At 66.2% G+C, this 55659-nt stretch carries 57 protein-coding genes (2 of these 57 running past the window's edge); 28 read left to right on the top strand and 29 right to left on the bottom strand.

Annotated features, from left to right (window positions below):
• The 7 genes from AC1DIN_RS21720 to AC1DIN_RS21690 all read right to left on the bottom strand — a co-directional run.
• Positions 1–69, bottom strand: partial view of an HNH endonuclease gene (locus tag AC1DIN_RS21720; protein WP_476811260.1) — the 5' end (the start) only. Its footprint begins 522 nt before the window's first position; 69 of the gene's 591 nt are visible here — the first part of the coding sequence; the start codon lies at positions 67–69; the stop codon falls past the left edge of the window.
• Positions 66–623 (bottom strand): hypothetical protein, encoded by a 558-nt coding sequence (locus AC1DIN_RS21715; protein WP_476811259.1) that lies wholly within the window; start codon positions 621–623, stop codon positions 66–68. The genes AC1DIN_RS21720 and AC1DIN_RS21715 overlap by 4 nt, the downstream gene beginning before the upstream one ends.
• A gap of 190 nt (positions 624–813) precedes the next feature.
• Positions 814–1044 (bottom strand): hypothetical protein, encoded by a 231-nt coding sequence (locus AC1DIN_RS21710; RefSeq protein WP_476811258.1) that lies wholly within the window; start codon positions 1042–1044, stop codon positions 814–816.
• Positions 1037–1657 (bottom strand): hypothetical protein, encoded by a 621-nt coding sequence (locus tag AC1DIN_RS21705; RefSeq protein WP_476811257.1) that lies wholly within the window; start codon positions 1655–1657, stop codon positions 1037–1039. Before AC1DIN_RS21705 ends, AC1DIN_RS21710 begins: the two co-directional genes overlap by 8 nt.
• A complete protein-coding gene (locus AC1DIN_RS21700) occupies positions 1654–2640 on the bottom strand; it encodes a DNA cytosine methyltransferase (protein WP_476811256.1) in 987 nt (328 codons plus the stop codon). The genes AC1DIN_RS21705 and AC1DIN_RS21700 overlap by 4 nt, the downstream gene beginning before the upstream one ends.
• A complete protein-coding gene (locus AC1DIN_RS21695) occupies positions 2637–3023 on the bottom strand; it encodes a hypothetical protein (RefSeq protein WP_476811255.1) in 387 nt (128 codons plus the stop codon). The genes AC1DIN_RS21700 and AC1DIN_RS21695 overlap by 4 nt, the downstream gene beginning before the upstream one ends.
• Positions 3016–3864, bottom strand: a complete 849-nt coding sequence (locus tag AC1DIN_RS21690) for a DUF5131 family protein (protein WP_476811254.1) — start codon at positions 3862–3864, stop codon at positions 3016–3018. The genes AC1DIN_RS21695 and AC1DIN_RS21690 overlap by 8 nt, the downstream gene beginning before the upstream one ends.
• 245 nt (positions 3865–4109) lie before the next feature.
• On the opposite strand from AC1DIN_RS21690, the gene dapA reads away from it, so the two are divergent.
• Genes dapA through smpB form a run of 3 tightly spaced genes read left to right on the top strand, consistent with a single transcriptional unit; the run spans position 4110 to position 6172 of the window.
• Positions 4110–5003, top strand: a complete 894-nt coding sequence (gene dapA, locus AC1DIN_RS21685) for a 4-hydroxy-tetrahydrodipicolinate synthase (RefSeq protein ID WP_441468392.1) — start codon at positions 4110–4112, stop codon at positions 5001–5003.
• Positions 5004–5054: 51 nt separating this feature from the next.
• Complete coding sequence (locus AC1DIN_RS21680; RefSeq protein WP_441468391.1) at positions 5055–5702, top strand: FMN-binding negative transcriptional regulator; 648 nt, start codon at positions 5055–5057, stop codon at positions 5700–5702.
• Positions 5699–6172, top strand: coding sequence for an SsrA-binding protein SmpB (gene smpB, locus AC1DIN_RS21675; RefSeq protein ID WP_441468390.1), 474 nt, complete (start codon positions 5699–5701; stop codon positions 6170–6172). The genes AC1DIN_RS21680 and smpB overlap by 4 nt, the downstream gene beginning before the upstream one ends.
• Positions 6173–6213: 41 nt before the next feature.
• Here smpB and AC1DIN_RS21670 read toward each other — a convergent pair whose 3' ends face one another.
• The 5 genes from AC1DIN_RS21670 to lepB form a co-directional block, all read right to left on the bottom strand.
• Complete coding sequence (locus AC1DIN_RS21670) at positions 6214–6849, bottom strand: LabA-like NYN domain-containing protein (protein ID WP_441468389.1); 636 nt, start codon at positions 6847–6849, stop codon at positions 6214–6216.
• A gap of 207 nt (positions 6850–7056) precedes the next feature.
• Positions 7057–7602 (bottom strand): sugar O-acetyltransferase, encoded by a 546-nt coding sequence (locus tag AC1DIN_RS21665; RefSeq protein ID WP_476811253.1) that lies wholly within the window; start codon positions 7600–7602, stop codon positions 7057–7059.
• 17 nt (positions 7603–7619) lie between these two features.
• Entirely contained in the window at positions 7620–8537 is a 918-nt protein-coding gene (gene era / locus AC1DIN_RS21660; RefSeq protein WP_441468387.1) for a GTPase Era, read from the bottom strand.
• Complete coding sequence (gene rnc / locus AC1DIN_RS21655) at positions 8530–9261, bottom strand: ribonuclease III (protein WP_441468386.1); 732 nt, start codon at positions 9259–9261, stop codon at positions 8530–8532. The genes era and rnc overlap by 8 nt, the downstream gene beginning before the upstream one ends.
• On the bottom strand, positions 9258–10025 hold the full coding sequence (gene lepB / locus AC1DIN_RS21650) for a signal peptidase I (RefSeq protein ID WP_441468385.1): 768 nt from the start codon (positions 10023–10025) through the stop codon (positions 9258–9260). The genes rnc and lepB overlap by 4 nt, the downstream gene beginning before the upstream one ends.
• A 243-nt stretch (positions 10026–10268) precedes the next feature.
• Between lepB and aqpZ the strand changes: the two genes are divergently transcribed.
• The gene (aqpZ, locus tag AC1DIN_RS21645; RefSeq protein ID WP_476811252.1) at positions 10269–10994 is read left to right on the top strand and encodes an aquaporin Z; all 726 of its coding nucleotides are present in this window, start codon (positions 10269–10271) and stop codon (positions 10992–10994) included.
• A 109-nt stretch (positions 10995–11103) separates the two neighbouring features.
• On the opposite strand, the gene acpS is transcribed toward aqpZ, so the two are convergent.
• Both acpS and AC1DIN_RS21635 read right to left on the bottom strand, forming a co-directional pair.
• On the bottom strand, positions 11104–11505 hold the full coding sequence (acpS, locus tag AC1DIN_RS21640) for a holo-ACP synthase (RefSeq protein WP_441468383.1): 402 nt from the start codon (positions 11503–11505) through the stop codon (positions 11104–11106).
• Between the two features lie 52 nt (positions 11506–11557).
• The gene (locus AC1DIN_RS21635) at positions 11558–12310 is read right to left on the bottom strand and encodes a pyridoxine 5'-phosphate synthase (RefSeq protein WP_476811251.1); all 753 of its coding nucleotides are present in this window, start codon (positions 12308–12310) and stop codon (positions 11558–11560) included.
• 238 nt (positions 12311–12548) lie between these two features.
• Here AC1DIN_RS21635 and AC1DIN_RS21630 point away from each other — a divergent pair, with 238 nt between their 5' ends.
• The 3 genes from AC1DIN_RS21630 to AC1DIN_RS21620 all read left to right on the top strand — a co-directional run bounded on the left by AC1DIN_RS21630 (position 12549) and on the right by AC1DIN_RS21620 (position 17110).
• Positions 12549–14258 carry an ATP-binding protein gene (locus AC1DIN_RS21630; RefSeq protein ID WP_476811250.1) on the top strand — a complete coding sequence of 570 codons (1710 nt, stop codon included), beginning with the start codon at positions 12549–12551 and terminating at the stop codon, positions 14256–14258.
• A gap of 87 nt (positions 14259–14345) precedes the next feature.
• Positions 14346–14735, top strand: a complete 390-nt coding sequence (rpoZ, locus tag AC1DIN_RS21625) for a DNA-directed RNA polymerase subunit omega (protein ID WP_441468380.1) — start codon at positions 14346–14348, stop codon at positions 14733–14735.
• A 161-nt stretch (positions 14736–14896) separates the two neighbouring features.
• A complete protein-coding gene (locus AC1DIN_RS21620; RefSeq protein WP_441468951.1) occupies positions 14897–17110 on the top strand; it encodes a RelA/SpoT family protein in 2214 nt (737 codons plus the stop codon).
• A gap of 85 nt (positions 17111–17195) precedes the next feature.
• On the opposite strand, the gene AC1DIN_RS21615 is transcribed toward AC1DIN_RS21620, so the two are convergent.
• A complete protein-coding gene (locus AC1DIN_RS21615) occupies positions 17196–18158 on the bottom strand; it encodes a LysR substrate-binding domain-containing protein (RefSeq protein WP_476811249.1) in 963 nt (320 codons plus the stop codon).
• Here AC1DIN_RS21615 and AC1DIN_RS21610 point away from each other — a divergent pair.
• The 3 genes from AC1DIN_RS21610 to parC all read left to right on the top strand — a co-directional run bounded on the left by AC1DIN_RS21610 (position 18157) and on the right by parC (position 21921).
• The gene (locus AC1DIN_RS21610; protein ID WP_476811248.1) at positions 18157–18540 is read left to right on the top strand and encodes a tautomerase family protein; all 384 of its coding nucleotides are present in this window, start codon (positions 18157–18159) and stop codon (positions 18538–18540) included. The genes AC1DIN_RS21615 and AC1DIN_RS21610 overlap by 2 nt on opposite strands.
• A 139-nt stretch (positions 18541–18679) precedes the next feature.
• A complete protein-coding gene (recO, locus tag AC1DIN_RS21605) occupies positions 18680–19441 on the top strand; it encodes a DNA repair protein RecO (protein WP_476811247.1) in 762 nt (253 codons plus the stop codon).
• A gap of 233 nt (positions 19442–19674) precedes the next feature.
• Positions 19675–21921 carry a DNA topoisomerase IV subunit A gene (gene parC, locus AC1DIN_RS21600; RefSeq protein ID WP_476811246.1) on the top strand — a complete coding sequence of 749 codons (2247 nt, stop codon included), beginning with the start codon at positions 19675–19677 and terminating at the stop codon, positions 21919–21921.
• 182 nt (positions 21922–22103) lie between these two features.
• Here parC and AC1DIN_RS21595 read toward each other — a convergent pair whose 3' ends face one another.
• The 8 genes from AC1DIN_RS21595 to AC1DIN_RS21560 all read right to left on the bottom strand — a co-directional run bounded on the left by AC1DIN_RS21595 (position 22104) and on the right by AC1DIN_RS21560 (position 28997).
• Positions 22104–22697 (bottom strand): outer membrane protein, encoded by a 594-nt coding sequence (locus AC1DIN_RS21595; protein ID WP_476811245.1) that lies wholly within the window; start codon positions 22695–22697, stop codon positions 22104–22106.
• 90 nt (positions 22698–22787) lie between these two features.
• Complete coding sequence (locus AC1DIN_RS21590) at positions 22788–23813, bottom strand: DUF2336 domain-containing protein (RefSeq protein WP_476811244.1); 1026 nt, start codon at positions 23811–23813, stop codon at positions 22788–22790.
• A 151-nt stretch (positions 23814–23964) separates the two neighbouring features.
• Positions 23965–25326, bottom strand: a complete 1362-nt coding sequence (locus tag AC1DIN_RS21585; RefSeq protein ID WP_476811243.1) for a PepSY-associated TM helix domain-containing protein — start codon at positions 25324–25326, stop codon at positions 23965–23967.
• 34 nt (positions 25327–25360) lie between these two features.
• Positions 25361–25729 carry a hypothetical protein gene (locus tag AC1DIN_RS21580; protein ID WP_476811242.1) on the bottom strand — a complete coding sequence of 123 codons (369 nt, stop codon included), beginning with the start codon at positions 25727–25729 and terminating at the stop codon, positions 25361–25363.
• Between the two features lie 82 nt (positions 25730–25811).
• Positions 25812–27011 carry a UxaA family hydrolase gene (locus tag AC1DIN_RS21575; RefSeq protein WP_476811241.1) on the bottom strand — a complete coding sequence of 400 codons (1200 nt, stop codon included), beginning with the start codon at positions 27009–27011 and terminating at the stop codon, positions 25812–25814.
• Entirely contained in the window at positions 27008–27322 is a 315-nt protein-coding gene (locus tag AC1DIN_RS21570) for a UxaA family hydrolase (protein ID WP_476811240.1), read from the bottom strand. Before AC1DIN_RS21570 ends, AC1DIN_RS21575 begins: the two co-directional genes overlap by 4 nt.
• A 149-nt stretch (positions 27323–27471) precedes the next feature.
• Positions 27472–28119: an RraA family protein gene (locus tag AC1DIN_RS21565; RefSeq protein ID WP_476811239.1), complete on the bottom strand. Its 648-nt coding sequence runs from the start codon at positions 28117–28119 to the stop codon at positions 27472–27474.
• Positions 28120–28232: 113 nt separating this feature from the next.
• Complete coding sequence (locus AC1DIN_RS21560) at positions 28233–28997, bottom strand: arginyltransferase (protein ID WP_476811238.1); 765 nt, start codon at positions 28995–28997, stop codon at positions 28233–28235.
• A 146-nt stretch (positions 28998–29143) separates the two neighbouring features.
• Between AC1DIN_RS21560 and AC1DIN_RS21555 the strand changes: the two genes are divergently transcribed.
• Entirely contained in the window at positions 29144–29974 is an 831-nt protein-coding gene (locus AC1DIN_RS21555; protein ID WP_476811237.1) for a class I SAM-dependent methyltransferase, read from the top strand.
• Here the strand turns inward: AC1DIN_RS21555 and AC1DIN_RS21550 are convergent, their stop codons facing one another.
• The 4 genes from AC1DIN_RS21550 to hemB form a co-directional block, all read right to left on the bottom strand.
• A complete protein-coding gene (locus AC1DIN_RS21550) occupies positions 29975–30448 on the bottom strand; it encodes an RDD family protein (RefSeq protein WP_476811236.1) in 474 nt (157 codons plus the stop codon).
• Between the two features lie 57 nt (positions 30449–30505).
• Entirely contained in the window at positions 30506–31750 is a 1245-nt protein-coding gene (locus tag AC1DIN_RS21545) for a threonine ammonia-lyase (RefSeq protein WP_476811235.1), read from the bottom strand.
• Positions 31751–31777: 27 nt separating this feature from the next.
• The gene (locus AC1DIN_RS21540; protein ID WP_476811234.1) at positions 31778–33118 is read right to left on the bottom strand and encodes a branched-chain amino acid ABC transporter permease; all 1341 of its coding nucleotides are present in this window, start codon (positions 33116–33118) and stop codon (positions 31778–31780) included.
• 101 nt (positions 33119–33219) lie between these two features.
• Positions 33220–34278 carry a porphobilinogen synthase gene (gene hemB, locus AC1DIN_RS21535; RefSeq protein WP_476811233.1) on the bottom strand — a complete coding sequence of 353 codons (1059 nt, stop codon included), beginning with the start codon at positions 34276–34278 and terminating at the stop codon, positions 33220–33222.
• Positions 34279–34528: 250 nt separating this feature from the next.
• Here hemB and AC1DIN_RS21530 point away from each other — a divergent pair, with 250 nt between their 5' ends.
• From AC1DIN_RS21530 to AC1DIN_RS21450, 17 genes are all read left to right on the top strand, one after another.
• Positions 34529–35584 (top strand): enoyl-CoA hydratase/isomerase family protein, encoded by a 1056-nt coding sequence (locus AC1DIN_RS21530; RefSeq protein ID WP_476811232.1) that lies wholly within the window; start codon positions 34529–34531, stop codon positions 35582–35584.
• Between the two features lie 2 nt (positions 35585–35586).
• Positions 35587–36027: a DUF6163 family protein gene (locus AC1DIN_RS21525; RefSeq protein ID WP_149129906.1), complete on the top strand. Its 441-nt coding sequence runs from the start codon at positions 35587–35589 to the stop codon at positions 36025–36027.
• Between the two features lie 263 nt (positions 36028–36290).
• On the top strand, positions 36291–36803 hold the full coding sequence (ldtR, locus tag AC1DIN_RS21520) for a transcriptional regulator LdtR (protein WP_441468360.1): 513 nt from the start codon (positions 36291–36293) through the stop codon (positions 36801–36803).
• A gap of 299 nt (positions 36804–37102) precedes the next feature.
• On the top strand, positions 37103–38347 hold the full coding sequence (locus tag AC1DIN_RS21515) for a L,D-transpeptidase family protein (RefSeq protein ID WP_441468359.1): 1245 nt from the start codon (positions 37103–37105) through the stop codon (positions 38345–38347).
• 250 nt (positions 38348–38597) lie between these two features.
• The gene (locus AC1DIN_RS21510) at positions 38598–41468 is read left to right on the top strand and encodes an autotransporter domain-containing protein (RefSeq protein ID WP_476811231.1); all 2871 of its coding nucleotides are present in this window, start codon (positions 38598–38600) and stop codon (positions 41466–41468) included.
• Positions 41469–41849: 381 nt separating this feature from the next.
• Entirely contained in the window at positions 41850–43151 is a 1302-nt protein-coding gene (glyA, locus tag AC1DIN_RS21505; protein ID WP_441468357.1) for a serine hydroxymethyltransferase, read from the top strand.
• 42 nt (positions 43152–43193) lie between these two features.
• Positions 43194–43688 carry a transcriptional regulator NrdR gene (gene nrdR / locus AC1DIN_RS21500; protein WP_441468356.1) on the top strand — a complete coding sequence of 165 codons (495 nt, stop codon included), beginning with the start codon at positions 43194–43196 and terminating at the stop codon, positions 43686–43688.
• The gene (ribD, locus tag AC1DIN_RS21495) at positions 43681–44811 is read left to right on the top strand and encodes a bifunctional diaminohydroxyphosphoribosylaminopyrimidine deaminase/5-amino-6-(5-phosphoribosylamino)uracil reductase RibD (protein ID WP_476811230.1); all 1131 of its coding nucleotides are present in this window, start codon (positions 43681–43683) and stop codon (positions 44809–44811) included. The genes nrdR and ribD overlap by 8 nt, the downstream gene beginning before the upstream one ends.
• Positions 44811–45458: a riboflavin synthase gene (locus AC1DIN_RS21490; RefSeq protein WP_441468354.1), complete on the top strand. Its 648-nt coding sequence runs from the start codon at positions 44811–44813 to the stop codon at positions 45456–45458. The genes ribD and AC1DIN_RS21490 overlap by 1 nt, the downstream gene beginning before the upstream one ends.
• 185 nt (positions 45459–45643) lie before the next feature.
• Positions 45644–46153, top strand: coding sequence for a 6,7-dimethyl-8-ribityllumazine synthase (ribH, locus tag AC1DIN_RS21485; RefSeq protein ID WP_441468353.1), 510 nt, complete (start codon positions 45644–45646; stop codon positions 46151–46153).
• Positions 46150–46617 (top strand): transcription antitermination factor NusB, encoded by a 468-nt coding sequence (gene nusB, locus AC1DIN_RS21480; protein WP_441468352.1) that lies wholly within the window; start codon positions 46150–46152, stop codon positions 46615–46617. The genes ribH and nusB overlap by 4 nt, the downstream gene beginning before the upstream one ends.
• A 154-nt stretch (positions 46618–46771) precedes the next feature.
• Entirely contained in the window at positions 46772–47767 is a 996-nt protein-coding gene (thiL, locus tag AC1DIN_RS21475; protein ID WP_476811229.1) for a thiamine-phosphate kinase, read from the top strand.
• Between the two features lie 36 nt (positions 47768–47803).
• On the top strand, positions 47804–49006 hold the full coding sequence (locus AC1DIN_RS21470; protein WP_441468350.1) for an MFS transporter: 1203 nt from the start codon (positions 47804–47806) through the stop codon (positions 49004–49006).
• A 31-nt stretch (positions 49007–49037) separates the two neighbouring features.
• Positions 49038–49838, top strand: a complete 801-nt coding sequence (allE, locus tag AC1DIN_RS21465) for a (S)-ureidoglycine aminohydrolase (protein ID WP_441468349.1) — start codon at positions 49038–49040, stop codon at positions 49836–49838.
• Positions 49839–50049: 211 nt separating this feature from the next.
• On the top strand, positions 50050–52206 hold the full coding sequence (locus AC1DIN_RS21460; protein WP_441468348.1) for a sodium-translocating pyrophosphatase: 2157 nt from the start codon (positions 50050–50052) through the stop codon (positions 52204–52206).
• Positions 52207–52405: 199 nt separating this feature from the next.
• The gene (locus AC1DIN_RS21455; protein ID WP_476811228.1) at positions 52406–53332 is read left to right on the top strand and encodes a DMT family transporter; all 927 of its coding nucleotides are present in this window, start codon (positions 52406–52408) and stop codon (positions 53330–53332) included.
• 165 nt (positions 53333–53497) lie between these two features.
• The gene (locus tag AC1DIN_RS21450) at positions 53498–54316 is read left to right on the top strand and encodes a class I SAM-dependent methyltransferase (RefSeq protein WP_476811227.1); all 819 of its coding nucleotides are present in this window, start codon (positions 53498–53500) and stop codon (positions 54314–54316) included.
• A gap of 296 nt (positions 54317–54612) precedes the next feature.
• On the opposite strand, the gene AC1DIN_RS21445 is transcribed toward AC1DIN_RS21450, so the two are convergent.
• Together AC1DIN_RS21445 and AC1DIN_RS21440 are read right to left on the bottom strand one after the other, a co-directional pair.
• Positions 54613–55236 (bottom strand): alpha/beta hydrolase, encoded by a 624-nt coding sequence (locus AC1DIN_RS21445; protein WP_476811226.1) that lies wholly within the window; start codon positions 55234–55236, stop codon positions 54613–54615.
• A 135-nt stretch (positions 55237–55371) separates the two neighbouring features.
• Positions 55372–55659, bottom strand: the 3' end of a protein-coding gene (locus tag AC1DIN_RS21440) for a ring-cleaving dioxygenase (RefSeq protein ID WP_476811225.1). It continues 645 nt past the right edge of the window; only the last 288 of its 933 coding nucleotides appear in the window; the start codon falls outside the window, past its right edge — the gene reads right to left on this strand; it ends in the stop codon at positions 55372–55374.

Raw genomic sequence — 55659 nt, 5'->3', positions numbered from 1 at the left:
TCGTTTTGACCTCGCGACGCCGCTCATCGCCGCCGTGGAAGCCTCGAAAGGTTGACGGTAGACCCTCATGACTCACCCCCGCCCGCAGGCTCAGAGGCGGGCTTGGCGAGGGCAGCATTCAGATCGGCGATGATCTGGTCCCGATCTTCATTCGTGACTGTGTGCCGGAAATGCAGAGCGATCGCCTTGTCGTTCTCAGCAACGCCGGAGATCGCGACAATTGGCAACGCGCTGTCTGTGAACCATAGGTCGGTCACGCCCCCATCCTCCGACCCGCTCGTCGGGGCCGGGGTGGCGTCGCTGGCGAGGGGCGTCATCTTGTCGGCATAGTCGTAGGCCGCCTTCCGTAAATCGACTGCGGTGTACCGGCCGATTTTCGTGACCCATTCCGCGCCCCGCAGATAGGCCGCTTGGAGCGCTTCGAAAGTCAAAGCCTCACGCACCGCATCCCCGCTCGGTGACGCAGGCGAGGCGGCAGGGGATGGGGAGGAGGTGAGCATGGCGCGGTAGATGTCGCGCTCGTGACCCGCGCCTTTGTTGAAGCGTGGCCAAGCCGCGACCATTTCATCAGTCGGCTCGACCGGCACCAGCTTCCACTGCGCGGAGGTTGAGGGGGGGGGCATGGGCGGGGCTCCTTTGGCTTCGTCAGCTCGCGCCGAATGCTGTTGAATTGCTGTTCGAGCTGGGGGAGCCAATCGGCGGCTGCCTTGCGGTATTCATCGTTCCCGCTGGCCTTGTGCATGTTGGCCAAAGCGTGAGCGTGCAGGAGGTTTTCGATCATCCCTGCAATGAGCGTTGACGCGAGCTCCCCCATCAAAACACCTTGATCTGGAATGATAGGCGGCGGGTTACGCCATCGGCGTCGGTGATCTGGCATGTAGAGGCTGGCGGGTTGATGCCGGCTTCGGCGCCGATGCGTTCCCAGTTTCCAGGGTGATTCAGGTCGAGCCCGAGCCGGTGAGCCGCCCGTCGCAGGGCAGCAGCACGCTCGTTCATCTCCTGCATCGGAGCCGGAATAGGAGACAAGTCCAAATGGTCAGCCACGTCCCGCCTCCCTCTGTTCCGTCCCTGGATCGGAGGGGGGATTATTTGTGGCATCCGCGGGGGTTGCGGGACTGTTCTCCAGAACCGAGCGGGCGCGGCGCTCCTTTCGACTGGCGATGGCATCGGCGTAGCGCCGCGCGATCATCTGGTCGATGTCGACAAGCTTGTCCCGCACGAGCGTGCTGTCTGGGATGAGGCTATCCAGTTCGTTCACTACGAACCGAGCGCCATCTGCCCAAGCGGTATCGATACGCTCGTCTAGCGCCTCTTCCGAGGCTTTGAGGGCGGCTAGGGCTTCGTCGCGCTCACGTTCGGCAGCGTCCAAGGCTTCGCGCATCCGTTTGACCTGCTCGGCAAGTGACGGCGATCCACCATCCGGCGGGTCCATGAAGCGGACGCCGGGGAGTTTCGCCGCTATGGCGTTCTGCTCGGCTTCTAGGATTTCGCCCCAGCGGTTTGCCTCCGCCAGCTCTGCGGCCTGTGCGAGAAGGGCGTCGGCTGCCTGCTTGGCGAGGCGAAGCAGGCGATTGATCTTCTTCGCGACAGGAGCGTCAGTCGCTTCCCAACGCTCGCGCAGCTCCTCAACGAGCCCTGCAATGTCGACCCCGCTCATGGCGCGGCCCTTTCCATGTCGAGAAACGCGCCGATCACTTCCGCCGCGACTTGCGGGACGATGGCATTGCCGTAGGCGCGCAGCTTTCCCACTCGGGCGGGAACCCCATGAGCCAGCAGACGAATGCCGGGTTCAACGCGCCGGGCTTTCCCGTCTGCTCCGGATGCCCACTCTGCCCCAGACCAATGCGTCGAATTGCGACCAGACCAGCCGAGTTCCCCGCTTCGTTGTTCCCGTTGCGCGCTGGAGCAAGACTGGTCGGCGTCGGATACAGAGCAGCCTGCCGAGGTAGTTGATCCAGCCGCTTCCGCCCGTCCGTGGCGACCGTCGCCATCCCGGGTGTGTCCTTCCAGTCGCGAGCGCTCGGCGTCGTCCACATGACGTGGTACCAAGCCGCCGTGTCCTCCAGTCGGCAGTTCCCTGGGTCTGATGCCCGCGACGGGTTCCCGAATCCGCCGTTGTTCCCGCACCGAGCTGTAGGCCACAAACCAGAGGCGATCTCTCCGATGGGGCGCATCGACGGCACAAGCCGGGACAACGGACGCCCCGCAGGCGTAGCCGATGCCTTCCAGGTTAGAATGCACTCCGTCGAGCCAGTCCTTTCCAACCGCTGCCGCAACCTGCTCTCCCATGACGACGGGAGGCTTGCAGTCTCGGATGAGGTCGAAGAGGACCGGCCAGAGATGGCGCTCGTCAGCTTGGCCTTCCTGCTTGCCTGCGACACTGAAGGGCTGGCAAGGGCAGCTTCCGGTCCAGAGCGGCTTGTCGTCAGGCCACCCTGCAAGACGCGCAGCGTAGCTCCATCCACCGATGCCGGCGAAGAAATGGCACTGTGTGTATCCGACCAGGTCGGCAGGTCGAACATCGACAATTGAGCGCTCGTCAACGTCGCCTGGCGCAATGTGGCCTCCTGCGATGAGGTTGCGGAGCCACTGCGCCGCATAGGGGTCAATCTCGTTGTAGTAGGCGTGGACCCCGCTCATGGCGCGATCTCCCCTGGAAGGGGGTTTTTGTGCGCATCCGCGTGGTTCGTGCGCCCTTCGGCCTTGGCGATGGCGGCCTTCGCAGCGGTCGAGGCGTATCCATCCTGCGCTCCGAGAGCCTTCAGCGCACCGATGCACTGCCACAGCGCCTCGAACATGTCGGGAGCCGCCGCAAACAATACGGCGCTCTCTCGTGCGCTTTCGATGCCGCCCGTGACTTGCGCTGGGAAGATCGCCACCGTCTCCGCGCCGCTGGTGACGATTTCGTATGGCCACTCGCGCCCGGCGCAAGTCGGCCCCTCCACGCTTGCAGCGGTTGGTCCGGTGATGCCGCCGTCAGGGTAACCGACGATCATCTCCTTCGTGCTTGCCCGCTCACCCACGGCTGGACTCCTGCGAAGGAGAGGGGTGCTTGGCGAGCGAGGCCTTAGCGAGTTCGCCGCTGCTGGGCGTCTTCGGGAATTCCCGAACCATGAGGTTGGCCGGAATCGGTCGCATGCGCGCCTTCACCGAACCACCCATCTGCTTCACGAAGATTGCAGTCCCGGAGTCTCTGCACTGCGAAACGATGCTCTCGGCCCATGCGTCCTCCATCGGACGAGCGCCTGATCCGCTTTCGCCGCCGACGATGACCCAGTCGAGATCGGTGAAGTCACCGACGATCGGGCCGAGGAGTGGCTCTGCCGAGAGGCCAACCCATGGCAACGACAAGCGTCGCTTGAGAGCGCGCAATCGCGGCACGTCCCTGTCGAACTCTTCCTGGTTCACGACAGAGATCAGCAGGCCGGCATGCTGAGGCCACGTCGAGACGCCGATGGCAGCCAGCCGTTTCTCGACAATGCTGATCCGCTTCGTCACGATCTGGATGTCGACCCGATCGCACTGGACGATCTTGCCCCATGCCTCGGCAAACCACTCGATCGGCACCTCATTGTCGAAAAGGTCCGACATGGACTGGATGAAGACGCGACGGCGCGAGTTGGGGTGATAGCCGCCGATCTCCGCGTCGGCCGCCCACCACGCATAATCGTTGTCGAGCCGATTGAGCAGGGCGGGCGCGCCCTTGATCTTGCGGCGCGCGGCGCCGACGCCCCAGAGGCTTTCGCCAAAGCGGCCAGACCACGTTTCTGCATAACAGTGGTCGCAGCCGGGACCGACCTTCGTGCAGCCCCACCAGAAATTGACGGTCGCGTCCGTCCACTCGATCGCGCTGCGCTCACCCACGGCCAGCACTCCGGGGAGAGGGGGAACGCTTTTCAGTGTTCTCGCCTGTTCCGGCTGCGTACACCGCTGTTCCGGCGATGCTTTTCAACGCGCCTTGAGTGATCTCAAGCGGTTGGCAAAATTCGTCTTGATGAAGGCTTAACTATGAGGCCACGGATTTTCATGCATTGCCGGCTTTGCCTTGACCAAACGACGGTTTATGTGTGGCGGCCCGACAACCCGTGTTTCGCTTCAGGATCTGCCCCATGACCAAGCACATTGCCTTTACCGGCTCGATGCCCGCTCTGGTCACCCCCTTCAAAGCCGGCAAGGTCGATGAGGAGGCGCTGCGCGCGCTGGTCGAATGGCAGATCGCGAGCGGTTCGACCGGCCTCGTCCCCGTCGGCACCACCGGCGAGAGCCCGACGCTCTCCCATGACGAGCACAAGCGCGTGGTCGAGATCGTCGTCGATCAGGCCAAGGGCCGCGTTCCGGTGATCGCCGGCGCCGGCTCCAACAACACGATCGAGGCGATCGACCTGGCCGTTCACGCCGAAAAGGCCGGCGCCGACGCCGTCCTTGTGGTGACGCCCTACTACAACAAGCCCACCCAGGAGGGCATGTACCAGCACTTCAAGGCGGTGAACGATGCGGTCGGCATCCCGATCATCATCTACAACATCCCGCCGCGCTCGGTGGTGGACATGTCGGTCGAGACGATGACGCGGCTCTATGAGCTCAAGAACATCGCGGGCGTGAAGGATGCGACTGCCAATCTCGCTCGCGTCTCGCAGCAGCGCCACGCCATGGGGCCGGACTTCATCCAGCTCTCGGGCGAGGACATGACGGCGCTGGCCTACATGGCTGCCGGCGGCCATGGCTGCATCTCGGTCGTCGCCAATGTCGCGCCGCGCCTCTGCGCCGATCTGATGGACGCCACGCTGAAGGGCGATTTCGCCAAGGCGCTGAAGGTGCAGGATCGGCTCGTGCCGCTCCATGACGCCATCTTCAAGGAGCCGGGGCTGGCCGGTGCCAAGCATGGGCTCACGCTGCTCGGCCGTATCGAGGAGGAAGTCCGCCTGCCGCTGCTGCCGGTGACGCCGGCCACGGGCAAGGTCATCCGCGAGGCCATGGTTTTCGCCGGGCTGTTGAATGCCTAAGTAAGGATTGCGTTCGACCGGTCTTCCCGGCCGACGTCAGGGAATTCCGGGATGTACGAGCCCAGTCACTTCAAGGTCGAGGACCGCGCGCAGCTCCACGCTGTCATCCGGCAGCATCCGCTCGCGTCGCTGGTGACAGTGGGCGAGGGCGGGCTGATCGCCAACCCCGTTCCCTTCATCCTTCATGCCGATGAGGGCGAGAACGGCGTGCTGCGCGCCCATCTCGCGCGTCCCAATGCGCAGTGGAAGGCGATCGCGGCCGGGGCGGAGACGCTGGTCATCTTCACCGGCGTCGAGCGCTACGTCACGCCGGCCTGGTATGCGACCAAGCGGGAGACCGGGAAGGTCGTGCCGACCTGGAACTACGTCACGGTGCAAGTCCGCGGCCCCGCCCGCGTGATCGAGGATCCGGCCTGGCTGCGCGCCCAGCTCGAGTCGCTGACGCAGCAGCAGGAGGCGCCTCGCGCCGAGCCATGGGCGGTCTCGGACGCGCCGGAGCCTTTCATCGCGGCACAGGCGCGCGGTATCGTCGGCGTCGAGATCGAGATCGCCTCGATCATCGGCAAGTTCAAACTCAGCCAGAACCGGCGGGAGGACGACAAGCTCGGCGTCCTCAACGGCCTGAGCGCCGATCCTGAAACGGACGCGCAGGCGATGGCCTCGCTGGTGAAAAAACATGGATTCAGTGGAACTGCATGAAGAAGCCTGATCCCGCCCGCTACCGGCTCGCCGCCGACAACCGCAAGGCGCGCTTCAATTACGAGATCAAGGAGACACTGGAGGCGGGCATCGCTCTGCAGGGCACCGAGATCAAGTCGCTCCGTGGCGGCAAGGCGACGATCGGCGAGAGCTATGCTGGCCCGATGGGCGAGGAACTCTTCCTGTTCAACGCCTATATCCCGGAATATTTGGAGGCGAACCGCTTCAACCATGAGGTTCGCCGGCCGCGCAAGCTCCTGCTCCACCGGCGCGAGATCAACAAGCTGATGGGCGCGGTCCAGCGCGAGGGCATGGCTCTGATCCCGCTCAAGGTCTATTTCAACGACAAGGGCAGGGCGAAGGTCGAGCTCGGCCTCGGCAAGGGCAAGAAGCTCCACGACAAGCGCGAAACCGAGAAGACCCGCGACTGGAACCGCGACAAGCAGCGGCTCTTGAAGACGGGTGGGTGAAGCCTATTCAATAGGCGCCGCCCCACACCTTGCCGTGGAACTCACCCTTCCACCGGCTCATCGCCCTGCCGGATACCGTAGCGCCGTTCCAGAGCGGGGTTGCCCGGTGCGGCTGGGCCGCCGCCGGGCGCGGTGCTGCGGGGGCTGCGCTCGGACGGATCGCGCCCGACCTTCTGCATGAGCTGGGCGAGGTCGAGGAACTCGTCGCATTGCCGGCGCAGCTCGTCCGAAACCATCGGCGGATTGGTCGAGATCGTCGAGACGACGGAGACCTTGACGCCCTTGCGCTGCACTGCCTCGACCAGCGGGCGGAAGTCGCCGTCACCGGAGAACAGGTAGATCTGATCGAGATGTGGCGCGAGCTCGAGCATCTCGATCGCGAGCTCGATGTCCATATTCCCCTTCACGCGCCGCCGGCCCGTGGCGTCGGTGAACTCCTTGGCTGCCTTGGTGATGACGCGGTAGCCGTTGTAGTCCAGCCAGTCGACCAGCGGGCGGATCGAGGAGTACTCCTCGCTTTCGACGAGGGTGGTGAAATAGAAGGCGCGGATCAGATTGCCGCGACTCTGGAACTCCCGCAGCAGGCGACGGTAATCCATGTCGAAGCCGAGCTGCTTCGAGGTCGCGTAGAGATTGGCGCCGTCGATGAAAAGCGCGATGCGCGGTGCGCCGTTCATGGCAATCACTCCTGCTCAAATGACTTCAATTATTAGAGATGGAAGCAAAAGGCGTTTGAACAATGTCTTTCATGAATGAAATTTGACAGGCTTCAAACAAGGGCGTGGCGTCTTGACGCAGCTCAGTAGCGTCGCGGTGAGGCTACCCACCGTCCTACGATCGTGCTGACGAATGGTCTCGGCCGCCGGATGGGTTATGTCGCGGCGTCAAGGCCGCAGCCGCGCCGGATTGCCCACTGCCGTGCGACCAGCGGGCACGTCGCGCGTGACCACGCTGCCCGCGCCGATGATCGCATCGTCCCCGATCGTGACTCCCGGCAGGATGATCGCGCCGCCGCCGATCCAGACATTGTGCCCGATGCTGACCGGGCGTCCGAGTTCCAGCATCTGACGGCGCCGGGCCGGGTCGCGCGGGTGATCGGCGGTGAGGATCTGGACGCCGGGGCCGATCTGCGTGCCGTCACCGATCGTCACGGCGACGACATCCAGGATGACGCAGTTGAAGTTCAGGAAGACATTGTCGCCGAGGCTGATGTTGTAGCCATAGTCGCAATGGAAGGGCGGGCGGATGGCGACGTCCCGCCCGACATGGCGGAACGCCTCCTGCATCAACGCGAGCCTTTGCTCAGGCGCGGCCGTGGTGGCGTTGAAGTGCTCCATCCAGGCGCTGATGCGGCGGTTGTCGGCGATGAGCTCCGGGCTGTCGGCGCGGTAGAGCTCGCCCGCCAGCATCTTCTCCTTCTCGCTGCGCATCGCCGTCTTCCGCGTGCTCAGCCTTTGCCCTTGGGGAACTCCAGCCCCATCTCGCGGTAGCGCTCCGGGTCGTCGCTCCAGTTCTCGCGGACCTTCACGAACAGGAAGAGGTGGACCTTGGCCTCGGCTGCCTCGGCGATTTCGGCACGAGCCCTCTGGCCGATCGCCTTGATCGTCTGGCCGCCTTCACCGAGCACGATCTTCCGCTGCCCCTCGCGCTCGACATAGATCGTCTGCTCGATCCTGACCGAGCCATCCGGCTTCTGCTGCCAGCTCTCGGTCTCGACCGTAGAGCGGTAGGGCAATTCGTCGTGCAGCCGCTCGAAGATCTTCTCGCGGGTGATCTCGGCCGCGAGGAAGCGCAAGGGAGCGTCCGAGATCTGGTCTTCAGGATAGAGCCAGGGGCCGGGCGGCAGCCGCTTCTCCAGCCAGGTCAGGATGTCCTTGACGCCGTAGCCGGTCAGGGCCGCGACCATGAAGGTGGCTTCGAACTGCCCCCGCTCGTTCACCTTGGTGGTGATCTCGAGCAGCTTCTCCTTCGCCACCGTGTCGATCTTGTTGAGGATCAGGAACTTCGGCTGCTTCAGCTCGGCGAGCTTCTCCAGCAGAGCGGTATTCTCTTCATGATCGAAACGGGCGACGTCGATCAGCACGCCGATCAGGTCGGCGTCGGTCGCGCCGCCCCAGGCGCTCGTCACCATGGCGCGGTCGAGCCGGCGCTTGGGTGCGAAGATGCCGGGCGTGTCGACGAAGATGACCTGCGCCGGGCCGGACAGGGCGATGCCGCGCACCTGCGTGCGCGTCGTCTGCACCTTGCGAGAGACGATCGAGACCTTGGCGCCGACGAGTTGGTTGAGCAGCGTCGACTTGCCGGCATTCGGCGCGCCGATCAGCGCGACGAAGCCGCAGCGCGTGGGTTGATCGGTTTCAGACATTGTCGCCTTCCGGGTTGTCGTTCCACAGGCCTTCACGCCGCAGGAAAGCTTCGGCCGCCGACTGCTCGGCCAGCCGCTTGGAGGGGCCGCGCGCCTCGGAGTCCGCGAGCCCGGTGATCTTTGCCGCCACGACGAAGACCGGTGCGTGGTCCGGCCCCGAACGTCCGCGCTCGCTATAGGTGGGCGTCGGATAGCCCTTGCCTTGAGCCCATTCCTGCAGTGCGGTCTTGGCGTCGCGCAACGGGCGGACCGGCTTTATCAGCCGCTCGCCGAAGGCGCGCTCGACCAGGGCGCGGGCGGCCTCGTAGCCGCCGTCGATGAAGACCGCGCCGATGACCGCCTCGCAGGCATCGGCCAGGATCGCCTTGTTCTTGCGGGCGCCGCCCTGGATCTCGCCATCGCCTAGCCGCATGAACTGCCCGAGATTCCAGCCTTGCGCCACCTCGGCGCAGGTCTCCTTGCGCACGAGATCGGCGAGGCGGCGCGAAAGATTGCCTTCCTCGGATTGCGGATAGCGCCGGAACAGCATGTCGGCGATCGACAGGCCGAGCACCCGGTCGCCGAGGAATTCGAGGCGCTGATAGCTCGCCAGCCGCGATTCCTCGGCGCTCATATGGGTGAGCGCCGTCGTCAGCAGGGACTTGTCGCTGAAATCGTGCTCCAGCGCGGCTTCGAGCCGCGCTGTGTCCGGCGCCTTGCGCGCGGTTTCGCTGCTTTTGCTCACTTGATGGTGCTGAACAGACGGTTCCAGCGAACCGTATAGGGCCATTCCCAGATCTTCCAGGCCGAGGCGCCGTCCTCGATCGAGAAGAAGATGATCTCGGCCCGGCCGACAAAGTTCTCGAACGGCACATAGCCGACGCTGCGGTCGCGCGAGTCGAGCGAGTTGTCGCGATTGTCGCCCATCATGAAGAAATGACCGGGCGGCACGACGAAGACCTGCGTGTTGTCGAAGGTGCCGGTGTCGCCTTCGCGCTCGATGATCTCATGGCGGACGCCGTTCGGCAGCGTTTCGATATAGCGGATCACCGGAACGCTGCGGCCCCAATTGTCGCTGGTTACATAGTCGGCGATGCGCTCACGCTTCACCGGCTGGTTGTTGATGTGCAGGATGCCGTCGATCATCTGGATGCGGTCGCCGGGCAGGCCGATGACGCGCTTGATGTAGTCGGTCGAGTTGTCGGTCGGCAGCTTGAAGACGGCGATGTCGCCGCGCTTGGGCTCGGCGGCCCAGATGCGCCCCGAAAACAGCGGCGGGCTGAACGGGATCGAGTGCTTGGAATAGCCGTAGGTGTACTTGGACACGAAGAGATAGTCGCCGATCAGCAGCGTCGGGATCAGCGAGCCCGAAGGGATGTTGAAGGGCTGGAACAGCAGGGTGCGGATGACCAACGCGATGAGGAGCGCCTGGACGACGACCTTGATCGTCTCGAAGACGCCGCCCTCGTCCTTGGCCGTCTTGTTCTTGCTTTCGACTTCGTTGGCCACGCGGGGGGCTCCTGGGACTGCGATCCAGCGCGGTCTAGCCGACTATCGCGTCTGCGACAACGCGCAAGAGCAGTCCGGAGGGATGACGCTGGCGGATGGCGAATACATGATCACAACAATTACAATGCGAGAAAACGGCGGGAGCTGGGCCGAATTCGCAGGGCGAATACCCACTTCGATGCGTTGACGATATCGTGTTTCACGAACAGCATTCGCTTGTTTCCGACCTTTGGGGGAATCACCATGAGCACGAAGAAATATGTCGCCGAAGCCATTGGCACGTTCTGGTTGACTTTTGCGGGTTGCGGCAGCGCGGTCATCGCTGCAGGTTTTCCAAATGTCGGCATCGGGTTGCTCGGCGTTTCGCTCGCTTTCGGCCTCACCGTCGTGACGATGGCCTACGCCATCGGCCATGTTTCCGGTTGCCATCTCAACCCGGCCGTGACGGTCGGGCTCGCGGCGGGCGGTCGTTTCCCGGCGGGGCAGGTCGTTCCTTACATCGTCGCGCAGGTGGTCGGCGCGATCGTGGCCGCGGCCGTTCTCTACCTGATCGCCCGCGGCGCGCCTGGTTTCGACCTTGCCAACGGTTTCGCCTCGAACGGTTACGGCGAACACTCACCCGGAAAGTACAATATCGTCTCGGCCTTCCTCATGGAAGTCGTGATGACGATGATGTTCCTGTTCATCATCATGGGGTCGACCCACGGCAAGGCTCCGGCAGGCTTCGCGCCGCTCGCCATCGGCCTCGGCCTGTGCCTGATCCATCTCGTCAGCATCCCCGTGACGAACACCTCCGTGAACCCGGCCCGCAGCACCGGCCCGGCACTGTTCGTCGGCGGCTGGGCGCTCGGCCAGCTCTGGCTCTTCTGGGTCGCTCCGCTGATCGGCGGCGTGCTTGGCGGCGTCATCTATCGTTGGCTGAGCGATGAGCCGCAGGGCGTCGTCAGCGGCACCCAGCCGGCCGAATAGGTCCGGTCGAAAGCCGGGACCGCCACTGTCCTTCTCCGGGCGCGCGCCGCAAGGCGTGAGCCCGGAATGGATGATGGCGGTTCCGATCCCGACGACTGCCGGTTCCGTCTCAGGCGACCGGCCGGGCCTCGATCACGACGAAGGCCTGCGCCAGCGGCGGATCGTCCGTCAGCGAGACATGGACGATCGCCTCGAAGCCTGCAGGCGTCATGGCCTTCACGCGCTCCAGCGCGCCGCCCGTCAACCGCATCGTCGGGCGCCCACCCGGCAGGTTGACCACCTCCATGTCGCGCCAGAAAACGCCGGCCCGCATGCCGGTGCCCAGCGCTTTCGAGCAGGCTTCCTTGGCGGCGAAGCGGCGGGCATAGGAGGCCGCGCGGGTGGCGCGGCGGTCGGATTTCGTCCGCTCGCCGTCGGTGAAGACGCGCTGGGTGAAGCGTTCGCCGAAGCGTTCGAGGGAGCGCTCGATGCGGCGGATGTCGCAGAGGTCGGAGCCGATGCCGAGGATCATGCTTCGCGTTTAGAGCATCGGCCGAGAAAGTGGAAACCGGTTTCCTGCGCGGTCAGCGCCCGGCGCCGCGCCCTTCGTCCATCGCCTGCCGAATCCGGCGGATCGCGGTCTCCAGCCCGACGAAGATCGCTTCGCCGATCAGGAAGTGACCGATGTTGAATTCGACGAAGGCCTGAACACCGGCAAGTTTGCGGGCCGTGTCGTAGTCGAGCCCGTGCCCGGCGTGGACTTCAAGCCCGACCTTGGCCGCATAGGCGGCACCGTTGGCCAGCCGCTGGAACTCGGTTTCTGCCCTGGCCGTCTCGCCATCCGCAACCGCATGGCACCAGCTGCCGGTGTGAAGTTCGACGACGGGGGCGCCGAGCTTGGCAGCCATCGCGATCGGTGCCTCGTCCGGCTCGATGAAGAGCGAGACGCGGCATCCGGCCGCCTTCAGCCGGGTGATGCGCGGCGCAAGCTGCGCTTCCTGGCCAACGACGTCGAGCCCGCCCTCGGTCGTGCGTTCCTCGCGCTTCTCCGGGACGAGGCAGGCTGCGTGCGGCTTCAGCCGCTCAGCCAGCGCGATCATCTCGTCGGTGGCGGCCATCTCGAAATTGAGCGGCTTGGTCAGCTCGGCGGCGAGCCGTTCCATGTCGGCGTCGCGGATATGGCGGCGATCCTCGCGGAGATGGGCGGTGATCCCGTCGGCTCCGGCGGCGATGGCGAGATGGGCGGCGCGGACCGGATCGGGCAGGGTGCCCCCGCGTGCATTCCTCACCGTGGCGACATGGTCGATGTTGATGCCGAGACGCAGCCCTTCGGCCATGGTGCAAGCCCTCTTTGTAGCTACCCGTGCTTAGACGAAAGCACGGCATCGGCTCAATGCAGGGATTGTGATGCCGGCCTCACGATTTGTGATCTGTAAGGCCGTCCGCGGGGGCGAGGGCGGTTTGCTATTTGATAACCGCAAATGGTTGTTTGTTCTCCGTGAAGGTAATCGTAACCGGCGCGCTGTAACATCAAGACTTAAATTTACTAAACCTTAGATTGAGCGAGCGGGATTTATGCAACTCCCCTTGAACAACGCGGCCTTCCATACGGACATCACGCCGGACCGTCGCAATGCCGGTCAGCCGCCGGAGCGTGCGCTCGGGCGAGTCATCGCCTGTGACGGCTCGCGCGCCACCATCCTGAGCGCAGTCTCGACCGGGAACTGGCAGGCGAGCGACGCTTGGGCGATCGGCCGCATGGTCTCGATCAATCTCGGTCAGAGCCGCATCGTGGCCCTGGTCTACAAGCTGCACGCGGTCGAACCGGCCTGGACCGATGGCGAGAACCCGATCCAGGTCGAGGTCGAGTTTCTGGGCGAGGTTCTTGAGAAATCGGACGGCTCGATGCGCTTCCAGAGCGGCATTACCGGCTATCCGCCGATCGGCGCCGTCGCTCACCGCATCAGGGCCGGCGATCTCGCACTCGTCCACGACCTTGGCGACCGGAAAGGTGCCGAGATCGGCCACGTCACGCAGGATGCCAGTATCCCGGCGACCGTCAGCATCCAGGACATGCTCTCGCGCCATTTCGCTCTCGTCGGCACGACAGGTGTCGGCAAGTCGAGCGCCGTTTCGCTGTTGCTGCGCCGTGCCGTTGCCGCGCGCCCGCGCCTGCGCGTGCTGATTCTGGATCCGCACAATGAATACTCCGTCGCCTTTCCGGATCTCGCCCTCACCATCGACGGTGACGCGCTCGACCTGCCGTTCTGGATGTTMAAGCAGGAAGAGTTTGCCGATATCGTCTTCCGCGGCCGGCCTGCGTTGGACGACGAGCCTGATATCCTGCGGGAGGTCATTGCGGCGGCCCGAGGCCGCTACCGTGTTCCGAGTGGCCAGGAATTGGCGCGTGACCTCGGATCGAGCCTGCTCAAGCGCCCGCTCGATCTCGGCGTCGGGCGCAGCGGCCCGGAGCCGGCGCCGCCCACGGGGGGCGTCGATGCATCGACGCCGTACCGCCTGAAGGACGCCTTCGCCGTTATCGACGAAATGATCGGCCTGCACGAGCAGCGTTGGCCGAGGCCGGCGCTGCGCTCGCTGAAGGTGCGGCTGGAATCTCTCCATGCCGATCCGCGCTACCGCTTCATGTTCGGCCGCGCCAATATGTACGAGACGGTGGCGCCGATCCTGGGGCAGATCTTCCGCATTCCCATGCATGGCCGGCCGATCACCGCCTTCCAGCTCGGCGGCCTGCCGGGCGAGGTGGTCAATGCCGTCGCCTCGGTGCTGTCGCGGCTCGCCTTCGATCTCGCCATGGCCAGCCAGGGCGCCTGCGAGGTCCTCGTGCTCTGCGAAGAGGCGCATCGCTATGTGCCATCGGACCAGGCGCTCGGCTTCGCGCCCACCCGCCAGGCGATCGCGCGCATCGCCAAGGAAGGGCGCAAATACGGTGCCTATCTCGGCGTGGTCACTCAGCGCCCGGGCGAGCTCGACCCGACGATCCTGTCACAATGTTCGACCGTTTTTGCGATGCGGCTGGCCAACGAGCGCGACCAGCAGATCATCCGCTCGGCGATCTCCGACGCCTCTGCCAGCACGATCAATTTCCTCTCCTCGATCGGCAACCGCGAGGCGATCGCCTTCGGCGAAGGCGTTGCGACCACGATGCGGATGCGTTTCGCCGAGCTGAAGCCGCATGAGCTGCCGGCGATGGGCGGACGCGCGGCGGAGGGCGGCGGCCGGCTGGAGCCAACCCTCGACGACATGGTCCGGCGCATGCGGGCCTGAGCGCGAATTTCTTGCATCCCGGAGGCTTTGGCTGTAAGGCCCTGCTCAACCTATTCCCTGCATCGCTGAGATCGGAAGAAGCCGCCCATGGCTCGCGTTACCGTTGAAGACTGCATCGACAAGGTCGAGAACCGCTTCGAGCTGGTGCTGCTCGCCAGCCACCGCGCGCGGATGATCCAGTCGGGCTCGTCGATCCTCGTTGCGCGCGACAACGACAAGAACCCTGTCGTTGCGCTCCGCGAGATCGCCGAGGAGAAGCTGAAGCCCGAGGATCTCAAGGAAGACCTGATCCACTCGCTGCAGAAGCATGTTGAGGTCGATGAGCCGGAGCAGGAGACCGTCCCGCTGCTCGCCAACCCCGCAACTGCGGCCACCCCCGACAGCGAGATCCAGTTCGACCGGATGAGCGAAGAGGACCTGCTGCGCGGCCTCGACGGCCTCGTTCCGCCGACCGAGAGCGCCGACGACGAGGACTGATCGTCGCGGCGTGAATCGATTGTTCATAGTTTGAAGTTAAAGCCCGGCAATGCCGGGCTTTTTCATGCCCGCCATCCGGAAAACGCCTTGCTGCCGCCCAAGCCTGTGCAAATAATCATGAGTTGCAACAAGAGAATGTCGAGGCAGAGGCCCGCATGGGCATAATGCGGCAGTACGAGCTCGTTGACCGGGTCAGGAGCTACAATCCGAATACCGACGAGGACCTGCTCAACCGGGCCTATGTCTATGCCATGCGCGCGCACGGTACGCAGAAGCGCGCCTCCGGCGACCCTTTCTTCGCTCACCCGCTCGAAGTCGCGGCGATCCTGACGGACCTCAAGCTCGACGATGCCACCATCGTCGCTGCGGTGCTGCACGATACGGTCGAGGACACGGCCGCGACGCTGGAAGAGATCGAGAGCATGTTCGGGCCGGATATCCGCCGGCTCGTCGACGGCCTCACCAAGATCAAGAAGCTCGACCTCGTCTCCAAGAAGGCGGCGCAGGGCGAGAATTTCCGCAAGCTCCTGCTCGCCATCGCCGACGATGTCCGCGTGCTGCTGGTCAAGCTCGCCGACCGCCTGCACAACATGCGCACGCTGCATTTCGTCCCCCCGGAGAAGCGGCTGCGCATCGCCGAGGAGACGATCGAGATCTACGCGCCGCTCGCCGGCCGCATGGGCATGCAGGAGCTGCGCGAGGAGCTGGAGGAGCTCTCCTTCCGCCACATCAAGCCGGAAGCTCACGCCACCGTGACCAAGCGGCTGGAGGAGGTCACCGAGCGTGAGGGCAAGGTGATCGGCGAGATCGAGCGCGATCTGAAGGAGAAGCTCGCCGCCAGCGGCATCCAGGCCCAGGTCTCCGGTCGGCGCAAGCGCCCCTATTCGATCTGGAAGAAGATGGAGCGGAAGTCGGTCTCCTTCGAGCAGCTCTCGGATATCTTCGGCTTCCGCGTCATCGTCGAGAAGCCGGAGGACTGTTACCGCGTGCTCGGCATCGTCCACATGACCTGGCCGATGGTGCCGGGCCGCTACAAGGACTACATCTCGACGCCGAAGCAGAACGACTACCGCTCGATCCACACCACCGTGGTAGGCCCCGGTCATAGCCGCGTCGAATTGCAGATCCGCACCGACACCATGGACCGTATCGCCGAATACGGCATCGCCGCGCATGCGCACTACAAGGATGGCCGGCCCGGCGAGCCGACCCAGCTCGGCGACGAGAGCCGCGCTTATCAGTGGCTGCGCCGCACCGTCGATCTGCTGAACGAGGGCGACAGCCCCGAGGAGTTTCTCGAGCACACCAAGCTCGAGCTCTTCCACGATCAGGTCTTCTGCTTCACGCCGAAGGGCCGGCTCATCGCCCTGCCGCGCGGCGCGACGCCGATCGACTTCGCCTATGCCGTCCATACCGATGTCGGCAACAGCGCCGTCGGCGCCAAGATCAACGGCCGCATCGCGCCGCTCCTGACCGAGTTGCAGAACGGCGACGAGGTCGAGATCACCCGCGCCGAGGGGCAGGCGCCGCCGGCCGCCTGGGAATCGCTCGTCGTCACCGGCAAGGCGCGCGCCGCCATCCGGCGCGCCACGCGCGCCGCCGTGCGCCGGCAATATGCCGGTCTGGGTCGCCAGATCCTCGAGCGCGCCTTCTCCCGCGCCGAGCGCGCTTTCTCCGACGACAAGCTCAAGGCTGCGCTCAGGCGCCTCGCCCGCAACACGGTCGATGACGTGCTCGCCGCCGTCGGTCGCGGCGAGATGTATTCCGGCGATGTCGTGAAGGCGGTCTATCCCGATCTCGAGCCGGAGAAGCGCGCTTCGACCGAGACCAAGCCTGGCGCTACGGCCAGCGGCAAGGGTTGGTTCGAACTGCGCCAGGGCGAGAATCTCAAGTTCAAGCTTCCGGGCGAGGGGCCTTCCGACAGCGCCATCCCGATCCGTGGCCTCGGCCGCGACCTGCCGGTGCGCTTCGCTCCACAGGGCGGTGCGGTGCCGGGCGATCGCATCGTCGGCATCCTGACGCCGGGCGAGGGCGTGACGATCTACCCGATCCAGTCGCCGGCGCTCGCCGCCTTCGACAACGAGCCCGAGCGCTGGCTCGATGTGCGCTGGGATCTCGACGACAAGGTGCCGCAGCGTTTCCCCGCCCGCATTGCGCTGAAGTCGCTGAACGAGCCCGGCTCGCTCGCCCAGATCACCACGACGATTGCCGAGCATGACGGCAATATCGACTCGGTCTCGATGAATCGTCCTAACCCGGACTTCACCGATGTCACGATCGACCTCACCGTGTGGGACCTGAAGCACCTCTCGGCGATCATCAGCGAGCTGCGTGAGAAGCGCGTGATCAGCCGCGTCGAGCGCGTGGTCGGCTAGGGGCGCGCGGTCTTTAGCGGAGATCCGCCGTCACTCCGGGCCTGGCCCGGAATGGCGGCGTGTTTCCGTGCGAGATCAGCGGGCTCTAGCCGCGGAATGCGGCCGCCAGCTCCCGCACGAAGGCGCGGCCGCGTACGGTCGCGGCATTGCTGCGCAGCACGATCGGCGAGCGCCCGAGCGAAGGTAGCCCCCAATCCGTACCGATATCGACGGCGCCCGGCGGGGCGATCCGGGATGCCAGGGCCGCGACCCCGAGGCCGCCCGCAAGCGCAGCCTGTACGGCAGCCATCCCGCCTCCGATGAAGGCTTCGCGCCAATCGATAGCGTGCCGGTCGAGCGCGTTGATTGCGTGCTGCCGCAAGCGGCATTCGGCGACGAGATTGATGAGCGGCAACGGCGCGTCGTGCTGACGCGTCAAAGCGGGGGAGGCGAACCAGCCAAGGCTATCCTCGCGCAGAACCTCGCCGGTCTTGCCGGCGCCGATCCTGCGGGTGAGGACCGCATCGAGATCACCCGCCTCATAGGCCGTTTCCAGTTGGCTCGACGGCTCGATGCGCAGATTGACGACAAGACCGGGGTCGTGCGCAGCCAGTCGCGCGAGTAGCGCTGGAACATCGGCGCCTGCGGCCTGCTCACTGATGCCAATGGCGATGCGTTCCATTGCCTCGCTGAACGTCGCGAGCGCTCGGTTGTGGGCAACAAGAAATGCGCGGGCGGCCGGCAGGAAACGCTCACCCTCGGAAGTGAGCCTTACCAGCCGCGGATGCCGCTGCAGCAGGAGCTTCCCGAGTGTTGTCTCCAGCCGCTTGATCCGMGTGCTGACCAGAGATTGCGTCGAGCCGAGCGCCTGTGCCGCACGGGTGAAGCTTGATAGCTCGGCCGCCTGGAGGAAGGCCGCAACCGCTTCCACATCGAGGGCAGGGTTGCTCATAGATTGAAAATCCATATTTATGATATCAATAATGATACGGTTTATTGTTTTGTGGATCAACGCTAGATTCCTGTCATCGACCCGCGGCTGAACGCCGCCGCTGATGGAGAGAACCATGCCTCTGATCCGGATTTCGATGCGGCGCGGCCGTCCAGCCTCCGAACCCGCCGCGATCGTCGACGGCGTCTACAGGGCGTTGCGCGAAACCTTCGAGGTGCCGGAGAAGGACCTCTTCGCCGTCGTGCATCAACATGACGCCGGCGAGTTCGTCTTCGATGCCAACTATTTCGGCTTCAATCGCAGCGTGGGTCTGGTCATCATCCAGATCACCGTCGCCAACACCCGTGGTGTCACGCAGAAGAAGAAGCTCTATGCCGCCATCGCGGCGAACCTGGCCCGCGAACCCGGTCTGAAGCCCGACGACATCTTCATCAACCTCGTCGAGGTCAAGCGCGAGGACTGGTCCTTTGGCGGCGGGATCGCCCAGTACGTGGCGTGAGGCCTGCCGTCATTCTCGGGCGCCGCACTCCAGTGACCCGAGAATCTCGTGACCAGCTCGCTGGCTTCCGAGATGGTCGGGTCAAGCCCGACCATGACGTGGTTTCTTCCCGCGCCCGGCTGGCCTAAATCCTGTCTCCATGGAATGGACGGACGAGGGCACGATCATCGGCCTCAAGGCCCACGGCGAAAGCGCCGTGATCCTCGAGGTGATGACGCGTGACCATGGCCGCCATCTCGGCCTCGTCAGGGGCGGGCGTTCGCAGAAGGCCCAGCCGCAGCTGCAACCCGGCAATCACATCTCTCTGACCTGGCGCGCCCGGCTCGACGAGCATCTTGGCGAGTACAAGGTCGAGCTTTTGACCTCGCATGCGGCGCGGCTGATGGCGGCTCCGGTCGCGCTCTACGGGCTGGGCACGATCGCCGGGCTGCTGCGGCTTCTGCCGGAGCGGGACCCGCATCCCGGCCTCTACGAAGGCCTCGCCGTCCTCATCGCCCATCTCGACGAACTGCGCCTTACGCCGCCGCTGGTCGTGCGCTTTGAACTCGCCATGCTGTCGGAACTGGGCTTCGGACTCGATCTGGCGCGCTGTGTCGTGACCGGCTCCCCCGACGATCTCAGCCATGTCTCGCCGAAATCGGGCAAGGCCGTCAGCCGGCGGGCAGCGCAACCCTATATCGACCGGCTGCTGGCATTGCCGGCCTTCCTCGTCGAGGGGCAGGGCGGGCGCGAGCCATCCTCGGCCGAGCTTCTGGCCGGTTTCGCCTTGACGGGGTATTTCCTGCGCCGTCACCTCTACGAGCCGCGCGGCCTGCGCGAGCCGCCGGAGCGGGCGCGGCTGGTGGAGCTGGCCACGCGCATCGCGGCGAATTCACCTACGGCGGATTCATCCACCGATTGAGCGCAAAATGCCGGCCCGGGCGTTTGCACGCATGGCTGCGTACCTGCATTGTTCTGGCGGGGCGATTCGCACTGTGCCATAGAGCATTGCGCGAAAAAGCGGGTACCGGTTTTTCGCGTGGAGCGATGCTCCGAGCTTTGAGAATCGATCACGTTTTTCGCATCGGTCGTACCGCCCGAATGCGACGGGATCGGGACTACGCGAGTTTGCGACAAGACGAGGGCTGAAGACGTATGGGCAAACCGGTCGATCCGCCGCCGGAGGATGAAGCCGAGCGCATCGATCTGAAATCGGCGCTCGAGGAGCGCTATCTCGCCTATGCGCTCTCCACCATCATGCATCGCGCCCTGCCGGATGCGCGCGACGGGCTGAAGCCCGTCCACCGCCGCATCCTGCATGCCATGCGGCTGCTCCGGCTCGATCCGGGCCAAGTCCACAAGAAATGCGCCCGTATCGTCGGCGACGTCATCGGTAAGTTCCACCCGCATGGCGACCAGTCGGTCTATGACGCGCTGGTGCGCCTCGCGCAGGATTTCGCGCAGCGCTATCCGCTCGTCGACGGGCAGGGCAATTTCGGCAATATCGACGGCGATAACGCCGCCGCCTATCGTTACACCGAAGCGCGCATGACCGAGGTCGCGCGCCTCCTCCTCGACGGCATCGACGAGGACGCGGTCGATTTCCGAGAGACCTATAATGGCGAAGACGAGGAGCCGGTCGTGCTCCCGGCTGCCTTCCCGAACCTGCTCGCCAACGGCTCGCAGGGCATCGCCGTGGGCATGGCGACCTCGATCCCGCCGCACAATGCCGCCGAGCTCTGCGACGCCGCGCTCTATTTGATCCAGCACCCGGAGACCTCCTCCGAGCAGTTGATGACCTTCGTGCCCGGCCCGGATTTCCCGACCGGCGGCATCATCGTCGAGACCCGCGCCTCGATGGCGGAGACCTACCGCACCGGCCGCGGCGCCTTCCGCACCCGCGCACGCTGGCATGTCGAGGATCAGGGCCGCGGCACCTGGCTCGCGGTGGTCACCGAGATCCCCTACATGGTCTCGAAGGGCCGGCTGATCGAGAAGATCGCCGAGCTGCTCAACGACAAGAAGCTGCCTTTGGTCGCGGATCTGCGCGACGAGTCCGCGGAAGACATCCGCGTCGTCATCGAGCCGCGCGCCCGCAACGTCGACGCCAACCTGATGATGGAATCGCTGTTCAAGCTCTCCGAGCTGGAATCGCGCATTCCGATGAACATGAACGTGCTGACCGGCGGTCTCGTGCCGCGCGTGCTCGGCCTCGCCGAGGCGCTGCGCGCCTGGCTCGACCACCGCCGCGAAGTTTTGCAGCGGCGTTCGCGCTTCCGACTCGGCCAGATCGAGAAGCGCCTCGAAATCCTGCGCGGCCTGCTGATCGTCTATCTCGACCTCGACCGGGTGATCAAAATCATCCGCGAGGAGGACGAGCCGAAGATCGAGCTGATGAAGGTCTTCGACCTCACCGAGATCCAGGCCAACGCCATCCTCGACACGCGCCTGCGCGCCCTGCGCAAGCTCGAGGAAATGCAGCTCAAGACCGAGCTCGACCAACTCACCAAGGAAAAGGGGCAGATCGAGGAATTGCTCGCTTCGGAGGCGACCCAGTGGAAGACGATCGCCTGGGACATCCGACAGGTGAAGAAGGCTTTCGGCCCGGAGACGGCGATCGGCAAGCGCCGCACCGAGTTCGCGGACATGCCGGATACCGCCGATATCGACCTGACCCAGGCCATGGTCGAGCGTGAGCCGATCACGGTCGTGATCTCGAAGAAGGGCTGGATCCGCGCTCTGAAGGGCCATGTGCAGGATCGCTCCAGCTTCTCCTTCAAGGGCGACGATGCGCTCCAGATGGCGTTCTTCACCGAGACGACTGCGAAGGTTCTGGTGCTCGCCTCGAACGGCAAGGTCTTCACGCTCGACGCCTCGAAGCTGCCGGGCGGGCGTGGTTTCGGCGATCCGATCCGGCTGATGATCGAATTGGAGGAGACAGCCGAAATCGTCTCCGCTTTCGCCTACAAGCCGGCCTCGAAGCTGCTGATGGTGACGAGCGAGGGCCGGGGCTTCGTCGCCCCCGCCGACGATGTCGTCGCCAATACCCGCAAGGGGCGGCAGGTTCTGAATGTCGACGGCGCGACGGTCGCCATGCTGGCGGTGCCGGCCGATGGCGATCATGTCGCGATCATCGGCCAGAACCGCAAGCTGCTCTGCTTCCCGATCTCGGAAGTGGCGGAGATGGGCCGCGGCAAGGGCGTGCGCCTGCAGCGCTACAAGGATGGCGGCCTATCCGACGCGAAGACCTTCAACCTCGCCGACGGCCTGACCTGGCTCGATACCTCCGGCCGCACCTGGACCGTGCCGCAGGCCGATCTCATGGAATGGCTGGGCCACCGCGCCGAAGCCGGGCGCCTTCCGCCCAAGGGCTTCCCGAAGAGCAATACTTTCGGGGGGTAGCCTCGGGATAGGACCAGGCGTCATGCTCGGGCTTGTCCCGAGCATCTCGGGCGTCGGGCGTTCTGGCCCCCATCCTGTAGGAAATTCTCGGGTCGGCGCTCCGCTACGCCCGAGAATGACGCAAGACTCAATGACTTATGCCCGGATGCGGAATCAAATGCGCAGCCGCTTGACTCAAGCTCTCAGCGGATGGGACGGCCGAGAATGCCGGCTTCGAGGCTGAGCGTGATCTTGTCGGTCACGGCCCATTCCACGCCGGCCCGGGCCTCGGGCCGCACGGCGATCTCGCTCTGGCTGAAGGGCGCCGAGAATGGCGTCGCCCCGTAGCGCCAGCTTTCGTTGGCGGCCGACATGCCGACCTTGGTGTAGAGCAGGACGTCGGGCGTCACCAGCACACCGGTCTTGACCTGGAAGGCGCCCGCGAAGTCGCGCGTGTAGGCCGTATTGCCGAAGCCCGGATAGCCGTAACCGCCGATTGCCGGGGCATAGTCGATCGCGCCGAYGATGCCGTAGACGAAGTTGCCCTCGCGCCGCATCGTCCCGGCCTCGAGACCGAATGTCGGCCCGGCGCTGGTGCGCATATGCTTCGAGCTCGTGACCTGGAAGCCCGAGGAGATGCGGGCGTAGGAGCCCTCCCATCGCGGCGAGATCATCGGCTCGTCCCAGGCGAAGGACGGCAGGGCGGCGAAACCAGTGAGGGGCAGAAAGGTCTGTGCCTGCGCCGCACCCGCGAAAAGAACCGAAAGCGCCGCAGCCGAAAGAAGCGGAAATCTCACGTCGAAGCCATCCTCGCGCAGAAGCGCCCTGCGGGAAGCTAGCATGAGGCGGGGTGAATGTCGCGGTTTTGTGGCGTGGCCACGGGTCGCTCAGGCGATCTTCGTCCGGAGCTTGAGGAAGCGCAGCGTCCGCTCGGCGGTCGCAAGGTCCAGCTTGGCATAGGCGTCGACATCGTCGTCGATGTCACGGGAGGAGAAGTAGAGCCGCCGCGCGCGCAATTGCAGGATGGCGCGGAAAGCCGTGGTGCCGATCCCGAGCGAGCGGCAGGTGACGGCGATGCCGCTGGCATCGCGCTGCATCAGCACGCGCAGCGCCTGCTCGATCGTGATATCGGCGATCTGCGCTAGGACCTGGGCGAGATGATAGGCACGATCTTCGTCGGCCAGCATGGTCAGCACGTCGTCGACCTCGCGGACCTTCGCGGCCAGGTCCGAGATCAGGAGCTTGACCTCGAGGCGTTGCTGGCGCGCCTGGCGGGCGAGGGAGGCGGCCTCCTGCGTTGTGCTCGCGCCGGGAGCCGCCCCTTCCGCGAACTGCTCGACGATCCGCAGGACGCGCTGGGCACGGTTCGGCGCAAGGTCCGAGCGGCGGGCCAGTGCGCCGGTGATATCGGCATCGCCCTGGCCGCGCTCGAGCAGCCGATCGAAGCCGCGGTCGGAGAAGGCCGCGCCTTCGTTGGCGCTGACCGTGTGCAGCACCTTCTGGTCGCCACGCTCGACCAGGATGTCGGTGACGCCTTCAGAAAGCCGCGCACGCTCCGCGATGGCGACAAGGTGCTGCTGCGACTGGGTGACGGCGATGGCCGCAAGATCGGTGTCGGTCAAGACCGGCGAGAGGACCAGCACGAGCCGGGCGACCTCGGCGTTGCTGTCGCTGCCGAGGGTAACAGCGACATTGTTCGGCAGGGTCGGCATGCTCGCCACGCGGTCGGCATAGCCCTTGCGTTCATCGTCGCCGAGGTGGCTGAGCGAAGTCGTCGCGATCTCCCCGTAGTGTTCCTTGACGGTCTCGCTCGGTTCCTGATCGAGGAGGAACAGATCCGTGACCGCATGAAGCAACTGCCGGCGCGAATCCGACGACATGTCGGCCGGCATCCGGGTCAGGTTACGCAACATGAAGGCCCCCACGGCGAAGTAGCGGCCAGACCATGCCCGAACCAGCTTGATTTACTCTTAAGGCAACAGGTTCTTTTTCTGGACAGCGGGGCGGAGCGCCCCGCCGTCTTGCAGGTGATATGCGCCCTTATCGATCGGCGAGTTTGTCGGATTATGCGCGTATCGATTGCGAATTCCTGGTCAGGAGATGATCGGCCAGGGCCATCGCGATCAGAGACAACCCCACCAGCGGGAAGATGAGTCCCCCGATCGCGAGCAGGCCGAGGACGATCCGCAGCGTCGCCTTCTCCGCCGGCAATGGCGGGACGCCGAGCGAGCCCCGTGGCCGCCGCTTCCACCACATCACCAGAGCCGAGACCGCAAGGAGGATGATCGCAAGGCAGACCGCGAGCATCAACAACTGGTTCGCCAGGCCGAATTCCTGGCCCATATGAACGTTGATGCCCCATTCCAGCGCTTTGCCGAGCGGGCCGTAATCGGCATAGCTCATGTCGATCAGCGGCTTGCCGCTATATTGGTCGAGATGGACCACCCGCTGGAATGCCATGTCCTTTGGATAGACCGAGCCGGTATAGACGCCGCTCGGCCCGCTCGGGAGGTTGATGGCATAGCCCCGCTTCAGGCCGAGGCGGTCGAAGGCTGCGACCGCCGCGTCGAGGTCGATCGGCTTGCCGTCGGCTGCCGCCGATTCCGGGACCCTGGCCTGTTCCAGCGACCACGAGGTCGGGCCGGCATGGGCGAGGTGCTCGTCCGACATCGGTACGGCGACACGGACGCCGGCCGGATAGCCGAAATTGTGCCCATTGGCCCATTGATTGACCTTGGCTCCCCAAAGCACCGACCAGGGCATGCCGGTGATGGCGAGGAACAGGATAAAGCCGCCGGCAATGAGCCCGGTGACCGCGTGCAGGTCCCGCCAGAACACGCGCTGTCGCGGCTTGCCGCGCACGGTGACGACACCGCCGTTCTGCTTGCGCGGCCACCACAGATAAAGGCCGGTCAGCACGAGCAGGATCGCCCAGCCGCCGACGATCTCGATGACGCCGTTCGCGACCGGCCCGAAATAGGCAAGGCTGTGCAACTGGCGGATTACCCACATCACCGTGCCGCGATCCGGGATCTGGCCCAGCACACGCCCCTCATAGGGGTCGACATAGACGACCATCCGCGCCCCGCCCGCACCGCGGATGGTGACTTCGGCCGAAGCGGTCGCGGTCTCCGGCGGCACATATTTCACGGGCTGGCCGGCAAAGGCTCTCACGGCCTGCGCGACGATCTCGCTGGGCGGCCGCTCGCCCGTCGTGCGGGCCTCGACCTGTTTGACGTCGCGATGGATCAGGCCGTCGATCTCGGCCCGGAAAAGGTAGAGGCCGCCCGTCACGGCCAGCAGGATGAGGAAGGGCAGGGTGATCAGGCCGGCATAGAAGTGCCAGCGCCAGACGGCGCGGTAGAGCGAGGCGGCGCGCCGGTCCGCGCGCTCGGGCGCGGCGGCAGCCGTGGAGACGGTTGTCATGGAAAATCCTGGTCTGAGCTGAAGGGAAAGGGCTTCAGACCGGGGAAGGGGGAGCGCGGGCGCCGAGCGGGTAGCCATGCGCTGCGGGAAGCGTGGCGGGAGCTGCCGGCCGCGCGGCGGCGATGTGCGACGCCGGCTCTCGCTGGGCAATCGCAAAGAGCGCCGTCGGCGGCGGCAGGGCGATCGCAGCCGAGAGGCACAGGCTCGCGCAGCAGTCGGGTAGCTTGGCGCCGCCGCCATCCGATCCGGGCTCGGCGGGAGCCGTCCGCCCGGGCGCGCAAAGCGGGTGGATAAGCGTGGGCGAAGGCTGGGCCGAAAGCCCGGCGGCAAGCGCCGCGAGCGTCGTCTGCAGGACGAGGACATAGACCGCCAGCAGCGCGAGCGCGCTCCTGTGCCAGTTCACTCGTCCCGCCATCCCCTTCATGCGAAGGGGCTTAGCCGATCCGCCTCGGCGGCGGAAGCGTGCACCGTGACGCGCCTGAGTTTCAGGCTGCCGGCAGGCAGGCCGGGCCCAGCGGCTCGAAGCTCTTGTAGGTCAGGATGAATTCCTGATGGCCGAGTTCCTCGGACTTCGTCTTGCCGCCCTGGCCGAGCGAGACGACGAGGTTGCGGATCTCCTGGCCGACTTCGTCGAGGCTGGCGTGGCCCTCGAGGATGCGTCCGGCATCGACGTCCATATCCTCGGACATCCGGCGATAGGTCTCGGGATTGGCGCAGATCTTCACGACGGGCGATATCGCCGAGCCGACGACCGAGCCTCTGCCCGTCACGAACAGCACGCAATGCGCGCCGCAGGCGATCAGTTCGGCGATCTCGGCGTTGTCGTTGATGTTGGGGAAGCCGAAACGCACCTCGCCGTCCGGCACGACATCGAGCAGGTAGAGCCCGCCATGCGGCGGCACATCGCCGGGCTTGAGCAGGCCGGAGATCGGCGAAGCCCCCGATTTGGCATAGGCGCCCATCGACTTCTCCTCGATGGTCGAGAGGCCACCCTCGGCATTGCCGGCGGCGAAGGAGCCATAGCCCAGCGTCGCATAGTAGCGCGCCGCTTTGGCCACCGATTTCTCAAGCTCGGCGCCGAGCTCCGGCGTCACTGCGCGCGCCGCCATGATGTGCTCGCAGCCGATCAACTCGCCGGTTTCCTCGAAGATGCAGGCGGCGCCCTCCGAGATGAGTTGGTCGAAGGCGCGTCCCGCCGCCGGATTGCCGGTGATCCCGGAGGTGCCGTCCGAGCCGCCGCAGACCGTCCCGATCACGAGCTCGGAAACCGCCATCGGCACGGTTTCCTGCGCGTCGAGCGCGATGCGCTGCTCCTCGACCCAGGCGCGGCCCTCGCGGATCGAGGAGCGGGTGCCGCCCGTGCTCTGGATGATGATGGTTTTCACCGGCCGGCCGGTGGCGCGGATCGCCCGCTCCAGCGCGTATTTGTTGAAACTCTCGCATCCCAGCGAGACCAGCAACACGGCCCCGACATTGGGGTGGGTGCAGAGCTGCTCCATCATCCGCTCGGCATAGGGGTTCGGATAGCATCCGGGAAAACCGATGGCGTGGACGCCTTGCTCGCGCCAGGGCAGCGCTATCTCAACAGCGACATGGTGGGCGCATTCGACGAGATAGGCGACCGCGACGGTGTTGCGGATGCCCTTGCGCCCGTCGGAGCGGAGATAGCCGCGCATTTCGCTCATGCCGAGGCCCCCGCATTGCGCTCGTCTTCGAGGTGATAGGTCGGCGTGTAGTCGCTGCGCATGTTGTGGACATGGACATGCGCGCCGGCGGCAATCGCCTCGGTGGCGAGGCCGATCGGCGCGCCGTATTTCAGGATCTTCTCGCCGGCGGCGATAGCGCGGCGGGCGATCTTGTGGGCGAGCGCGATGTCGCGGTCGAGCGCTGCGGGACCGGAGCCGGTTTCGACGCTGTCGCCGGCTTTCAGCCGCATTCGCGCGACCAGGACGTTGTCGCGCGGATCGAGCAGGATGAGGCGCGGGTCGTGGGTCATGGCCCTGTTTCCTTCCCTCCGGCTGTCATCCCGGACGAGCCGCCTTGGCGGCGCCGATCCGGGATCCATGCCTGAACTTCATTCGCAAGCGCTCCGGAAACCGGGTCTCCGCTTCGCTCCGCCCGGGATGACGGCGCGGGTGGAGCGTCTCAGAACTTGCCGTACTGCAGATAGGCCTGCTGCGGGTCGGTTCCGGCGAGGATCGCATTGCGGACCTTGTTTTCGGCCGAGATCGCCGTTTCCGACTTCTCCAGAACCTCCTCGATGATCTCGGCGGGAATGCGGACGACGCCGTCGCGGTCGGCAAGGATGTAGTCGCCCGGGCGGATCCAGACATCGCCGATCTTGATGGGTTCGTCGACCGCCTTGGGCAGCCAGACGCCGACGATGTCGCGCGGCGTATAGGCCTTGAAATAGGCCTGGAAGCCCATCTCGACCATGAATTCGGTATCGCGCGAGAGCCCGTCGATGACGCAGCCGCGCACGCCCTTGTTCTTCAGCGTCTCGGCCGAGAGCTCGCCCATCAGCGCGATCTCGTCGGTGTTCGGCTGGCAGACCCAGACATGGCCGGGCTTGGCGGCGGAGAGCAGGCCGGTCCAGCCGAGCAGCGTCTCATGCGCGTCGAACTCGCCGGTCTTGCCCTCGACGGTGAAGGCGGGTCCCGCAAGCTTCTGGCCGGGCAGGAGCGGGCGCAGCTCCGGCGGCAGCACGAAATCCTTCAGGTCCATCGCCCGCATCGTGTCGTGGATGATGCCGGTATAGCAGCGCTCCAGCCTGTCGGTCAGTTCCTGGCTCATCATTCCTCCCGATCGGCCCCTGTCGCGTGGCTCTGCTGCCATGGCTGTTGTCGCTAGAGTGTCGGGCGGAGCAAGGTGCGGCAAGCGCGTTTTCCGCGCGTCGCTGATGCGTTTCAATCGGTTGAATCGTTCCCGTCGACGCGCTCCCAGCCCTGCGGCATCAGGCGCTCCTGCGGCAGGAAGCGGGCCTTGTAGGCCATCTTCGGCGAGCCTTCGACCCAATAGCCGAGATAGACAAAGGGCAGGCCGAGGCGCCGGGCGCGAGCGATATGGTCCAGCACCATGAAGGTGCCGAGCGAGCGCAGTTCCAGGCTCGGATCATAGACCGAGTAGACCATGGAGAGCCCGTCGCTCAGCTTGTCGGTCAGCGCCATTGCGAATAGGTCGCCGTCGCCGCGGCCGGTGAAGCCCGAATCGGGACCGCGCCGGCGGTATTCGACGAGATGCGTCTCGACATGGGTATCCTCGACCATCATCGCGAAGTCGAGTGCCGACATCGTCGCCATGCCGCCATCCGGATGGCGTTCGTCGAGATAGGCGCGGAAGAGCGAATAGTGCTCGGAGCGCGGCTGCGGCGGCCGCACTTCGCCGATCAGGTCGCTGTTGCGCGCCAGAACCCGGCGGAAGCCGCGCGAATAGCGGAAGTCGTCGACGCAGATCCGGACGGAGATGCAAGCCCGGCAGGTCTCGCAGGCAGGGCGGTAGGCGATGCTCTGCGAACGGCGGAAGCCGCCCTGCGACAGCACATCGTTGAGCTCGCGCGCCCGGGACCCGACCAGGTGCGTAAATACCTTCCGCTCCTCGCGTCCCGGCAGATAGGGACACGCGGTCGGGGAAGTGAGATAGAATTGCGGGGCGTCCCGCAATGGGCGCGTCACGTGGGCGGGCTCCGGAAAAGCTGCGCCCTTCAATGTAGCATCGGTGGCGGCGGCAACAAGCGCGAGGCGGCATGTGGCGCGATCTTGCTGCCGACAACTTCCCGGCGTCGACTGCACAGAGGACGGATCGGCCTCGGGAGCGTGAGATGCCCGGTGAGAAGGTGGCGCTAAGAGGAGTGAAGGAAACGCTCCTGATCACGCTCTGCGCGAAGGCAGGCGAGAGCCGTTTGCCCGACTCGCTCCTGAAGGATCGCTTCGCCGCGGAGGCGATGGGGCGGATCGACTACGACTTCGCGCGGCTCGGGATCGATCGCGATTTGATGGTCGGCGTCGCCTTGCGGGCGCATGTCATCGATGGCTGGGCACGGGATTTCATCGCCCGGCACCCCAAGGCGACGGTGCTGCATCTCGGCTGCGGGCTGGATGCGCGCGTCTTCCGGCTCGAGCCTCCCGCCAGTATTCGCTGGTTCGACGTCGACTATCCCGATGTGATCGCGTTGCGGAAGCGCCTCTACCCGGCCCGCGAGAATTGCACGCTGCTGGGATCGTCGGTGATCGAGCCGGGCTGGATTGAGGCAGTGCCGCGGGATCGGCCGGCTCTCATCATTGCCGAGGGCCTGTTGCCCTACCTGCCCGAGGAAGAGGTGGTGCTTCTGCTGGCGCGGCTGATGGGGCACGTCCCCGGCGGCGAATTTGTCTTCGATGCCTATAGTCGCCTGGGCCTCACGCTGATCGCCTGGCAGCCTGCCATCCGCTCGACCGGCGCGACACTGCACTGGTCACTTGATGATCCCCGCGAGTTGATGCGGCGACTGCCCCGGCTCGAACTCGTTCAGGAGCTCACGGGCTACGGCGCGAACGGGTATGATCCACGACAGGTCGCGCGGATGTCGCTCACGGCGCGGGCGACCATCCAGATGTTCGGATGGATTCCCGCGCTGTCGCAGATGGCACGCCTGTTGCGCTTTCGCTTCTGATCAGGCCCGGACGACGACCAGCCCGGTCAGGAGGTCATGGCCCATGCGCCGGTCGGCACGGGCGAAGCCGCAGGCGACGTCGACGAGCCAGAGCAGGAAGGTGCCGGCGGCAACGTAGAAAAGCAGCGCGTGCACGGCCGCCGTCAGGCCATCCGGCCGGCCGCCACCGATGGTCTCGACCCTCAAGCCCGCGATGCGCATGCCCCAGGTGGACTGGCGCCGGCCGCCGATCGTCAGCGCCGCATAGCCGAGTGCGGTTGCAACCGTCGCGATCGGGATGAGCAGCCATGTCGCGCCGAAGGTCACGATGCCGAGCACGGCCAGCAGGAAGACGACCAGCCAGCCGAGGAAGAACAGCACGAAGATATCGACGAGCCAGGCGAACAGGCGAGACCCGAGAACGCCGCTGACGTTCTGGTACGGGCGCTGCTCCAGAGCCGTTATCGGCGGCTGGCTGTAGCGGGTATCGCTCATCGAGACTTCAATCCTCTATCGGCGCGCGGGATGCGTCGCCCGGGCGGATATGTTTGATCAGCGCGTCGGTTCCGCAAGGCCGCGTGGCAGGATTCGCCGTGGCGCGAAGCCGTTTTTCGCAAGCATGTCCTCGATCGCGCGCGAATGCGCTTCGCCCCGCGTCTCCACGGTGACGTCGAGCGAAACCCCCTTGGCCGGCACGTCGAGAAACAAGCGTCCATGGCTGACTTCGAGGATATTGGCGCCTTCGTTGCCGAGCAGGCTCGCAATCTTGCCGAGCAGGCCGGGTCTGTCGTTGCTGGTGAGTCGGAAGGCGACGATGCGGTCCTCGCGTTCGAGTTCGCGCACCATGATCGCGGCCAGCAGGCGGGTGTCGATATTGCCGCCGCAGAGCACGAGCCCGACCTTGCGCCCGGCATAGCGCTGCGGGTCCTTCAGCATGGCGGCCAGGCCGGCGGCGCCGGCGCCTTCCGCGAGGCTGTGCTGCAGGCTGGCATAGGCGTTGACTGCACGCTCGATCAGGTCTTCGCCGACGAGGACGATGTCGCTGACCAGGCTGGAGATTACCGGCAGGGTGAGCTGGCCGACCGTCTTGACTGCGATGCCCTCGGCCAACGTCGGTCCGCCGATCGGCCGGTCCTGGGCGTACACGGCGTTGAAGAAGGAGGGATAGAGATCGGCCTCCACGCCGATGAGTTCGATCCCGGGCTTGATCGCCTTGGCGGCAACGGCGTTGCCGGCCATGAGGCCGCCGCCGCCGATCGGAATGACCAGCACGTCGAGATCGGGTTCGTCGGCCAGCATCTCGCGCGCCACCGTGCCCTGGCCCGCCATGACCGCAGCATCGTCATAGGGGTGGACGAAGACGAGTTGCTCGGCGCCTGCAAGCTCGTGCGCCTTCTGGCTGGATTCGAAGAGCGTCTCGCCGTGGAGCACGACACGGGCGCCATGGGCGCGGGTGTTCTCGACCTTCACCAGCGGTGTCGTCTCGGGCATCACGATCGTCGCCGGAATGCCGAAGCGCTTGGCATGGTACGCCACCGCCTGGGCGTGGTTGCCGGCCGACATGGCGATGACGCCGCGTGCCCGCTCGCTCTCGCTGAGCGTCAGCAGCTTGTTGACCGCGCCACGCTCCTTGAACGACGCGGTCGCCTGCATGTTCTCGTACTTCACCAGCACGGTCGCGCCGGTCAGCTCGGACAGGCGCGGCGCCGGCACCAGCGGCGTGCGCAGCACATGTCTTTCGATGCGGCTTGCAGCCGCGTCGATATCCTCGGGGGTGATGGCGAAGGCTTCGCTCATGATGCGCTCCATCCCGGTATCATGTCGTCAAACCTGCCGCGGTGTCAGGTCGGCATCGCCGAAGAAGCCGCCGGGGCGCAAGATCAGTACAACGGCCAGCAAGGAGTAGACGGCGAGATCACGCTGTTCGATCGGCAATGTCGCCGACCACGCGGCTTCGAATATGGCGATGCAGAGACCGCCCAGCGCCGCGCCGCTGACCGAGCCGATACCGCCGAGAATGGCGGCAACGAGCGCCTTGAGGCCCAGGGAGAAGCCGCCGGCGAAGCCCATGCCGCCATAGATCGCGGTCACGATGACCCCGGCCATACCGCAGACGGCGCAGGCGATGACGACGGCGACGTCATGCACGGCGCGTGCATCGACACCGAACAGCGCCGCAGTCCGCGCATCGTCCGAGACGGCCCGCCAGGCCCGGCCATAGGCCGTGCGCCGGATCAGCGCGACGAGGCCGAGCGTGACGCCGAGCCCGAGGACGGCAAGCGCCAGCGCCAGCGGGTTCAAGGTCACGATGAAGGTCCCGGAATGGGCCAGGGGAATCGGGCTGTTGAACACCGGTGGCAGCCAGCGCAATTCCGGGCCTTGCACCAGCCTGAGATATTCGGACATCGCGATCGCGAGCCCGATCGTGGCGATGAGTGTCTGCTGGCCGCTGGCGCGCTTGAGGTGACGCAGCACGAAGCGGCCCATGGCGAAGCCGTGCAGGGCGCAAACGAGGATCGCCACGATGAAGGCGACCACGAGCCCCGAAAGCGGCGTCGAGATCGCGAGCGAGAGCAGCAGCGCCACGCCGACGACGGAGGCGAGCGCGCCGAGCGCCGCGAACTCGCCGAAGCTCAAGATGATCCGCCCGGTCAGCCCGTAGACGAGGGCATAGGCTGCGGCGAGCAGGCTGTAGATCGCCGCCGAGGGCAGGGCGCTCAGTCCCTGCTGGAAACCGTAGGCAACCGAACGCGGGATCGCCGGCAGGTTCTCGGCGGTGGGGGCGGCCGGGTCAGGCGGCGGCTCGGCCCGGTCCTCGAGATAGAAGCGTCGCAGCAGGTAGAAGCTGGCATCGGCCATCGGGCGCCCGTCGGAGGCGATGCCGATCAGGGCGCCGCGGCCGGGTCCGCCGCCTTCCCCGGCGAAGAGGCAGTCGATGCTGCGATGGCGCGAGATATCGTCGCCGAGTTGCACGCGGTACAGCAGCCTCAGCGCCCGCGGCACCGGCCCCTTCGTCGCGCGCTCGATCTCGATCCGGGCATTCGGCGGATTGAGCGGCGGGATCGCCTGCCGGCAGAGCCGCATCTGTTCGGTGTCGAAATCCGCGCCGCACCCCGCGAGGGCGAGCAGGACAACGGCCAGAATCGGCAGGATGAGCGGGCGCATGCCGTGCGACGGTAGCGCCGCTGCCGGGGCAAGGAAACCGCACCGTCGTTGTTTTGAGAATGCTCCGGTAGAGCCAGAGCATTCTCCCGAAGCGTCCGGCCTCAGCCAGCAGCCTTGAGTTTCTTCGCGACGCGCGGCGCGAAATAGGTCAGGACGCCGTCGGCGCCCGCACGCTTGAAGGCGAGCAGGCTCTCCAGCATCGCCTTTTCGCCGTCGAGCCAGCCATTGTTCGCCGCCGCCATGATCATCGCGTACTCGCCGGAGACCTGATAGGCGAAGGTCGGCACGCGGAAATGGTCCTTCACCCGCGCCACCACGTCGAGATAGGGCAGGCCGGGCTTGATCATCACCATGTCGGCGCCTTCTTCGAGGTCGAGCATCACCTCGGCGATCGCCTCGTCGGTATTCGCCGGATCCATCTGGTAGGTGCGCTTGTCGCCGACCAGCGTGGCGTTGGTGCCGATGGCGTCGCGGAAGGGGCCGTAGAATGCGGACGCGTACTTCGCCGCATAGGCCATGATCTGCACCTCCTCATGGCCATCGCCGTCGAGGGCAGCGCGGATCGCTGCGACGCGTCCGTCCATCATATCGGAGGGGGCAATGACGTCGGCGCCGGCATCGGCGAGCGCCTGGGCCTGCTGGACGAGGATGGCGACGCTGGCGTCGTTGAGGATGCGCTCGCCGTCCATGACGCCGTCATGGCCGTGGGAGGTGTAGGGGTCGAGTGCGGCGTCGCAGATGATGCCGATCTGCGGCACCTCCGCCTTGATGGCGCGCACAGCGCGGCACATCAGGTTGCTCGTGTTGAGCGCTTCCGAGCCGGTCGGGTCGCGCAGCGCCTTTTCGACATAGGGGAAGGGCGCGATCGCCGGAATGCCGAGCGCCGCGGCCTCGGCAGCCTGCCGCACGGCCTCCTCGATGTTCAGCCGGTCGACGCCCGGCATCCATTCGACCGGCGAGCGGGCCTCGGGCGAGTCCATCAGGAAGATCGGCCAGATCAGGTCGTCGGTCGTCAGCGCCGACTCGCGCATCAGCCGGCGCGACCATTCGGCCTTGCGGTTGCGGCGCATCCGGCGGGTGAGCCCGAGCGACGAAGCGCCGTGCGCCTCGTCCGGATGCGACTGAGGAGCGGGGAAAGGCCGCACGACCCGGGATTCCATGAACTGTGCCTCAAGCGGTGAACAAAAACGGCCCGGCATTCGTCGAACGGGCGATGTCGGCAGGCCGTTTACATATCACATCGGAACCATTCCAAAACAGGGCGCTTGGTCGCAAGGCTGCTGCCAGCGTCATGCAGGTCCGGCCGGGATATGGCAGTGCAGCGGGGCCAAGCCGCACCTGCCGTTCCGTCGCGTTGACAAGCCTGTCCCCGCCTTCCAGAACCGCTGCCCACGGAAGCAGGATCGGACCATGACGCAGGACCAGGAGATCATCTGCGAGATCCGCGGCGCCGCCGGCGTCGTGGTGCTCAATCGGCCGAAGGCGCTGAACGCTCTGAGCCTCGGCATGGTCCGCGAGCTCGCCCGCGCGCTCGACGCCTGGGAGAACGATCCGCAGGTCACCCGCATCGTCGTCATCAGCACCAGCGAGAAGGCGTTCTCGGCCGGCGGCGATATCCGCTGGCTGCATGATTGCGGCAAGGCCGGGCGACATGAGGACATGCTCGCCTTCTGGGGCGAGGAGTACATTCTCAACCACCGGATCAAGACCTATCCCAAGCCCTATGTCGCGCTGATTGACGGCATCGTGATGGGCGGCGGCGTCGGCATCTCGCTGCATGGCAGCCACCGCATCGCCGGTGATCGCTATCTCTTCGCAATGCCGGAGGTCGGCATCGGCTTCTTCCCCGATGTCGGCGCGACTTATGCGCTGCCGCGTCTCAGCGACGGCTTCGGCCGCTTCCTGGCGTTGACGGGCGAGCGGATCGGCGCGGCCGACGCGCTTACGGTCGGGCTTGCGACCCATGGCGTGCCGAGCGAGCGGTTCGCGGAACTGGCCGATGCGCTGACGGGCCGTAGCGCGCTCGACGAGATCCTCGCCGCCTTCAGTCTCCAGCGCGGGCCGGGGCCCCTGCAGGCCGAGCGCGCGGCGATAGCGGATGCCTTCGGCGGGGAGACCCTGCCGGAGGTGATCGCGCGCCTGAACAAGGCCGCTGCCGGCGGCGGCGGCTTCGCCGGCAAGCTGCTGCAGACCATCGCCACCAAATCGCCGACCAGCGTCGCCATCGCCTTCGAGCAGATGCGGCGCGGCGCCGGTCTCGATTTCGCCGAGGCGATGCGCACGGAATACCGCATCGTCTCGCGCATCGCGCGCGGCCATGACTTCTATGAGGGCGTGCGCGCCGTCGTGATCGACAAGGACCAGGCGCCGCGCTGGCAGCCAGCAACGCTCGACGCCATCAGACAGGCCGATATCGACGCCTATTTCGCGCCGCTCGGCGCTGACGAACTCAAGCTGGAGGGTTGAGCTTGGGGCTGGGTGGCGATGGCGAGGCTCTGCGTGGTGCGAGGACCGGCGAGGACGGAGAAAAGCGGCAGGGGCGCTGGCGTCTCCTGCTCGTCTGGTTCCTGCGGCTGCTCTCGGCCTTCTGGCTCGCCAAGGGGCTGACCGCCTGGGCGGTCATCTTCGGCCTGCCCGGCAATCCTCAGCCGCCCTTCGAAAACCGGCTGCTGAGCTATCAGGCCATCATCGTCTATTTCGCCGTGATCGACCTCGTCGCCGCGGTGGGCCTCTGGCTGACGTCGACCTGGGGGGGCGTGCTCTGGCTTCTGGCGGCGATCAGCCAGATGCTGCTGAGCTTCTTCTTCCCGCGCTTCGTGCCGATGACGGCATGGCTGGTCGCGCTCTATATCGGGCTGATGGCGGTCTATTTCCTCGCGACGTGGGCGGCGGAGAACGAGGCGGAGTAGCGTTCGATCGCCGCTGCGGTCTCGCCCCGGACCATGCTCTCGGAGTGTGCCATGCCCGACGCGCGGCGCTTCGATTGCGTCGAGTCATGGTAAGAATCGCTTTAGCTTAAGCGTTTCTGGCTTCACTTACGATTCACCCAAAGGGGTAAATCCCTGATTCATCCTGATATTTAAACTCGTTTTCATCCGCCGCCGCTTATGGTGTTTTTCAGAAGCGGACCAGGAGACAAATCCTGGCCGACACACAACAGGCGAGATATACAATGAAAGCGAGCGTCAAGACTTTGGATGTTGCCAAGACTAAAGAGGCCGAACTCAACGTGAAGCCTCTTTATCTTGAGTCGCTCACCCTGGTTGAGCGGCTGCACCGCCGGCTTCTCGATGTCATCAAGGATGAGTTCGAGCGCCGCGGCCGGGATGACGTCAACAGCGTGCAGGCCCTGCTGCTCTACAACATCGGCGATGCCGAGCTGTCCGCCAGCGAGCTGCGCACCCGCGGCTACTATCTCGGCTCGAACGTCTCCTACAATGTGAAGAAGCTGGTCGAGCTCGGCTATCTCCACCATGCCCGTTCGCGCATCGACCGCCGCTCGGTCCGGATCAGCCTGACCGACAAGGGCACCGAGGTGCACGATATCGTGAAGGGCGTCTACGACAAGCATGTCCGCACGGTCGAGCAGATCGGCGGCATCGCGGCCGACGATTTCGAGCGCATGAACAATGCGCTGCTGCGCCTGGAGCGCTTCTGGACCGACCAGATCCGCTACAAGCTCTGAGAAATCCGTCGCTTACCGGCCGTTTCGCCGATCTGCCTGCCTGTTGCGCGGCTGGGGCCAGTCCCGGCCGCGCCGGCGCGACTCGCCGCGGGCTTCAGTATCGACTGTGACTTTGTTGCCATGCATCGGGCAAAACCATGCCATGCCCTAAATTCGCCTCTGTCATCACGCCTCGTTAACCGTGCTAGGACACCGTCATCGGCCATGAGGTTATTGCGGCAGTCCGGCGCGAACGTCGCCTTTTTGGCGACGTTTTTGTGCGGCCAGTCTGCATGCGTGAAGTCTTGATGAGGGAAGAGATGTCGCAACTGAGCCTGACCCGCCGCGAAACCGTGTTGGCCCTGCTGTCGGGCGCCGCCACGGCTGCAGCAGCCCCGGCGCTCGCCCAGCAGGCAGAGTGGCGCCAGAGCTACGATGCGGGTCCGCGCAATGCCGTCCTCCGCTCGTCGACGCCGATGCTCTCGCCGGAATCGCTGCAGGCCACCGAAGCGGCGATCGCCGCTTACCGCGACCTCGCCGGCCGGGGTGGCTGGCCGCAGGTGCAGCTGCCTGAGCGCATGGGCGTCGGTGCCAAGGGGCCGGGCGTGGTGGCCCTGCGCCAGCGCCTGATCGTCACCGGCGATCTCGATGCTGCCGCGGGCGACAGCGCTGTCTATGACTCCTATGTCGAGGCGGGTGTGCGCCGCTTCCAGTCGCGCGTCGGCCTGTCGACCACGGGTTCGATCAATCGCGCCACCGTCGCTGCCCTCAACGTGCCGATCGACCGCCGCATCCGTCAGCTCGAGACCAACGTCGTCCGGCTGCGCAGCTGGTCCGGCAATCTCGGCGGCCGCTATGTCGTCGCCAATATCCCGGCTGCGATGGTCGAGACTGTCGAGAACGGCCATGTCGCGACGCGTCACGCTGCCGGCGTCGGCAAGATCGACCGCCAGTCGCCGCTGCTGCAGACCAAGATCCCGGAAGTCAATTTCAACCCGACCTGGACGGTTCCCGCTTCGATCATCCGCAAGGACCTGATCCCGAAGATGCGCAAGGAGCCGAATTACCTCGCCGAGAACAAGATCCGCATCATCTCGCCGAGCGGTGGCGAGATTTCGCCCGCCAGCGTGAACTGGAACTCGGACGAGGCGACGCGCTACACTTTCCGGCAGGATCCGGGCGGTGACTTCAACTCGCTCGGCTTCGTACGCATCAACATCCCGAGCCCGCACGGCGTCTACATGCATGACACGCCGTCGAAGGGCATCTTCGGCGACGATTACCGCTTCGTCTCCTCGGGCTGCATGCGCGTCCAGAACGTGCGCGACTATGTCGCCTGGCTGCTGAAGAACACCCCCGGCTGGGATCGCGCCAAGATCGACGAGGTGATTCAGTCCGGCCAGCGCGTCAACGCCCGCATTTCCGACCCCGTGTCCTGCTATTGGGTCTACGTCACGGCGTGGGCGACGGCCGATGGCGGCGTGCAGTTCCGCGACGACATCTACAACAAGGACGGACTCGGCCCGGCGCCGGTCGCGGCCCTGCAGGGCGATCAGGACATCTGAACGGCCGAGCAAGGCTCTCGAGAACGATGAAGCCCGCCGGAAACGGCGGGCTTTTTGCTGGCCGGAGCCAATGCGGGATACCGCGACCCTGACGACGGAAAGCACCAGGCGCTCCCGCAGCCCTAACCGAGGCCATGCGTTGTCGGCCTAGCCGCCGGCTTCTGGTTCGCGTTGACCCTCCCGCCGCCTGTGGGCAGGTTCTTAGCCGGCGCGTTGGGATGGAGCCTCGCGCCGATGTCTCGGGGGCTGCGTGAATTTCCTGGCTAAGCCTACCGTTGCAGCCGTTCTGCTGTCGACGGCTCTGACGAATCTCGCCGCGGCCCAGTCGCGCGGCCCGCTCACCGATCCCGAGAGCTGGCGCACACCGGAATACATGGCCCAGTGGGGGCTCGACTATATCAACGCTGCGAAGGCCTATGCGCGCGGCGTCGATGGCGCGGGCGTGCTGATCGGAGTCATCGATTCCGGCATCTTTGCCGCACATCCTGAATTCATCGGCCGATATGCCGGAGGTTACGACTATCCCACCGAAACGGCGCAGCCGATCGATCGCGGCGGGCACGGCACGAGCGTTTCATCGGTCATCGCCGCCAACCGTGACGGCAAGGGCGTGCACGGGGTCGCCCCCGGCGCCTCGCTCGTCGTCGCCGGAGCGGAAGTCGAGTTGGGATATACGGAAACGGCTTTCGCGATGAGAGCCTATGCCGATCTGCAGGCGCGCGGCGTCCGTATCATCAATAACAGCTACGGCGACGAACGCCCGATCACGGCATTCACGAGCGGCAGCTACGAGGCGGAGCATCCGTCAGGCATCCCCGCCTATCGGCGCGCAGTTGCCGCAGGAATTCTCAGCATCTGGGGCACGGCGAATGAGGGCCGGAACCAACCGAGCGCCGAGGCCGGGCTGCCCAATCTCTTCCCGGAGTTGGAGCGCGGCTGGCTGGCGGTTATGGCCCTCGGACCGAATTATGAGCCGTTCTATACCAACCGCTGCGGTGTGGCGAAGAACTGGTGCCTCGCGGCCCCCGGCGGCGGCGACTGGTGGTATCCTGACCCTTATCCTGACGATCCCATTGTCGTGGCCAACAAGAGCGGCGGCTATTCCAAGGTCAACGGCACTTCCTTCGCCGCGCCACATGTCTCCGGCGCAGCGGCGCTGGTCTGGCAGATGTTTCCGTTCTTCAGCGCCGACCAGGTGCGCCAGACCCTGCTCGGCACAGCCAAGGATATCGGGCCGCCGGGCGTCGACGAGATCTTCGGCTACGGCCTGCTCGATGTCGGCAAGGCGGTACTCGGCCCCGGCCGCTTCGACTGGGGCGACTTCGTTGTCGAGCAGCCCGGCGGCGTCGCCTTCTTCGAGAACGACATCGTCGGCGCCGGCGGCCTCGTCAAACGCGGCGACGGCGAGCTCGTCCTGACCGGCCACAGCGCCTACGACGGCGCGACGCGGGTCGAGGGCGGTTTTCTCACCGTCATGGGCAGCATCGCCTCGGCCACCAGCGTCGCGCCGGCGGGCACGCTCGCCGGCACCGGCGTCATCAACGGCGATGTCGACAATGCCGGCGCGGTCTGGGCCGGCAACAACCGCGGCATCGGTACGCTGACCGTCAACGGCAGCTATGTGCAGCAGGCCGGCGGATTCCTGATCCAGCAGTTCGACACGACAGGCGGGCAGAATCGTCTCGCCGTGACGGGAACGGCAAGCCTCGCCGGTCAGGTGGCGCTGGCCGGCGGCCCGCAACTATTGCCACGTTTCCTGACCATGCCGGTGATCACCGCGGGGCAGGGTCTCATCGGTCGCTTCGAAGGCGTCGAGGGTCCCTTCGGCGACGGCTCGGCACCCTTTGTCCAGGCCAGCCTGCGCTACGAGCCGAACACGGCGCATCTCGACATCCGCACGCTGCCCTTCGACGCACCCGGCGTCTGCGCCTCGGCCAATCAATGCGCTGCCGGCTCCGCTCTGGAGCGCGGCCTTGCCGGCGCCGATGCCGATCTGCGCGGGGTGGCCACTCTGTTCCAGGCTGCCGGCACGCGCGATGGCGCTCGCGCGGCGCTGTCCGGCCTCTCGGGCGCGGCGCATGCCAGCCTCAGTACGATCGCACTCGGCGGCTTCGCGCCCTTCGGCGGCATGATCGCGCAACGCCTGACCGATCTGCGCTCCGGCCAGGTCGAGCCGACGGCGGGGCATACGGCGATGGCCTATGCGCCGGGCGGGGCTAGCAGCCCGGCTGCGGCGCTGCTGGCGCGGCTGCCCTCCGGCCAGGCTGCACCCTGGGGCGAGGCTGGGGTCTCCCAAAATACCTGGCTGCGTGGTTATGGCGTCGTCGGCAGGTTCGGCGGCGATGCCAACGCCGGCGGAGCCGATTACAGCAGCGGCGGCGTGGCCGGCGGCTTCGATCGGCAGGTCACGCCCTCGCTGTTGCTCGGCTTCAGCCTCGGTCTGTCCACCACCGATGTCGATTTCCGGCAGTTCGCCGGCAAGGGCAGCATCAAGGCCTATGAGGGCGCGTTCTACGGCAGCTATGCGAGCGGGCCGCTGCGCCTCGATGGCATCCTCGGCTATGGCCGCCTCGACCTCGAGAGCCAGCGTAGCATCAGCTTCGGCAGCATCTCGCGTCGAGCCGACGCCGATTACGGCGCCGACCGCTTCACCGGCGCGCTCGAGGCGGCCTATGCCGTCGAACTCGGCTGGTCGACGATCGAGCCGCTCGCCGGGCTGCGCTACACCTATCTGCGGCAGGATGGATTTGCCGAGACCGGCGCCGGCAGCATCGGCCTGACCAGCGGTTGGCAATCGGCGTCGAGCCTGCTCGGCAGCGTCGGCGCGCGTCTCACCCGGCAGTTCGACCTGGGTTCGAACCGCATCGCCATCGAGGCGCGCGGCCGCTGGCAGCACGAATTCCTCGACGATGCGGTCGTCCTCGACACCGCCTTCATCGGGGCGTCGGCGGCAAGCTTCGCCGTGCAGGGCGCGCGGGTGCCGCGCGACAGCGCAATCCTGGGCATCGGCCTGTCGACGCGGGCCGGTCGCAATGTGACACTCATCGCCGATTACGACGTCCGTCTCAACGGGGACGACACCGCCCATGCCGTAACGGCGGGATTGCGCGCGACCTGGTAGCGGGCGGCCCGGTGGCCTTGTCCGATTCGGGCTTGTCGGCGAAAGCCGGCGCGCCCGTGAGCAGACTCGTGCTGAAACCGCTGCGGCCGAGCAGGGCGACGCCATAAAGTCGCAGGGCGTTCGTCTTCCCGGCATGGTTCCGGGCCGGCCTTCACCGCGGCCCGGGACCGCGCTCCTTGGTCGGCCGGAGAGGCGCCTTGGATTTTTTGAGCTGCCCGCGCTCATGGCACCCGCTTCACGCTTGGAAAGGCGCGCCCCGAGTGCTACGGGACCCGCGACAGCGGGATCGCGCGCGCGGATTCCGCAAAGCCTTCGCACCGCATGCCGCGCAGGGTCGCACGCCGTTGGTGGGCGACGATACAGCGCCGATGGAGCCCCGCCATGAGCCATGACGCCGCCGCCGACAAGCACCTCTCGAACTCCTTCTTCGGCGCCTCGCTGGCCGACGCCGATCCGGAGATCGCCCGCGCCATCGAGCTGGAGCTCGGTCGTCAGCGCGACGAGATCGAGCTGATCGCTTCGGAGAACATCGTCTCCCGCGCCGTGCTCGAGGCGCAGGGCTCTGTCATGACCAACAAGTACGCCGAGGGCTATCCGGGCCGGCGCTACTATGGCGGCTGCCAGTTCGTCGATATCGCCGAGAAGCTCGCTATCGAGCGCGCCTGCCGGCTGTTCGACTGCAAGTTCGCCAATGTCCAGCCGAATTCCGGCTCGCAGGCCAATCAGGGCGTGTTCATGGCGCTGATGCAGCCGGGCGACACCTTCATGGGCCTCGACCTCGCCGCCGGCGGGCACCTGACCCATGGCGCGCCGGTCAACCAGTCCGGCAAGTGGTTCAACGTGGTTTCCTACGGCGTCTGCGTCGTCGACCAGATGATCGATTATGATGCGATGGAGCGCCTCGCCATCGAGCACAAGCCGAAGGTCATCGTCGCCGGTGGCTCGGCCTATGCCCGCCATTGGGACTTCGCCCGCTTCCGCGAGATCTGCGACAAGGTCGGCGCCTATTTCATGGTCGACATCGCCCATTTCGCCGGGCTCGTCGCCGGCGGCGCGCATCCCTCGCCATTCCCGCACGCCCATGTCGTCACCACCACGACGCACAAGACCCTGCGCGGCCCGCGCGGCGGCATGATCCTGACCAATGACGAGGCGCTGGCGAAGAAGATCAACTCGGCGATCTTCCCCGGCATTCAGGGCGGCCCGCTGATGCATGTCATCGCGGCCAAGGCGGTTTCGTTCCAGGAGGCGCTGCAGCCGGAATTCAAGACCTACGCGCACGCCGTCGTCGCCAACGCCAAGGCGCTGGCCGAGACGCTGAAGTCGAAGGGCTTCGACCTCGTCACCGGCGGCACCGACAACCACCTGATGCTGGTCGACCTGCGCTCGAAGAAGCTGACCGGCAAGGCGGCGGAAGCCGCGCTCGGCCGCGCCCACATCACCTGCAACAAGAACGGCATCCCCTTCGACCCCGAGAAGCCGATGACCACCTCCGGCATCCGCCTTGGCACCCCGGCTGCGACCTCGCGCGGCTTCGGCATCGCCGAGTTCAAGCAGGTCGGCGAGCTGATCGCCGAGGTGCTGGACGGCCTTGCCGCCCATGGCGAGGAAGGCAACGCCGCCGTCGAGCAGGCGGTGTCGGCCAAGGTCAAGGCGCTGACCGCGCGCTTCCCGATCTACTGAGGATGGTTTCGAAGGGGCTCTGAGAAAGGCTGGCGAACCGGAATGCGCTGTCCCTATTGCGGCTCCCTCGACACGCAGGTGAAGGATTCACGTCCCACCGACGATCACGCCTCGATCCGCCGCCGCCGGGTCTGTCCCGATTGCGGCGGCCGCTTCACCACCTTCGAGCGGGTGCAGCTGCGCGAATTGACGGTGGTGAAGCGCTCGGGCCGACGTGCACCGTTCGACCGCGACAAGCTCGAAACCTCCATCGCACACGCGCTGCGCAAGCGTCCCGTGGCGCCGGAGCGCATCGAGCGCATGGTCAACGGCATCGTCCGCCAGCTCGAAAGCTCGGGAGAGGCGGAGATTCCGAGCTCGACCATCGGCGAGCTGGTGATGGAGGGGCTGAAAGGCCTCGACGACGTCGCCTATGTCCGCTTCGCCTCGGTCTACAAGAACTTCCGCGAGGCCAAGGATTTCGAGGACCTGCTCGGCCAGCTCGGTACCGTTGAGGAGGAGGGCGTCTCCGCCCCGCAGTCACGCAGCGATGACTGACCGCAGCGCGGTCGACCGCGCCTTCATGCGCCAGGCGCTCGCCTATGGCGCCCGCAATCTCGGGGCGACCTGGCCGAATCCCTCTGTCGGCGCCATCGTTACCCGCGACACCCCCGATGGGCCTGTCGTCGTCGCGCGTGGACTGACCCAGCCCGGCGGGCGGCCGCATGGCGAGGCGCATGCTTTCTCCCGGGCCGGGGCAGCGTCGATGGGCGGAACGCTCTATGTGACGCTCGAGCCCTGCTCGCATCGTTCGGTGCGCGGCGGCATCCCTTGCGTGGAGCACACCATCCTGTCGGGGGTGAAGCGCGTGGTTTCGGCCATGTCCGATCCCAACCCTTTCATCGCGGGTTTGGGGCATGCGCTGCTGCGGACTGCCGGCATCGAGGTCACGACGGGCGTTCTTGAAGCTGAAGCCCAGCGGGCGCATCGCGGTCATGTCCTGCGCATCACGCAGGGGCGGCCGATGGTGACCTTCAAGATCGCCCGCACGGCGGACGGCTATGCTGGCGGGGAGGGGGGCACCCCCATCGCCGTATCGAGCACGGTCGCGGGCGGCTGGGTGCATCTGCAGCGCGCCCATCACGATGCGATCATGCTCGGCGTCAGCTCGGTGCTCTCGGATGATCCGAAGCTGACCGTTCGCCTGCCCGGTTTGGCCGGGCGCTCGCCGATCCGTGTCATCCTCGACACGCATCTGCGCCTGCCGCTGGCCTCGAAGCTGGTCCGCACGGCGCGCGAGGTGCCGGTCTGGGTGATCGCGGCCGAAACCGCACCGGTTATGCCCGAAGAGGCGCTGGTCGCGGCCGGCGTCGAGGTCATGCGGGTCTCGGCCGGAGCCGACGGCCGTCTCGATCTGCGCGAGGCGCTGACGCTGCTCGGCACGCGCGGCATCACCCGCGTCTTCTCGGAGGGCGGCCCGCGCATCGGCGAGAAGCTGGCCTTGGCCGGCCTCGCCGACGAGGTGATCGTTTCGACCTCGCCAAAAACGCTGGGCCAGCCCGGCATCGTTGCCGTGCGGCCGGGGCTTGCCGGCCTGCTGGCCGACCCCGATCTATACGCCCTTGCCGAGACCGGGCTGATCGGTCAGGACCGTTTCGAGCATTTCGTGAGGAGAGGCTGATGTTCACCGGCATCGTCACCGCCATCGGCGAGGTCGTGGAGGCCGAGCGCAAGGGGCCGAGTCTCAAGCGTCTCGCCATATCCTGCCCCTATGAGGCGGAAGGCATCGCCATCGGCGCCTCGATCGCCTGCGCCGGCGTCTGCCTCACCGTCACCGCGCTTCGCCCCCGCGCGGATGGCGAGCCCGGCTGCATTTTCCAGGTGGAGGCCGCGGCCGAGACGCTGGCGAAAACGCTGGTCGGCGAGTGGGAGCCCGGCACGCTGGTCAATCTCGAGCGCTCGCTCAAGGTGGGCGACGAACTCGGTGGCCACCTCGTCGTCGGCCATGTCGACGGTCCCGGCCGCATCCTGAAGATCGACGCGATCGAGCCCGATCCCGACGAGCCCTGGGGAGCGACCGCCCGCTTTCACATCCGCGCCCCGCAGGGGCTGGAGCGCTTCATCGCGACGAAAGGCTCGATCTGCCTCGACGGCACCTCGCTCACCATCAACACTGTCGAGGATGACGTCTTCACCGTGTTGCTGATTCCGCACTCCTTCGCTGTCACGACCTGGGGGCAGCGCAAGGAGGGCGACGCCGTTCATGTCGAGGTCGATCTGATGGCGCGGTATGCCGCACGGCTTGCGGAGGCGCGCCCGCAGGGGTAAGAGCCTGCACCAACTCAAGAATTCGAGCCCTCATCCTGAGGAACCGCGAAGCGGCGTCTCGAAGGATGATCCAGCCCGCTCTGGACCATCCTTCGAGACGCCATTTCTGTCGAAATGGCTCCTCGTGACGAGGGCTGTGCGGCCCGGTCGCGTCGACCGGGCCGTGTGCAAGAAGGATAGAAGAAATGGCCGGACCCCGGCAGACCTCGGCCGACAAGGCCGCAACTCCGGCCGTCGAGATCGACGGCGCCCGCGTCCTCGTCGTCGAGGCGCGCTTCTACGACAAGCTCGCCGATGAGCTGCTGGCCGGCGCCGTGGCGGTGCTGGAAGAGGCTGGCTGCCGCGTCGACGTCGTCACCGTCCCCGGCGCGCTGGAGATCCCCTCCGCCATCGTCATCGGCCTGCGCGCCGCCGACGAAGCTGTCGATCCCTACGAGGCCGTCGTCGCGCTCGGCACCGTCATCCGCGGCGAGACCGGCCATTACGATATCGTCGCCGGCGAAAGCTCGCGTGCGCTGATGGATCTCTCGGTCGCCTTCGCCCTGCCGCTCGGCAACGGCATCCTGACCGTCGAGAACGAGGCGCAGGCTCGGGCCCGCGCCAACCGTTCGGACATGAACAAGGGTGGCGGCGCTGCGGAAGCGGCGCTCGCCGTGCTGCGCTACAAGCGCTCCCTGGCGGAGCCGTCGCAATGAGCCGCGCCGAGAAGCGGCGCGGAGCGCGGCTCTCGGTCGTGCAGGCGCTCTACGAGATGGAAATCGGCGGCCGCGGCGTCGTCGAAGCCATGGCCGAGTTCGAGGCCTTCTGGATCGGCAAGGAGGTCGAGGAGATCGAGTTGCCGGAGGCGGAAATCGCCTTCTTCCGCGACATTCTCGGCGGCGTCGTCCGCGAGCAGCGCCTGGTTGACCGGACCGTCGACGACCTTCTCGCCAAGGACTGGCCGCTGAAGCGGGTCGAGGCCGTGGTGCGTGCCATCCTGCGCGCCGGCGCCTATGAACTCGCCTTCCGCAAGGACGTGCCGGCTCGGGCCGTGATCTCCGAATACGTCGCGGTCGCGCGCGCCTTTTACTCGGGAGAGGAAATCGGCATGGTCAATGCCGTGCTCGACCGCATGGCCCGAGATTTCCGCGCCGACGAGTTCGACGCTCCGGCGGCGTAGACGCGAACCCCAACCGTCATCCCGGGCGACCGAAGCGAGACCCGGGATCCATGCCGGAGCGCTTCCGGATAAGGTTCAGCATGGATCCCGGATCGGCGCTGCTGCGCCGCTTGTCCGGGATGACCATGGAGCAGATGCGGAGATTGGCTGAACGATGGCCGAGAATCAGCGCCCTGGCGAGTTCGAGCTGATCGCCCGCTATTTCGCGCCGATCGCCGGGCCAGGTGGCCTGAGCCTCCTCGACGATGCTGGGCTGTTGCGTCCCGGCCGCGGCTATGAGGTCGTCGTGACGGCCGATGCACTCGTCGCTGGCGTGCACTTCTTCCCCGACGATCCGCCCGAGGCGATCGGTTGGAAGGCGCTGGCCGTCAATCTCTCCGATCTCGCCGCCAAGGGCGCGAAGCCCGAGGGCTTCGTCCTGACGCTCGCCTTGCCGCGCGGCTGGACTGAAGCTTGGCTTGCCGGCTTCGTGGCAGGGCTGGCCCGCATCGCCGAAGCCGCCGGCTGCCCGCTGATTGGCGGCGACACCGTCTCGACGACCGGGCCGCTCACCCTGTCGATCACCGCCTTCGGCACCGTTCCGGCAGGGCGGATGGTCAGGCGCTCCGGCGCGAAGCCGGGGCATGTCGTGCTTGTCTCCGGCACTATTGGAGACGGCGCGCTTGGCCTGAAGGTACACGGCCCGGACAAACCGGGCTGGGTTGCCGCGCTCGGCGCCGAGGACCGCGCCTTCCTCATCGATCGCTATCTGCATCCGCAGTCCCGCCATGCGCTTGCGGAAGCGTTGCAGCGCCACGCCTCGGCCGCGATGGACGTCTCGGACGGTCTTGTTGGTGATCTCGCCAAGCTGCTGAAGGCCTCGGGTGTCGGTGCCGAGATCGCTCTCGATGCCGTCCCGCTCTCGTCGGCGGTCCGCGCGGCGGTCATGGCCGATCCCGCACTGGCGGAACTGGCCTGGACCGGCGGAGACGACTACGAAATTCTCTGTACGGCCTCGGAAGGGGAATATCCTGCTCTGATTGCGGCGGCGAAGGAGGTAATGCTTCCGCTGACGCCGATCGGGCGGATCACCGCAGAGGCCGGCGTGGTGACCTATCGCGAGAAGGGTGGGTTGCGCAGTTTCGCGCAAGGCTCCTTCTCTCACTTCTGACAGCGGCGCGTCGCGGCGACCGCGAGGCGCGTTGTGATGAACCAGCATGTTCCGGTCCTTGATGGCGACAGGCTCGCAAAACGTAATGCGCTGGTCCTAGCCGGGGCGCAGGCGCTGGGTGGCGCCAACCCCGCGATCGTCGTTTCGCTCGGCGGCATCGTCGGTGCGCAGCTGGTGGCCGACAAGGCCTTCGCCACGGTGCCGGTCAGCCTGCTTCAGCTCGGCATTGCCGTCGGTGTGATCCCGGCTGCGATGGTGATGCGCAGTATCGGGCGGCGCAGCGGCTATCTGATCGGCGCGCTCGTCGGTGCAACGGGAGCGAGCCTCGCCGCCGGCGGTGCGACGCTGCGTCTGTTCTGGCTGTTCTGCCTCGGCACATTCGTCTGCGGGCTCTACGGCTCCTTCGTCCAGAGCTATCGCTTCGCCGCCGCCGATACGGCGAGCGAGGAATTTCGGCCCCGCGCCATTTCCTGGGTGATGTTCGGCGGTCTTGCGGCGGGCATTATCGGGCCGCAATCGGTCTACTGGACGCGCGATCTCACGCCCTCCGCTCCCTTCGCCGCGAGCTTCCTCGCGCAAGGTGTTCTGGCGCTGATCGCCATCCTGATCGTCTCCCGCCTGCGTGCCCCGCGGGTTGGGGCGGTCCGTTCCGGTGGGGGCCGTCCGCTCGGCGAGATCATGCGCCAGCCGAAGTTCATCGCCTCGGTCACGGCTTCGCTGGTCGCCTACGGGCTGATGAGCTTCGTCATGACGGCTGCGCCGATGGCCATGGTTGCCTGCGGCCATTCGGTCGGCGATGCCGCGCTCGGAATCCAGTGGCATGTGCTCTCGATGTTCGGGCCGAGCTTCTTCACCGGCCGGCTGATCGCCCGCTTCGGCAAGGGCACGATCACCTCGGTCGGGCTCGTGCTGACGGCACTTGCCGCCGTCGTCGGCCTCACCGGCCTCAGCGTCGGACATTTCTGGCTGGCCCTGATCTTGCTCGGTCTCGGCTGGAATTTGGGCTTCATCGGTGCGACCGCACTGGTGACGGACTGCTACCGGCCGGAGGAGCGGGTGAAGGTGCAGGCGGCGAACGACTTCCTCGTCTTCGGCTCGGTCGCCATCGCCTCGTTCTCGGCGGGCGGTCTGCTCAGCCATGGCGGTTGGGACAGCGTGAACTGGCTCGTCTTCCCGCCGGTTGCTATCGCGCTGGCGATGGTAGCTTGGGCGCGTTTCCAGCGTCCGGCCGTCGCCTGAGGGGCCAGGCGCTTTCTTCCGGGAGTTTTCGATGACCAATCGTGCATTTCCACCTGCGACCGGCCGCGTACCGCCGGGAGCGATTGGCCATAACCGCGGCGTCGTGCGGCAGAACTATGCGTTCATGCCGCCGGAGGGCGTGCTGATCAGCCGCCTGCCGCAATATATGGACACCATCGTCCGCGTTCTCGCCGCACCTGTCCTCGGTGCCGCCTTCGCCCAATATGTTCTCGAGATCGCGCCGGGCGGCGGCATGCCGGCCGCGTTCAGCGAGGACGGCGTCCAGCATTTCTTCTATGTCCTGTCGGGCGACGTCGCTCTCGGAATCGCGGAAGCGGCGCCGAAGCGAATGGCCGCGGGCGGCTTCGCCTACCTGCCGCCGGCCACACGGTTCACCCTGCGCAACGAGAGCGGCGAGCCCGCCCGCGTCCTTGCGCTCCGCAAGCGCTACGAGCCGGCCTTAGGCCTCGCCGTGCCCGAGCCGATCCTGTCGCACCAGGATGCCGTGCCGATGACGAATCATACCGGCAAGGAAGGGCGCGGCTTCCAGTTCCTGCTGCCCTATGGTGACATGCGGTTCGACTTCGAGATGAACCTGATGTGGTTCAAGCCGGGAGTCTGCTTCCCGGCAGTCGAGACGCATGTGATGGAGCATGGCCTCTACATGCTGGAAGGGCAGGGGCTCTACTTGCTCGGCGAAGAATGGCACGAGATCTGGGCGCAGGATTTCATCTGGATGGGCGGTTATTGCCCCCAGCAATTCTATCCGACCGGCCACGACGACGCCTGCTATCTGCTCTACAAGAACGTCAACCGCGACATCGCGCTCTGAGCTGCGACAGGGCTCGCCTAACATCCGACAAAATTTGTTAGGCGCGCCGTTTGCGCTCTTCGACGAAACTTGCCACAAATTCGCCTGACACTGGCGACGCGGAGCGGGCCTTTTAGTCTTCAGGGCCCGTTTTTTCGCTGCCTGACGTCCAACGCTGCAAGAGGAGCGACAGCGCTCCCGACGGCTCGGAAGCTCAAGGTCAGGAAATCGAATGTCAGCTCTGCTTATCATCATCATATTGAGTGCACTATCCATCGCTTACGGCATTTGGGCCTATGGCGACGTGATGAAGCGCGATGCCGGCAACCAGCGCATGCAGGAAATTTCCGGCGCGGTGGCGGAAGGCGCGAAAGCCTATCTCAAGCGCCAATATCTCACGATTTCCATGGTCGGCGTCGTGCTTTTTGTCGCGCTCGCCTGGCTTCTGGGCAAATGGGTGGCGATCGGCTTCCTGATCGGCGCGGTGCTTTCGGGCTCGGCCGGCTTCATCGGCATGAACGTCTCGGTGCGTGCGAACGTCCGCACGGCCCAGGCGGCGATGAAGTCGCTGGGCGAGGGGCTCGACGTCGCCTTCAAGGCCGGCGCAGTCACGGGCATGCTGGTCGCTGGCCTCGCGCTCCTCGGCGTCGCCGGCTACTACGGTGTTCTGACCTCCTATCTCGGCTTCGAGGCTTCCAGCCGCACGGTGATCGACTCGCTGGTGGCGCTGGGCTTCGGCGCCTCGCTGATCTCGATCTTCGCCCGTCTCGGCGGCGGCATCTTCACCAAGGGCGCTGACGTCGGCGCCGACCTCGTCGGCAAGGTCGAGGCCGGCATCCCGGAGGACGACCCGCGCAACCCCGCGACCATCGCGGACAATGTCGGCGACAATGTCGGCGACTGCGCCGGCATGGCGGCCGACCTGTTCGAGACCTATGCGGTGACGCTGGTCGCGACCATGGTGCTCGCGGCGATCTTCTTCGCCGGCCAGCCGGTGCTGGGCACGATGATGCTCTATCCGATGGCGATCGGCGCGGCCTGCATCGTCACCTCGATCATCGGCACCTTCTTTGTGAAGCTCGGCGCCAACCAGTCGATCATGGGCGCGCTCTACAAGGGCTTCATCGCCGCCGGCGTGCTTTCGATCGGGGCGATCGCGGCCGTGAACTGGCTGATGTTCGGCGGCTTCTCGACCTCCTTCACCACCGTGCAGGGCGTCAGCTTCACCTCGGGCAAGCTCTTCGGCTGCGCGCTGGTCGGCCTTGTCGTGACGCTCTGCATCGTCGTCATCACCGAATACTATACCGGCACCGGCAAGCGCCCGGTCGTCTCGATCGCCCAGGCCTCGGTCACCGGCCATGGCACCAACGTCATCCAGGGCCTCGCGGTTTCGCTGGAATCGACTGCGGCGCCGGTTATCGTCATCGTCGCCGGCATCATCGTCGCCTACGGCCTGGCCGGCCTGTTCGGCATCGCCATCGCCACCACCGCCATGCTGGCGCTGGCCGGCGTGGTCGTGGCGCTCGATGCCTTCGGCCCGGTCACCGACAATGCCGGCGGCATTGCCGAGATGGCCGGCCTACCCAAGGAAGTCCGCCACTCCACCGACGCGCTCGACGCGGTCGGCAACACCACCAAGGCCGTCACCAAGGGCTACGCGATCGGCTCCGCCGGCCTCGGCGCCCTGGTGCTGTTCGCCGCCTATACCTCGGACCTGAATTTCTTCGTGGCCGAGGCCAACAAGGCGGGGGCGACCACCTTCCAGTACTTCAAGGGCGTCACCGTCGATTTCTCGCTGTCGAACCCCTTCGTCGTCGTCGGCCTGCTGCTCGGCGGCCTCATCCCCTTCCTTTTCGGCGGCATGGGCATGACCGCCGTCGGACGTGCCGCCGGTTCGGTGGTGGAAGAGGTGCGCAGGCAGTTCCGCGAGAAGCCCGGCATCATGGAGGGCAAGGACCGGCCGGATTACGGCCGCGCCGTCGACATGCTGACGCGGGCAGCGATCAGGGAGATGATCATCCCCTCGCTGCTGCCGGTTCTGGCGCCGATCGTGACCTTCTTCGTCATCAACGCCATCGCCGGCAAGAACCAGGCCTTCGCTGCCGTCGGTGCCATGCTGCTGGGTGTCATCGTTACCGGCATCTTCGTCGCGATCTCGATGACGTCGGGCGGCGGCGCCTGGGACAACGCCAAGAAGAGCTTCGAGGACGGCTTCGTCGACAAGGACGGCGTACGCCATATGAAGGGCTCGGAGGCGCATAAGGCCTCGGTGACCGGCGACACCGTCGGCGACCCCTACAAGGACACGGCGGGCCCCGCCGTGAACCCGGCGATCAAGATCACCAACATCATCGCCCTGCTGCTGCTGGCGATCCTGGCGCATTCCTGATCGGAAGCGTCGTCGTGAAATGACGGAACCCGCGGCGAAAGCCGCGGGTTCCTCTTTTGTGACAACGGCTTATCAGGCGGGATTGAATCAATTCCACAGGCGCTTGAATCACGCTCTGAACCTACGGCCGAAACCGTAGTGTTGCCGCATGCTGTCGCGCGGCGTTGCTGGCATGGTCTCGCCAACCCGAGGAGAGACCATGTCCACGCAAGCGCTCGACAACCCGGCCGCAGTGCCGAAACGCAGCACCGAACTCGCCCTGTTGCTCCTGCTCGCCACGCTCTGGGGCGGCTCCTACACCTTCATCAAGATCGGCGTGGAGACGATTCCACCGCTGAGCCTGATCGCCGCGCGCACCTTGATCGCAGGTCTGATCCTGCTCGCCGTCATTCGCTTTCGTGGCTTGCGCATGCCGCGTGACGCGACCGCCTGGCGGCGCTTTCTGACGCAGGCCCTGCTCAACAGCGTCGTACCCTTTACCCTGATCGCCTGGGCCGAGCGCAGCGTCGATGCTGGCCTCGCCTCGATCCTCAACGGCACCACGCCGGTCTTCGTCTTCCTGATCTCGCTGGTTCTGAAGCCGGGCCAGCGCCCGGATTGGCGCAAGGGACTCGGAGTCGTGGCCGGCATCGCAGGCGTCAGTCTGATCGTCGGCGTCGATGCCTTCTCGGGTCTCGGCCATGCGGTCTTGCCGCAGCTCGCCATCGTCGCGGCGACCATCGCCTATGCCTGCGCCGCCCTGTTCGGACGAAATTTCGCCGGCATGGACCCGCTGCTTCCGGCCGCCGGCTCGATGCTGGCCGGCACAGCCCTGCTGATCCCGGCGGCGCTGGTCGTTGATCGGCCCTGGACGCTTGCGCCATCGCAGGATTCGATCCTGGCGCTGCTTGCGCTCTCGGTCTTCTCGACTGCTCTCGCCTTCGCGATCTATTTCCGCTTGATCCGCACGCTCGGTTCGGTCGGAACGACGGCCGTGTCCTATCTGCGCGTGCCGATCGGCGTGGCCATCGGCATCGTCTTCCTCGGCGAGAGGCTGAGTTCCACGGCCTGGATCGGCCTGGGCCTCGTCGTGCTCGGAGTGGTGGCGATGACATTGCCCGAACGGCGCGCGGACACCCCGCGCTGAGCCCAGCTATGCCTTTCGTTGGGTGGGATACCTCATGCGGAGAGGCCTTCCCGCAGGTGACCGGCGCCCCTTCGATTAACCCTGGATTAAGGCTACGATTGCGGGAGTCTGAGGTCGGGGCCATTTTACATGCCGAAGCGTGGGCACTCGGAGGCGAAAGCAAGCATGTCCCTGGCAAGCATGGCGCCGGCTCGCTTGCAGCCGGCCTCGCAGGTTTTCGGGCCCGCAACGGGCTCCATGGCCGAGTACTTTGACCGCGTTGTGCCGGACTGGCACTCGCAATGGGCATGGGACAATTACGAGCCGACGATCCTCGCTTTGGCGCGCCAGCTCGGCCTGCGCCGCGTCTGCGAGATCGGCGGCGGGCGGGATCCACTCTTCACCAAGGAACAGGCGGTGGCCGCCGGCATCGAGTTCATCGTCAACGATATCGATGCCGGCGAGCTTGCCTTGACGCCCCCGGGTCTGGAGACAGCATGCTTCGATATCGCTGGCGATCTTTCGGAGCCGGATGTCGCGCGCGGAAGCTACGACATGATGGTCTCACGCATGGTCTTCGAGCACATCGACGGCGTCGAGCAGGCCTGGCGCAACATCCACGCGCTGCTGGCGCCCGGCGGTGTCGCGCTTGCGTTCTTCCCGACGCTATGGGCGCCGGTCTTCGCGCTGAACCATATCCTGCCGGAGACGGCGTCACGGGCCATTGTTCACGCGCTCTTTCCGACACGGCGCGACGGCGGAGGCGACCCGAAATTTCCGGCGCTCTATGATTGGTGCCGCGGCAATCCGGCGCTGTTGACCCCGATGCTCAACCGGGCCGGGTTCACCGACGTCCACATTCAGCGCTTCTGGGGGCATGGCTATTTCGATCGGATGCCCGGCCTGAAGCAGCTCGATCACGCCTTCAACGCGCTTGCGGCCCGGACCGGCTGGAATTTCGTCACGACCTACGCCTATGCCGTGGTCCGCAAGGACAGAGGCTGACGCAGCCGCAGGCGGCCATTCTGGCGACGCCAACAGCCTGAAAACACGGTTATCCACCTTTGCCGGGACGGTACTGCTTGCCAACTGCCCTAACGCTAGGTCACCATCAGCCATTGTCGCGTTGATGGGAGTCGGTCATGCACGCTCTGTCGCGTACATCGGATATTCCGCTTTCGAGCCACCGCGCCATGCTGCTGCGCGCCCTCGTCGTCGTTGCCGTGGCCTTGGCGATCATCGTTCCGCTCACGGGCTGACGATATCCGTGGAAGCGGCGGCGGGAGAACCCGCCGCCTTTGTCAGACTCGCGCCAGCCAGTCACGCAGCAGGCCGAGATCGGCCTGGCCGAGGCCATGCCCGGCCGGCAGGACGCGGTGCTCCACCTGCGCGCCGCTGTCCTCGAGCTGGCAAGCGAGCCCCTCGGCATTGGCTGCCGGCACAATCGGATCGAGCGCGCCCGACAGCACCAGCACAGGCTTGCCGTCGAGGGGGCTGCGCGGCGCGTCCGTGAACGGCATCATGGCCCGCAGCAGCGCGGCGCCGGCGAGCACCTCCGGGCGTTGCAGCAGTATCGCCGCCGCGATGTTGGCGCCGTTCGAGAAGCCGATCGCGATCGGGGCGGGGAGGCCGTGGCGCTCCCGCGCCTCAAGGACGAAATCGGCGAGTTCGTCCGTGCGGCGGCGCAGGTCGGCCTCGTCGAAGACGCCTTCGGCCAGCCGGCGGAAGAAGCGCGGCGCAGCGCCCTCCAGCACCTTGCCGCGTGGCGAGAGCAGGCTTGCCCCCGGCGCAACCGTGCGGCCGAGCGAGAGCAGATCGCGCTCATCGCCGCCGGTGCCGTGCAAGAGCAGCAGCGGCTTGCGGGCCGGGTCGCTGCCTTGCTCGAAGACGTGGATGAAGTCCGCATCGGTCTTGATGTCGCTCATGGTCATTTCTCCCTTCGTAAAGCGGAGCCGTTCTGCCCCCGAAGCGGCGGCCAGAACGGTCGGCGTGCGGGCCGGTCCATCCGGCCCGCGTGGTCCGCTGCCGCCCGCCGGTGGTGACCGGGCGTCAGGGTGTGGTCAGGCAAGCTCCGGCAGCACCGCCTCGATCTGCTTGCGATGGGCCTCGAGACCCGCCGGCAGCTTCAGTGCCCGGCCGAGCTCGGCGGCCGGCTCGTCGACCGCGAAGCCGGGGACATCCGTCGCGATCTCGAACAACACATGGCCGGGCTCACGGAAGTAGACGGAGCGGAAGTAGTTCCGGTCGCGCTGCTCCGTGGTCTGGATGCCGTGGTTCTCGGCGAGACGGCGCACCATCTCCTCCTGCGCGGCATCGTCGCCGGCACGGAAGGCGATGTGGTGGACCGA

This window comes from Allobosea sp. 05T438 (genome assembly GCF_056396025.1).
This window is presented reverse-complemented; position numbering and strand designations above follow the sequence as displayed.

What these genes read in the sequence shown, in the direction of transcription:
- AC1DIN_RS21715 (WP_476811259.1), bottom strand. Translation starts at nt 623, where the DNA reads ATGCCCCCCCCCTCAACCTCCGCGCAGTGGAAGCTGGTGCCGGTCGAG.
- AC1DIN_RS21705 (WP_476811257.1), bottom strand. Translation starts at nt 1,657, where the DNA reads ATGAGCGGGGTCGACATTGCAGGGCTCGTTGAGGAGCTGCGCGAGCGT.
- AC1DIN_RS21700 (WP_476811256.1), bottom strand. Translation starts at nt 2,640, where the DNA reads ATGAGCGGGGTCCACGCCTACTACAACGAGATTGACCCCTATGCGGCG.
- dapA (WP_441468392.1), top strand. Translation starts at nt 4,110, where the DNA reads ATGACCAAGCACATTGCCTTTACCGGCTCGATGCCCGCTCTGGTCACC.
- AC1DIN_RS21680 (WP_441468391.1), top strand. Translation starts at nt 5,055, where the DNA reads ATGTACGAGCCCAGTCACTTCAAGGTCGAGGACCGCGCGCAGCTCCAC.
- smpB (WP_441468390.1), top strand. Translation starts at nt 5,699, where the DNA reads ATGAAGAAGCCTGATCCCGCCCGCTACCGGCTCGCCGCCGACAACCGC.
- AC1DIN_RS21670 (WP_441468389.1), bottom strand. Translation starts at nt 6,849, where the DNA reads ATGAACGGCGCACCGCGCATCGCGCTTTTCATCGACGGCGCCAATCTC.
- AC1DIN_RS21665 (WP_476811253.1), bottom strand. Translation starts at nt 7,602, where the DNA reads ATGCGCAGCGAGAAGGAGAAGATGCTGGCGGGCGAGCTCTACCGCGCC.
- era (WP_441468387.1), bottom strand. Translation starts at nt 8,537, where the DNA reads ATGTCTGAAACCGATCAACCCACGCGCTGCGGCTTCGTCGCGCTGATC.
- aqpZ (WP_476811252.1), top strand. Translation starts at nt 10,269, where the DNA reads ATGAGCACGAAGAAATATGTCGCCGAAGCCATTGGCACGTTCTGGTTG.
- acpS (WP_441468383.1), bottom strand. Translation starts at nt 11,505, where the DNA reads ATGATCCTCGGCATCGGCTCCGACCTCTGCGACATCCGCCGCATCGAG.
- AC1DIN_RS21635 (WP_476811251.1), bottom strand. Translation starts at nt 12,310, where the DNA reads ATGGCCGAAGGGCTGCGTCTCGGCATCAACATCGACCATGTCGCCACG.
- rpoZ (WP_441468380.1), top strand. Translation starts at nt 14,346, where the DNA reads ATGGCTCGCGTTACCGTTGAAGACTGCATCGACAAGGTCGAGAACCGC.
- AC1DIN_RS21610 (WP_476811248.1), top strand. Translation starts at nt 18,157, where the DNA reads ATGCCTCTGATCCGGATTTCGATGCGGCGCGGCCGTCCAGCCTCCGAA.
- recO (WP_476811247.1), top strand. Translation starts at nt 18,680, where the DNA reads ATGGAATGGACGGACGAGGGCACGATCATCGGCCTCAAGGCCCACGGC.
- parC (WP_476811246.1), top strand. Translation starts at nt 19,675, where the DNA reads ATGGGCAAACCGGTCGATCCGCCGCCGGAGGATGAAGCCGAGCGCATC.
- AC1DIN_RS21590 (WP_476811244.1), bottom strand. Translation starts at nt 23,813, where the DNA reads ATGTTGCGTAACCTGACCCGGATGCCGGCCGACATGTCGTCGGATTCG.
- AC1DIN_RS21585 (WP_476811243.1), bottom strand. Translation starts at nt 25,326, where the DNA reads ATGACAACCGTCTCCACGGCTGCCGCCGCGCCCGAGCGCGCGGACCGG.
- AC1DIN_RS21575 (WP_476811241.1), bottom strand. Translation starts at nt 27,011, where the DNA reads ATGAGCGAAATGCGCGGCTATCTCCGCTCCGACGGGCGCAAGGGCATC.
- AC1DIN_RS21570 (WP_476811240.1), bottom strand. Translation starts at nt 27,322, where the DNA reads ATGACCCACGACCCGCGCCTCATCCTGCTCGATCCGCGCGACAACGTC.
- AC1DIN_RS21565 (WP_476811239.1), bottom strand. Translation starts at nt 28,119, where the DNA reads ATGAGCCAGGAACTGACCGACAGGCTGGAGCGCTGCTATACCGGCATC.
- AC1DIN_RS21555 (WP_476811237.1), top strand. Translation starts at nt 29,144, where the DNA reads ATGCCCGGTGAGAAGGTGGCGCTAAGAGGAGTGAAGGAAACGCTCCTG.
- AC1DIN_RS21550 (WP_476811236.1), bottom strand. Translation starts at nt 30,448, where the DNA reads ATGAGCGATACCCGCTACAGCCAGCCGCCGATAACGGCTCTGGAGCAG.
- AC1DIN_RS21545 (WP_476811235.1), bottom strand. Translation starts at nt 31,750, where the DNA reads ATGAGCGAAGCCTTCGCCATCACCCCCGAGGATATCGACGCGGCTGCA.
- AC1DIN_RS21540 (WP_476811234.1), bottom strand. Translation starts at nt 33,118, where the DNA reads ATGCGCCCGCTCATCCTGCCGATTCTGGCCGTTGTCCTGCTCGCCCTC.
- hemB (WP_476811233.1), bottom strand. Translation starts at nt 34,278, where the DNA reads ATGGAATCCCGGGTCGTGCGGCCTTTCCCCGCTCCTCAGTCGCATCCG.
- AC1DIN_RS21530 (WP_476811232.1), top strand. Translation starts at nt 34,529, where the DNA reads ATGACGCAGGACCAGGAGATCATCTGCGAGATCCGCGGCGCCGCCGGC.
- ldtR (WP_441468360.1), top strand. Translation starts at nt 36,291, where the DNA reads ATGAAAGCGAGCGTCAAGACTTTGGATGTTGCCAAGACTAAAGAGGCC.
- AC1DIN_RS21515 (WP_441468359.1), top strand. Translation starts at nt 37,103, where the DNA reads ATGTCGCAACTGAGCCTGACCCGCCGCGAAACCGTGTTGGCCCTGCTG.
- glyA (WP_441468357.1), top strand. Translation starts at nt 41,850, where the DNA reads ATGAGCCATGACGCCGCCGCCGACAAGCACCTCTCGAACTCCTTCTTC.
- nrdR (WP_441468356.1), top strand. Translation starts at nt 43,194, where the DNA reads ATGCGCTGTCCCTATTGCGGCTCCCTCGACACGCAGGTGAAGGATTCA.
- ribD (WP_476811230.1), top strand. Translation starts at nt 43,681, where the DNA reads ATGACTGACCGCAGCGCGGTCGACCGCGCCTTCATGCGCCAGGCGCTC.
- AC1DIN_RS21490 (WP_441468354.1), top strand. Translation starts at nt 44,811, where the DNA reads ATGTTCACCGGCATCGTCACCGCCATCGGCGAGGTCGTGGAGGCCGAG.
- ribH (WP_441468353.1), top strand. Translation starts at nt 45,644, where the DNA reads ATGGCCGGACCCCGGCAGACCTCGGCCGACAAGGCCGCAACTCCGGCC.
- nusB (WP_441468352.1), top strand. Translation starts at nt 46,150, where the DNA reads ATGAGCCGCGCCGAGAAGCGGCGCGGAGCGCGGCTCTCGGTCGTGCAG.
- thiL (WP_476811229.1), top strand. Translation starts at nt 46,772, where the DNA reads ATGGCCGAGAATCAGCGCCCTGGCGAGTTCGAGCTGATCGCCCGCTAT.
- AC1DIN_RS21470 (WP_441468350.1), top strand. Translation starts at nt 47,804, where the DNA reads ATGAACCAGCATGTTCCGGTCCTTGATGGCGACAGGCTCGCAAAACGT.
- allE (WP_441468349.1), top strand. Translation starts at nt 49,038, where the DNA reads ATGACCAATCGTGCATTTCCACCTGCGACCGGCCGCGTACCGCCGGGA.
- AC1DIN_RS21460 (WP_441468348.1), top strand. Translation starts at nt 50,050, where the DNA reads ATGTCAGCTCTGCTTATCATCATCATATTGAGTGCACTATCCATCGCT.
- AC1DIN_RS21455 (WP_476811228.1), top strand. Translation starts at nt 52,406, where the DNA reads ATGTCCACGCAAGCGCTCGACAACCCGGCCGCAGTGCCGAAACGCAGC.
- AC1DIN_RS21450 (WP_476811227.1), top strand. Translation starts at nt 53,498, where the DNA reads ATGTCCCTGGCAAGCATGGCGCCGGCTCGCTTGCAGCCGGCCTCGCAG.
- AC1DIN_RS21445 (WP_476811226.1), bottom strand. Translation starts at nt 55,236, where the DNA reads ATGAGCGACATCAAGACCGATGCGGACTTCATCCACGTCTTCGAGCAA.